The sequence below is a fragment of the Nonomuraea sp. NPDC049152 genome (assembly GCF_040648355.1).
Classification (GTDB): Bacteria; Actinomycetota; Actinomycetes; order Streptosporangiales; family Streptosporangiaceae; genus Nonomuraea.
Genome location: NZ_JBEZDO010000018.1, coordinates 1 through 56,659, shown reverse-complemented (window position 1 = coordinate 56,659; position 56,659 = coordinate 1). Strand labels below are relative to the sequence as shown.

51 protein-coding genes and 1 tRNA gene (1 of these 52 cut by a window edge) are annotated in these 56,659 nt (G+C 70.9%); 23 read left to right on the top strand and 29 right to left on the bottom strand.

Annotated features, from left to right (window positions below; all coding sequences use genetic code 11):
• From AB0B45_RS29430 to AB0B45_RS29410, 5 genes are all read left to right on the top strand, one after another.
• Window positions 1-1,455 carry the 3' portion of an acyl-CoA synthetase gene (locus AB0B45_RS29430; RefSeq protein ID WP_358136953.1) on the top strand. 75 nt of this gene lie to the left of the window's left edge, so 1,455 of the gene's 1,530 nt are visible here — the last part of the coding sequence; its start codon lies beyond the left edge, outside the window; its stop codon occupies window positions 1,453-1,455.
• Window positions 1,445-2,353 (top strand): OB-fold domain-containing protein, encoded by a 909-nt coding sequence (locus AB0B45_RS29425; protein WP_358136950.1) that lies wholly within the window; start codon window positions 1,445-1,447, stop codon window positions 2,351-2,353. The genes AB0B45_RS29430 and AB0B45_RS29425 overlap by 11 nt, the downstream gene beginning before the upstream one ends.
• Window positions 2,353-3,372: a lipid-transfer protein gene (locus tag AB0B45_RS29420; RefSeq protein WP_358136948.1), complete on the top strand. Its 1,020-nt coding sequence runs from the start codon at window positions 2,353-2,355 to the stop codon at window positions 3,370-3,372. Before AB0B45_RS29425 ends, AB0B45_RS29420 begins: the two co-directional genes overlap by 1 nt.
• 42 nt (window positions 3,373-3,414) lie before the next feature.
• Entirely contained in the window at window positions 3,415-4,563 is a 1,149-nt protein-coding gene (locus tag AB0B45_RS29415) for a thiolase domain-containing protein (RefSeq protein WP_358136946.1), read from the top strand.
• A gap of 93 nt (window positions 4,564-4,656) precedes the next feature.
• Window positions 4,657-6,234, top strand: coding sequence for an acyl-CoA synthetase (locus AB0B45_RS29410; protein WP_358136943.1), 1,578 nt, complete (start codon window positions 4,657-4,659; stop codon window positions 6,232-6,234).
• 155 nt (window positions 6,235-6,389) lie between these two features.
• Here the strand turns inward: AB0B45_RS29410 and AB0B45_RS29405 are convergent, their stop codons facing one another.
• Both AB0B45_RS29405 and AB0B45_RS29400 read right to left on the bottom strand, forming a co-directional pair.
• Window positions 6,390-7,028 carry a LysE family translocator gene (locus AB0B45_RS29405; protein WP_358136940.1) on the bottom strand — a complete coding sequence of 213 codons (639 nt, stop codon included), beginning with the start codon at window positions 7,026-7,028 and terminating at the stop codon, window positions 6,390-6,392.
• Between the two features lie 134 nt (window positions 7,029-7,162).
• Window positions 7,163-8,023 carry a LysR family transcriptional regulator gene (locus AB0B45_RS29400; RefSeq protein WP_358136938.1) on the bottom strand — a complete coding sequence of 287 codons (861 nt, stop codon included), beginning with the start codon at window positions 8,021-8,023 and terminating at the stop codon, window positions 7,163-7,165.
• A 64-nt stretch (window positions 8,024-8,087) separates the two neighbouring features.
• On the opposite strand from AB0B45_RS29400, the gene AB0B45_RS29395 reads away from it, so the two are divergent.
• A complete protein-coding gene (locus tag AB0B45_RS29395) occupies window positions 8,088-8,609 on the top strand; it encodes a cysteine dioxygenase family protein (RefSeq protein ID WP_358136936.1) in 522 nt (173 codons plus the stop codon).
• A 20-nt stretch (window positions 8,610-8,629) separates the two neighbouring features.
• Here the strand turns inward: AB0B45_RS29395 and AB0B45_RS29390 are convergent, their stop codons facing one another.
• The 3 genes from AB0B45_RS29390 to AB0B45_RS29380 all read right to left on the bottom strand — a co-directional run bounded on the left by AB0B45_RS29390 (window position 8,630) and on the right by AB0B45_RS29380 (window position 12,129).
• Window positions 8,630-9,427, bottom strand: a complete 798-nt coding sequence (locus AB0B45_RS29390) for a hypothetical protein (protein WP_358136933.1) — start codon at window positions 9,425-9,427, stop codon at window positions 8,630-8,632.
• Between the two features lie 100 nt (window positions 9,428-9,527).
• Window positions 9,528-11,258, bottom strand: a complete 1,731-nt coding sequence (locus AB0B45_RS29385; protein ID WP_358136930.1) for a substrate-binding and VWA domain-containing protein — start codon at window positions 11,256-11,258, stop codon at window positions 9,528-9,530.
• 7 nt (window positions 11,259-11,265) lie between these two features.
• Complete coding sequence (locus AB0B45_RS29380; protein ID WP_358136928.1) at window positions 11,266-12,129, bottom strand: LysR family transcriptional regulator; 864 nt, start codon at window positions 12,127-12,129, stop codon at window positions 11,266-11,268.
• 105 nt (window positions 12,130-12,234) lie between these two features.
• Here AB0B45_RS29380 and AB0B45_RS29375 point away from each other — a divergent pair, with 105 nt between their 5' ends.
• Window positions 12,235-13,179, top strand: a complete 945-nt coding sequence (locus tag AB0B45_RS29375) for a zinc-binding dehydrogenase (RefSeq protein WP_358136925.1) — start codon at window positions 12,235-12,237, stop codon at window positions 13,177-13,179.
• A 75-nt stretch (window positions 13,180-13,254) separates the two neighbouring features.
• On the opposite strand, the gene AB0B45_RS29370 is transcribed toward AB0B45_RS29375, so the two are convergent.
• From AB0B45_RS29370 to AB0B45_RS29355, 4 genes are read right to left on the bottom strand one after another with little or no spacing between them, the layout of a single operon-like run.
• A complete protein-coding gene (locus AB0B45_RS29370; protein ID WP_358136922.1) occupies window positions 13,255-15,036 on the bottom strand; it encodes a substrate-binding and VWA domain-containing protein in 1,782 nt (593 codons plus the stop codon).
• Window positions 15,037-15,057: 21 nt separating this feature from the next.
• Window positions 15,058-15,624 carry a TetR/AcrR family transcriptional regulator gene (locus tag AB0B45_RS29365; protein WP_358136919.1) on the bottom strand — a complete coding sequence of 189 codons (567 nt, stop codon included), beginning with the start codon at window positions 15,622-15,624 and terminating at the stop codon, window positions 15,058-15,060.
• Window positions 15,621-17,951 (bottom strand): YhgE/Pip domain-containing protein, encoded by a 2,331-nt coding sequence (locus AB0B45_RS29360; RefSeq protein WP_358136916.1) that lies wholly within the window; start codon window positions 17,949-17,951, stop codon window positions 15,621-15,623. Before AB0B45_RS29360 ends, AB0B45_RS29365 begins: the two co-directional genes overlap by 4 nt.
• On the bottom strand, window positions 17,951-18,511 hold the full coding sequence (locus AB0B45_RS29355) for an ATP-binding cassette domain-containing protein (protein WP_358136913.1): 561 nt from the start codon (window positions 18,509-18,511) through the stop codon (window positions 17,951-17,953). The genes AB0B45_RS29360 and AB0B45_RS29355 overlap by 1 nt, the downstream gene beginning before the upstream one ends.
• Window positions 18,512-18,623: 112 nt before the next feature.
• Here AB0B45_RS29355 and AB0B45_RS29350 point away from each other — a divergent pair, with 112 nt between their 5' ends.
• Complete coding sequence (locus AB0B45_RS29350) at window positions 18,624-19,100, top strand: PPOX class F420-dependent oxidoreductase (protein ID WP_358136911.1); 477 nt, start codon at window positions 18,624-18,626, stop codon at window positions 19,098-19,100.
• On the opposite strand, the gene AB0B45_RS29345 is transcribed toward AB0B45_RS29350, so the two are convergent.
• From AB0B45_RS29345 to AB0B45_RS29335, 3 genes are all read right to left on the bottom strand, one after another.
• Entirely contained in the window at window positions 19,075-19,518 is a 444-nt protein-coding gene (locus AB0B45_RS29345; RefSeq protein WP_358136909.1) for a GNAT family N-acetyltransferase, read from the bottom strand. The genes AB0B45_RS29350 and AB0B45_RS29345 overlap by 26 nt on opposite strands.
• A 116-nt stretch (window positions 19,519-19,634) precedes the next feature.
• Complete coding sequence (locus AB0B45_RS29340; protein WP_358136907.1) at window positions 19,635-20,405, bottom strand: arylamine N-acetyltransferase; 771 nt, start codon at window positions 20,403-20,405, stop codon at window positions 19,635-19,637.
• 102 nt (window positions 20,406-20,507) lie between these two features.
• The gene (locus AB0B45_RS29335) at window positions 20,508-21,863 is read right to left on the bottom strand and encodes a M20/M25/M40 family metallo-hydrolase (protein ID WP_358136905.1); all 1,356 of its coding nucleotides are present in this window, start codon (window positions 21,861-21,863) and stop codon (window positions 20,508-20,510) included.
• A gap of 220 nt (window positions 21,864-22,083) precedes the next feature.
• On the opposite strand from AB0B45_RS29335, the gene AB0B45_RS29330 reads away from it, so the two are divergent.
• Both AB0B45_RS29330 and ald read left to right on the top strand, forming a co-directional pair.
• Window positions 22,084-23,466, top strand: coding sequence for an aspartate aminotransferase family protein (locus AB0B45_RS29330; protein WP_358136904.1), 1,383 nt, complete (start codon window positions 22,084-22,086; stop codon window positions 23,464-23,466).
• Window positions 23,467-23,495: 29 nt separating this feature from the next.
• Window positions 23,496-24,611 carry an alanine dehydrogenase gene (ald, locus tag AB0B45_RS29325; RefSeq protein ID WP_358136902.1) on the top strand — a complete coding sequence of 372 codons (1,116 nt, stop codon included), beginning with the start codon at window positions 23,496-23,498 and terminating at the stop codon, window positions 24,609-24,611.
• A 103-nt stretch (window positions 24,612-24,714) separates the two neighbouring features.
• On the opposite strand, the gene AB0B45_RS29320 is transcribed toward ald, so the two are convergent.
• The 4 genes from AB0B45_RS29320 to AB0B45_RS29305 all read right to left on the bottom strand — a co-directional run bounded on the left by AB0B45_RS29320 (window position 24,715) and on the right by AB0B45_RS29305 (window position 28,390).
• A complete protein-coding gene (locus AB0B45_RS29320) occupies window positions 24,715-26,133 on the bottom strand; it encodes a tetratricopeptide repeat protein (RefSeq protein WP_358136900.1) in 1,419 nt (472 codons plus the stop codon).
• 191 nt (window positions 26,134-26,324) lie between these two features.
• Complete coding sequence (locus AB0B45_RS29315; protein ID WP_358136898.1) at window positions 26,325-26,537, bottom strand: SHOCT domain-containing protein; 213 nt, start codon at window positions 26,535-26,537, stop codon at window positions 26,325-26,327.
• Window positions 26,538-26,645: 108 nt separating this feature from the next.
• Window positions 26,646-27,293, bottom strand: a complete 648-nt coding sequence (locus AB0B45_RS29310; protein ID WP_358136896.1) for a response regulator transcription factor — start codon at window positions 27,291-27,293, stop codon at window positions 26,646-26,648.
• Window positions 27,290-28,390 carry a histidine kinase gene (locus AB0B45_RS29305; RefSeq protein ID WP_358136893.1) on the bottom strand — a complete coding sequence of 367 codons (1,101 nt, stop codon included), beginning with the start codon at window positions 28,388-28,390 and terminating at the stop codon, window positions 27,290-27,292. The genes AB0B45_RS29310 and AB0B45_RS29305 overlap by 4 nt, the downstream gene beginning before the upstream one ends.
• Window positions 28,391-28,485: 95 nt before the next feature.
• Between AB0B45_RS29305 and ggt the strand changes: the two genes are divergently transcribed.
• Window positions 28,486-30,237, top strand: coding sequence for a gamma-glutamyltransferase (gene ggt, locus AB0B45_RS29300; RefSeq protein WP_358136891.1), 1,752 nt, complete (start codon window positions 28,486-28,488; stop codon window positions 30,235-30,237).
• A gap of 75 nt (window positions 30,238-30,312) precedes the next feature.
• The gene (locus tag AB0B45_RS29295) at window positions 30,313-30,669 is read left to right on the top strand and encodes a peptidase inhibitor family I36 protein (protein WP_358136888.1); all 357 of its coding nucleotides are present in this window, start codon (window positions 30,313-30,315) and stop codon (window positions 30,667-30,669) included.
• On the opposite strand, the gene AB0B45_RS29290 is transcribed toward AB0B45_RS29295, so the two are convergent.
• The 4 genes from AB0B45_RS29290 to AB0B45_RS29275 all read right to left on the bottom strand — a co-directional run bounded on the left by AB0B45_RS29290 (window position 30,670) and on the right by AB0B45_RS29275 (window position 34,107).
• Window positions 30,670-32,121, bottom strand: a complete 1,452-nt coding sequence (locus AB0B45_RS29290; RefSeq protein ID WP_358136886.1) for an NAD(P)/FAD-dependent oxidoreductase — start codon at window positions 32,119-32,121, stop codon at window positions 30,670-30,672. It abuts the gene before it with no gap.
• Entirely contained in the window at window positions 32,108-32,977 is an 870-nt protein-coding gene (locus AB0B45_RS29285; RefSeq protein ID WP_358136883.1) for a metal-dependent hydrolase, read from the bottom strand. The genes AB0B45_RS29290 and AB0B45_RS29285 overlap by 14 nt, the downstream gene beginning before the upstream one ends.
• Window positions 32,974-33,789 (bottom strand): M24 family metallopeptidase, encoded by an 816-nt coding sequence (locus AB0B45_RS29280; protein WP_358136881.1) that lies wholly within the window; start codon window positions 33,787-33,789, stop codon window positions 32,974-32,976. Before AB0B45_RS29280 ends, AB0B45_RS29285 begins: the two co-directional genes overlap by 4 nt.
• Before the next feature lie 144 nt (window positions 33,790-33,933).
• Window positions 33,934-34,107, bottom strand: coding sequence for a hypothetical protein (locus AB0B45_RS29275; RefSeq protein ID WP_358136878.1), 174 nt, complete (start codon window positions 34,105-34,107; stop codon window positions 33,934-33,936).
• Between the two features lie 104 nt (window positions 34,108-34,211).
• Here AB0B45_RS29275 and AB0B45_RS29270 point away from each other — a divergent pair, with 104 nt between their 5' ends.
• Window positions 34,212-34,979, top strand: a complete 768-nt coding sequence (locus tag AB0B45_RS29270; protein ID WP_358136876.1) for an SURF1 family protein — start codon at window positions 34,212-34,214, stop codon at window positions 34,977-34,979.
• A 5-nt stretch (window positions 34,980-34,984) separates the two neighbouring features.
• Window positions 34,985-35,287, top strand: a complete 303-nt coding sequence (locus tag AB0B45_RS29265) for a DUF3817 domain-containing protein (RefSeq protein WP_358136874.1) — start codon at window positions 34,985-34,987, stop codon at window positions 35,285-35,287.
• A gap of 33 nt (window positions 35,288-35,320) precedes the next feature.
• Here the strand turns inward: AB0B45_RS29265 and AB0B45_RS29260 are convergent, their stop codons facing one another.
• The 3 genes from AB0B45_RS29260 to AB0B45_RS29250 all read right to left on the bottom strand — a co-directional run bounded on the left by AB0B45_RS29260 (window position 35,321) and on the right by AB0B45_RS29250 (window position 40,051).
• Entirely contained in the window at window positions 35,321-35,512 is a 192-nt protein-coding gene (locus AB0B45_RS29260) for a hypothetical protein (protein WP_358136871.1), read from the bottom strand.
• A gap of 251 nt (window positions 35,513-35,763) precedes the next feature.
• Complete coding sequence (locus AB0B45_RS29255) at window positions 35,764-39,057, bottom strand: hypothetical protein (protein WP_358136868.1); 3,294 nt, start codon at window positions 39,055-39,057, stop codon at window positions 35,764-35,766.
• Window positions 39,058-39,124: 67 nt separating this feature from the next.
• On the bottom strand, window positions 39,125-40,051 hold the full coding sequence (locus AB0B45_RS29250) for a helix-turn-helix domain-containing protein (RefSeq protein ID WP_358136865.1): 927 nt from the start codon (window positions 40,049-40,051) through the stop codon (window positions 39,125-39,127).
• Window positions 40,052-40,121: 70 nt separating this feature from the next.
• Here AB0B45_RS29250 and AB0B45_RS29245 point away from each other — a divergent pair, with 70 nt between their 5' ends.
• On the top strand, window positions 40,122-41,024 hold the full coding sequence (locus AB0B45_RS29245; protein WP_358136862.1) for an NAD-dependent epimerase/dehydratase family protein: 903 nt from the start codon (window positions 40,122-40,124) through the stop codon (window positions 41,022-41,024).
• Here the strand turns inward: AB0B45_RS29245 and AB0B45_RS29240 are convergent.
• Window positions 40,943-41,824, bottom strand: coding sequence for an arylamine N-acetyltransferase (locus AB0B45_RS29240; protein WP_358136860.1), 882 nt, complete (start codon window positions 41,822-41,824; stop codon window positions 40,943-40,945). The two genes, AB0B45_RS29245 and AB0B45_RS29240, sit on opposite strands and share 82 nt — an antisense overlap.
• A gap of 98 nt (window positions 41,825-41,922) precedes the next feature.
• Here AB0B45_RS29240 and AB0B45_RS29235 point away from each other — a divergent pair, with 98 nt between their 5' ends.
• The 6 genes from AB0B45_RS29235 (at window position 41,923) to AB0B45_RS29210 (ending at window position 50,349) form a co-directional block, all read left to right on the top strand.
• Window positions 41,923-42,582: a response regulator transcription factor gene (locus tag AB0B45_RS29235; protein WP_358137291.1), complete on the top strand. Its 660-nt coding sequence runs from the start codon at window positions 41,923-41,925 to the stop codon at window positions 42,580-42,582.
• Window positions 42,579-45,668 carry a DUF4153 domain-containing protein gene (locus tag AB0B45_RS29230; RefSeq protein WP_358136857.1) on the top strand — a complete coding sequence of 1,030 codons (3,090 nt, stop codon included), beginning with the start codon at window positions 42,579-42,581 and terminating at the stop codon, window positions 45,666-45,668. Before AB0B45_RS29235 ends, AB0B45_RS29230 begins: the two co-directional genes overlap by 4 nt.
• 294 nt (window positions 45,669-45,962) lie before the next feature.
• A complete protein-coding gene (locus tag AB0B45_RS29225; protein ID WP_358136854.1) occupies window positions 45,963-47,501 on the top strand; it encodes an amidohydrolase family protein in 1,539 nt (512 codons plus the stop codon).
• 175 nt (window positions 47,502-47,676) lie between these two features.
• Complete coding sequence (locus AB0B45_RS29220) at window positions 47,677-48,762, top strand: alanine racemase (RefSeq protein WP_358136851.1); 1,086 nt, start codon at window positions 47,677-47,679, stop codon at window positions 48,760-48,762.
• A 9-nt stretch (window positions 48,763-48,771) separates the two neighbouring features.
• Window positions 48,772-49,152, top strand: a complete 381-nt coding sequence (locus tag AB0B45_RS29215; RefSeq protein WP_358136848.1) for a Rid family detoxifying hydrolase — start codon at window positions 48,772-48,774, stop codon at window positions 49,150-49,152.
• Between the two features lie 9 nt (window positions 49,153-49,161).
• Window positions 49,162-50,349: a hypothetical protein gene (locus tag AB0B45_RS29210; RefSeq protein WP_358136845.1), complete on the top strand. Its 1,188-nt coding sequence runs from the start codon at window positions 49,162-49,164 to the stop codon at window positions 50,347-50,349.
• On the opposite strand, the gene AB0B45_RS29205 is transcribed toward AB0B45_RS29210, so the two are convergent.
• From AB0B45_RS29205 to AB0B45_RS29195, 3 genes are read right to left on the bottom strand one after another with little or no spacing between them, the layout of a single operon-like run.
• Window positions 50,342-51,349 (bottom strand): alpha/beta hydrolase family protein, encoded by a 1,008-nt coding sequence (locus AB0B45_RS29205; protein WP_358136842.1) that lies wholly within the window; start codon window positions 51,347-51,349, stop codon window positions 50,342-50,344. The genes AB0B45_RS29210 and AB0B45_RS29205 overlap by 8 nt on opposite strands.
• 39 nt (window positions 51,350-51,388) lie before the next feature.
• Window positions 51,389-51,940, bottom strand: a complete 552-nt coding sequence (locus AB0B45_RS29200) for a TetR/AcrR family transcriptional regulator (RefSeq protein WP_358136839.1) — start codon at window positions 51,938-51,940, stop codon at window positions 51,389-51,391.
• A 55-nt stretch (window positions 51,941-51,995) separates the two neighbouring features.
• Window positions 51,996-52,601: a LysE family translocator gene (locus AB0B45_RS29195; RefSeq protein ID WP_358136837.1), complete on the bottom strand. Its 606-nt coding sequence runs from the start codon at window positions 52,599-52,601 to the stop codon at window positions 51,996-51,998.
• A gap of 100 nt (window positions 52,602-52,701) precedes the next feature.
• On the opposite strand from AB0B45_RS29195, the gene AB0B45_RS29190 reads away from it, so the two are divergent.
• On the top strand, window positions 52,702-55,437 hold the full coding sequence (locus tag AB0B45_RS29190; protein ID WP_358136834.1) for an AAA family ATPase: 2,736 nt from the start codon (window positions 52,702-52,704) through the stop codon (window positions 55,435-55,437).
• Here AB0B45_RS29190 and AB0B45_RS29185 read toward each other — a convergent pair whose 3' ends face one another.
• Window positions 55,438-55,824, bottom strand: coding sequence for a response regulator (locus tag AB0B45_RS29185; RefSeq protein WP_358136832.1), 387 nt, complete (start codon window positions 55,822-55,824; stop codon window positions 55,438-55,440).
• A 117-nt stretch (window positions 55,825-55,941) separates the two neighbouring features.
• Between AB0B45_RS29185 and AB0B45_RS29180 the strand changes: the two genes are divergently transcribed.
• Window positions 55,942-56,013, top strand: a tRNA-Arg gene (locus AB0B45_RS29180).
• An 8-nt stretch (window positions 56,014-56,021) separates the two neighbouring features.
• Here the strand turns inward: AB0B45_RS29180 and AB0B45_RS29175 are convergent.
• Complete coding sequence (locus AB0B45_RS29175; RefSeq protein ID WP_358136829.1) at window positions 56,022-56,336, bottom strand: leucine zipper domain-containing protein; 315 nt, start codon at window positions 56,334-56,336, stop codon at window positions 56,022-56,024.
• Window positions 56,337-56,659 lie beyond the last annotated feature (323 nt).

Sequence of the window (56,659 nt, the reverse complement as noted above, 5' to 3'; positions counted from 1 at the left end):
GAACATCGCGCGGGAGACCTGCTCGCCAGGGCCAATCAGCTCGTCCACGGCCTGCGCGAGCTCGGGCTCCAGCCGGGCGACGGCTTCTGCGGTCTGGTCCCGAACGGGGTCGACGGGCTCGTCCTCTACCTCGCGGCGCTGCAGGCGGGCTGGTACTACACGCCGATCAACTGGCACCTGGCCGCGCCCGAGATCGCCTACATCGTCGCCGACAGCGAGGCCAGGGCCTTCTTCGTCCACCCCCGCTTCGGCGACACCGCTCCTCTGGTCGAGGGAGGTTCGTTCGCCTTCGGTGACATCCCGGGCTTCAGGCCCGTGGCGGAGCTGACGGAGGGGCGCCCCACCACGGCCCCGCCGGACCGTACGGCGGGCGCCACCATGCACTACACCTCGGGCACCACCGGCAAGCCCAAGGGCGTCAGGCGCAAGCTGTCGGGCCTGGACCCCGACGACGGCGCCGAGCTGATGACGTTCCTGCTCTCCCTGTTCGGCATCACGCCGGGCAGACCCAACGCCCATCTGGTCACCTCGCCGAACTACCACACCGCCGTCACCCAGTTCGGCGGTACGGCGCTGCACATGGGCCACACGCTCGTCTACATGGACAAGTGGGAGGCCGAGGAGACGCTCCGCCTGTGCGAGCGCTACCGGGTCACCAACTCCCACCTCGTGCCCACGCACTTCAAGCGCCTGCTGTCCCTGCCGGAGGAGACCCGAGCGAAGTACGACCTCTCGTCGCTCCGGTGGATGATCCACGCCGCCGCCCCCTGCCCCGTCCCGGTGAAGTGGGCGATGTTCGAGTGGTGGGGCGACTGTATCTACGAGTACTACGCGGCCACCGAGGGCGGCGGCACGATCGCCACGCCCGACGGCTGGAAGAAGCATCCAGGCACCGTGGGCACCGCATGGCCGATCAGCGAGCTGCTCATCGTGGACGACGAGGGCGAACCCGTTCCGACCGGCACGCCGGGCACGATCTACATGAAGATGATGGGCGTCGCCTTCGAGTACAAGGGCGACCCGGCCAAGACCGCGGCCGCCCGTCTGAAGGACCACTTCACCGTCGGCGACATCGGCTACCTCGACGAGGACGGCTTCCTCTACCTCTGCGACCGCAAGGCCGACCTGATCATCTCCGGCGGGGCGAACATCTACCCCGCCGAGATCGAGAACGAGATCATGATCCATCCCTCGGTCGCCGACGTGGCCGTGTTCGGCATTCCCGACGAGGAGTGGGGCGAGCAGATCAAGGCCGTCGTCGAGCCCGCGCAGGGCGTCGCCCCCGGTCCTGAGCTGGCCGCCGAGATCCTCAGGTCGCTGGAGGGCCGCCTGGCCAGGATGAAGTGGCCCAAGTCGATCGACTTCATCGAGGAGATGCCGCGCGAGCCGAACGGCAAGCTGCTCAAACGCAAGCTCCGCGCGCCGTACTGGGAGGGCCGCGACCGTGCCATCTGAGCCGGGTTTCGACGCACTGACCGCCGACCACGTGCTGGAGTTCCCCGGCGGCTACACCAGGACCACGGGCCCCGTGATCGGCCGCTTCCTCACCGAGCTGAGAGACGGACGGCTCATGGGGGTCCGCACCGCCGAAGGCAGGACGCTGGTGCCCCCGCTGGAGTACGACCCCGCCACCGGCGAGCCCGTCACCGACGAGTGGGTCGAGGTGGGGCCCGCCGGTACGGTCACCGCCTCCGCATGGGTGCGACAGCCGCTGGAAGGCCATCCGCTCGACCGGCCGTTCGCCTGGGCCATGATCAAACTCGACGGCGCCGACACCTCACTGGTCCACGCCGTCGACGCGGACAACCCCAAGGCGCTGCCGCCCGGCACCAGGGTCCGCCCGGTCTGGCGCGCCACCCGCACAGGCCACATCTCGGACATCTCCCACTTCGCCCCCGAGGTGACGAAGATCGTCTCGCCGATCAGGACCGCCTACAAGCTGACCGCCAGCCCCTCCCTCACCAGGTTCCTCGAAGGCGTCAGGGACGGCGTGTTCATCGGCTGTCGCTGCGGCGTCTGCGACAAGGTCTACGTCCCCTACCGCCTGTCCTGCCCCGAATGCGGCAACCCGATCACAGGAGAGGTGACGCTGCCCGACACGGGCACCATCACCACCTTCGCGATCAACAACCTGCCCGACCCGCGCGCCCCCGAGGTGCCGTTCGTCTCCGCCTACATCCTGCTCGACGGCGCCGACATCCCCATGATCGCCCTGGTCGGCGGGATCCCCGCCCACGAGGTACGGCAGGGCATGCGGGTGCGGGCCGAATGGGTGCCCGAGTCGGAGCGCACCCTCTCGATGTCGAACATCAAGTGGTTCACCCCCACGGGCGAGCCGGACGTGGAGTTGTGATGCGTGACGTTGCCGTCGTCGCCTTCGCCCAGACCAGGCACACCGCCCACGACACGGGGCTGGCCGAGCCCGAGCTGATCCTGCCGGTCATCAGGGCGGTGCGGGAGCAGTCGGGCCTGTCGACGTTCGGGTTCACCTGCTCGGGCTCGTGCGACTACCTCGCGGGCGCACCCTTCTCGTTCGTGTCCGCGCTCGACGCGCTCGGCGCGTGGCCGCCGATCTCCGAGTCGCACGTGGAGATGGACGGGGCGTGGGCGCTCTACGAGGCGTGGGTGCGGCTGCAGCACGGCGACGTCGACAGCGCGCTCGTCTACGGCTTCGGCAAATCGTCGCTGGGCGACCTGCGCACGATCATGACGCTCCAGCTCGACCCTTACTACCTGGAGCCGCTGGGGCTGGACCAGCTGTCCTTCGCCGCGTTGCAGGCCAGCGCGCTCGGCGCGGACAGGAAGGCGCTCGACGAGATCGCCAGGCGCAGCCGTACAGACGGGCTGGGCAACCCGAACGCGCTGCACCTGCCGCTGGAAGAGGGCGAGTTCGTGGTGGAGCCGCTGAAGGAGTGGGACATCGCGCCGATCACCGACGGGGCCGCCGCGGTGGTGCTGGCGGCGGGCGACCTCGCCAGGCGGATCTGCGCTCGCCCCGCCTACATCAGAGGCATCGCGCACCGCATCGAGCCCCACTACCTGGGCATGCGAGAGCTGTCCAGGTCGGCCTCCGCCGCGGACGCCGCACGCGCGGCGGGGGTCGGCAAGGGGCCGGTGGACGTGGCCGAGCTGCACGCGTCCTTCAGCCACGAGGAGATCATCCTGCGGGAGGCGCTCGAGCTGCCGTCCTCGACGGTGATCAACCCGTCGGGCGGGCCGCTGGCCGCCAACCCGGTCATGGCCACGGGACTCATCAGGATCGGCGAGGCGGCCCAGCGGATCATGGACGGCTCCGCGGGCCGTACCGTCGGGCACGCGGCCGGCGGCCCCTGCCTTCAGCACAACCTCGTGACCGTGATGGAGGCGGGATGAGGGTCGTTGCGCGTTCCAGTCGGACGAGGATCGGTGAGCGGCATGGGTAACCGTTGTGCGGTGATCGGCGTCGGCCAGACGTACTACACCACCAAGCGCAGGGACGTCTCCGTCGCCGGACTGGTGCGCGAAGCCGCGCTCAGGGCGCTGGAGGACGCGGGTCTGACGTTCAAGGACATCGACGCGGTCGTCATCGGCAAGGCGCCCGACCTGTTCGAGGGCGTGATGATGCCCGAGTCCTACCTCGCCGACGCTCTCGGCGCGGCAGGCAAGCCGATGATGCGCGTCCACACCGCGGGCAGCGTCGGCGGCTCCACGGCCCTGGTGGGCGCGAGCCTCATCCAGGGCGGCGTCCACGACCGGGTGCTGGTCGTCGCCTTCGAGAAGCAGTCCGAGTCGAACGCCACCTGGGCCCTGTCGACCCATCTGCCGTTCAGCGCCTCGCTCGTGGTCGGCGCGGGCGGCTACTTCGCCCCGCACATCCGCGAGTACATGCGCAGGACCGGCGCCCCTGAGCACATCGGCACGCTCGTCGCCGTCAAGGACCGCCAGAACGCGCTCAAGAACCCCTACGCCCACCTGAAGATCCCGGGGATCAGCCGCGAGATGGTCGAGTCCACGCCCATGCTGTGGGAGCCCATCCGCTACCTGGAGACCTGCCCGTCCTCCGACGGCGCGTGCGCCGTCGTCCTCTCCTCGGAGTCCGCGGTCACCGGCCACCCGGCATGGGTCCACGGTACCGCGATGCGGTCCGAGCCGATCTTCCGCGCGGGACGTGACACCGTGAACCCGCAGGGCGGCAAGGACTGCGCCGCCGACGTCTACCGCCAGGCGGGCATCGCCGACCCGCGGCGCGACATCGACGTCGCCGAGATCTACGTGCCGTTCTCCTGGTACGAGCCCATGTGGCTGGAGAACCTGGGGTTCGCGGCCGAGGGCGAGGGCTGGAAGCTCACCGAGTCGGGCGCGACCGCGCTCGACGGCGACATCCCCTGGAACGCGTCGGGAGGCGTGCTGTCCTCCAACCCGATCGGCGCCTCGGGGCTGATCCGTTTCGCCGAGGCGGCGCTACAGGTGCGGGGGATGGCGGGCGAGCACCAGGTCGACGGCGCCCGCCGCGCTCTCGGCCACGCCTATGGCGGCGGCGCCCAGTTCTTCGCCATGTGGATCGTCGGCTCCGACAAACCCTGACCCCGCTCGTCCGCTCCACCCCCCTGAGACCACGCCAGGCCCCGGCGAACCGGAACCTCGGACCCGAGGGCCCATCCGCGGAGGAGGCCCTCGATGGAGTTCAACCACGCCGACCTGTTCGAAGGCCTCGCCGACGCCATCGGGGACCGCGTCGCCGTGGTCTGCGGCGACCGGCGGCTCACCTACGCCGAGCTCGACGCCCACGCCAACCGCCTCGCCCACCACCTCCACGACCAGGGGGTACGGCCCGGCGACCACGTGGGCACCCAGCTCTACAACGGCATCGAGTACATCGCCACGCTCCTGGCCACGCTCAAGCTCCGCGCGGTGCCCGTGAACGTGAACTACCGCTACGTCGAGGCCGAGCTGCTCTACCTCTACACCGACTCCCGCATCGTAGCGCTCGTCTACGACGTGGAGTTCGACGCGCGGGTGGCCGCCGTCTCACCTCAGGCGCCCGAGCTGCGCCACCTCATCGCCGTGGGAGGGGAGTCGGCCATCGGTACGGCGGTGCCGTACGAGAAGGCGCTGGAGAACCAGCCGGACACGCGCGGGTTCGAGCCAAGGTCGGGCCAGGACGTCTACATCATCTACACCGGTGGCACCACCGGCATGCCCAAGGGCGTGATGTGGCACTCCGAGGACCTGTTCATGGGGTTCGGCGGCGGCAACCCCTACGGCGAGCCGCGCGAGAGCCCCGAGCAGGTCGTCGAGGAGGCGGTCAAGGCCAACCCGATGATCATGATGGCGGTGGCGCCGCTGATGCACGGGGCGGCGCAGATGGCCACGTTCATCAGCTGGTGGATGGGCGCGACCATGGTCTACGTGCGCAAGTTCGACGCCGCGGACGTGCTGCGCGCGGTCGAGCGGGAGAAGGTGCTGTCGATGAACATCACCGGCGACGCCATGGCCAGGCCGTTGGCCGAGGAGATCGCGGCGGGGGACTACGACCTGGGGTCGCTGTTCGTGATCAGCTCCACGGGGGCGATCCTCACCGGCGCGGTCAGGGACCGGCTGCAGGAGCTCCTGCCGAACACGATGATCCTGGACAACTTCGGCTCCACCGAGTCGGGGTTCACGGCGTCGGGGGTGGCGGGGTCCTCACCGGAGAAGGGGCTGCGCTACCAGCCGAACTCCACCGCCAGGCTGGCGGTGCTGGACGAGCGGCTGCAGCCGGTGAAACCGGGCGTGCTGGGGACGGTGGCGAAGGCGGGACGGATCGCCTTCGGGTACTTCAACGACCCCGAGAAGACGGCCAGGACGTTCGTGACCGACGCGGAGGGGACGCGCTGGCTGCTCACGGGCGACCTGGCGACGGTCGAGCCCGACGGGACGATCAACGTGTTCGGCCGGGGATCGCAGTGCATCAACACCGGAGGGGAGAAGGTGTTCCCCGAGGAGATCGAGGCGGTGCTCAAGGGGCATCCGGCGGTGTTCGACGCGGTGGTGACAGGGGTGCCCGACGAGCGGTGGGGCAACAGGGTCGCGGCGGTCGTCGAGGCGCGCAAGGGGGTGCGGGTCACGCGGGAGGAACTGGACGCGCACTGCAGGAGCAGCCTGTCGGGGTACAAGGTGCCCCGGACGTACGCGTTCGTGGACGAGATGGTGCGCTCGCCCGCGGGCAAGGCCGACTACCGCTGGGCCAGAGACCAGGTCCTGGCCCAGGACTGACCGGCCCGGTCGTGCCGAGGTGTCGCGCGACCAGCAGCGCGAACAGAGCTCCGCGTCGGGGCGGGGTCCTTTCGACGTACTCCAAAAGACCTCAGCCCCCGGAAACGGAAGGATCCCGCGCCGAGGGTCGGGGCGGGATCCGGAGGTCGAAAGGGTCAGGCCTTGGCGGGTTCCCCCGTGAAAGCGGCGACGGCGCCGAGGCCCAGGTAGACGAGGCCGCTGCTCACGTCGAGGCGGCGACGGGCGCGGGCCGAGCGGCGCAGGCGTCCCGACAGGGCCGAGGCCAGCAGGGCGTAGGCGCCGTCACTGGCCATCCCGAGCGCGATCCACACCACGCCCAGCAGCACGATCTGCGGCGCGACGGGCCCGAGCTCCGGCTTCACGAACTGCGGCAGGAACGCCAGGAAGAAGATCGCGGTCTTGGGGTTGAGGACGTTCACCACGAACCCCTCCCAGAACACCCTGGTCCGCGAGTGGCTCTTCAGCGACGCGAGCTCGCCGTCGTCGGACCTGGTCATGAGCTTGCGGATGCCGAGCCAGACCAGGTAGGCGACACCGAGCCACTTGACCACCATGAACGCCGTCGCGCTGGCCGCCAGCAGCGCGCTGATGCCGAGCGCGGCGGCCGCCACGTGCACGATGGAGCCGGTGTGGATGCCGAGCACCGAGACCATTCCCGTGATGCGCCCTTGCGCGACGCTCCTGGTGACGATGAAGACCACGGCGGGTCCCGGCACGAGGAGCAGGGCCATGGTGGCCGCGCAGAAGACGGCGAGTGTCGCGAAGTCCGGCATTCCGCCATGGTAAGAACCGTTCTTCTCCCAGGACAACGCCTTTTCGTGTCGTGAGACGACCGCCGGTCAGCTGACGGCGCGGAGGGCGTGGACCGCCGGGTCAGCAGGGGGCGCGGTGGGCGTGGACCGGCGGGTCAGCAGACGGCGCGGAGGGCGTGGATGAGGGCCGCGGTGGCGGGCGGCAGGGGAGGGGCGCCGTACGTGGCCGCGTACACGTGCCGCGTCGAGCCGGGGATCTCGGTCACCGACACCCCCTCGTGCCGGTGGGCTCGCAGGGCGAGCCCCGGCAGGACGGTCACCCCCATCCCCGCCGCGACCAGCGCCTGCACGGCCACGATGTCGTCGCTGGTGAACGAGATCGACGGCTCGAAGCCGACCTGCGCGCACAGTTCCAGCAGGTGGCTCCTGCACCTGTCGCAGCCGCCGATCCACCGGGACGTCGCGTGGGAGGCCAGCGTGCCCATGCCGTCGTGCGTCACGAGGTAGCTCGGGTCGTCCAGCAGGTGGGTCATGCTGGTCCCGCTCTCCTCCGGCGCCGTGTCGTCGTACCTGAAGATCACCGCGACGTCCACACGTCCCGCGCGCAGCAGTCTGAGCGCCTCGGGTGGCTCGGTCTCCGTGAGCGTGAGCTGGAGCCCTGGGTGCGTGGCGGCCAGCCCGGCGGCCGCGGAGGGGACGAACGTGCCGAGCGCGGACGGGAAGGCGGCCAGCCGTACGCGGCCGGAGCGCAGGCCGACATGGGCGGCCAGCTCCTCCGAGGCGGCGTCGAGGCGGCCGATGATCTCCGCGGCCCGGTCGGCGAGCAGCTTGCCTGCCTCGGTGAGGCGGATGCCACGGCCGACCCTTTCGATGAGCTTGGCCCCCGTTTCGGCTTCCAGCCTCGACAGGTGATGGCTCACCGAGGGCTGCGAGTAGTGCAGTGCCTTGGCCGCGGCCGTGAGCGAGCCGGTGCGCGAGACGGCCAGCAGCACCCGGAGTCGGACTACATCAAGCATGTCTATGAATATGCCCAAAAACTTCTGTTGGACCTATCAGTCCGGATAGAGGAGCGTGAAAGGTATGGACGAACTGCTGAGAGCGATCAGGGAAATCACCGCCGGTGGGCTCGACCCGAGGCACACCGCGTTCGCCGTCGCCGACCTGCTGAGGGCGAAGCTTCCCGACCCCGCCGACCTTCTCACGCCGGAGGAGCGGCTGGGTCACCCCGACAACTACGTCTCCACGGTCCGCCACGCCGAGAAGGACTTCTCGATCGTGACGGTGGTCTGGCGGCCAGGCCACGAGACGGTGATCCACGACCATGTGGCGTGGTGCGCGTTCGGTGTGCTCAGCGGGAACGAGTACGAGACCCTCTACCGTGACATGGGCGACCACCTGGTCGAGATCGGCCGCGCGGACAACCCGCCGGGCGACGTCTCCGGCTTCGCGCCGCCCGGGGACATCCACAAGGTGCGCAACACCAGCGATGAGATCGGCGTCTCGCTCCACGTCTACGGGGCGGACCTGAGCGCCTCGGGCACCAGCGTCCGCCGCGTCTACGACCTGCCTGTTCGATCTCTGACCGCTTCAGGCTCCGCCTGATCTCTTCACCGGGACGTCGCTCAGTGTCCCTTCGGAAGCGCTTCGGCGAGCTTCATGGGCGACTCCCCGGGGAACACGAGCTCTGGAATGTCGTCGGCCTCCATGACCAGGTCCCGGGGCGGTGCCTCGATCCTCACTGTGGCACCCCACCCGGTGAAGCGCAGGTCGGAGCTCACACCCATCTTCATGTGGTCGTTCGTCCGGTGGGAGAACCTGGTGGCCAGGCGGGTGACCCTGCCCTTGGCGTCGAACCAGAGCGCCCAGGCGACCTTCTCCTCGGTTCGCCCGCCGAACGGCTGGCCGGGGATCCTGCGGTTGTCGATGGCGCCCCTCGCCGAACGAGGACCGACGGAGGAAGCCGTGGCCAGCAGCGCCTTCAGCGTGCCGGGCCGGAAGAGGTCGACGGTGAGATCCGCAGGGCTCGGCGTGGGCCGGGGGCTGCGCGCCCACTTCTTGTCCAGCGGCAGCCTGCCGATCAGCTCACCGCCCGAGGTGTAGTCAGCGCCCTTGACCCTGATGCGCAGCGTGGGAAAGCTGAACTGCGTTCCCAGGTCCTCGATGTCGAGCGGGGTGTGGTAGGTGGTCGAGTCGTCGGTGTCCACGCGCCCTCCCTTGCGGAACCCGGCGACGCGGTCGGTCCGGAACGTGGCGACCTGCCTGCCGTCGAACGTCATGCGAGTGACGAGGGAGACGGTGACGCCCCTGCCGGGCGCGGTCTGGGCCTGAAGCGCCTTGACCGGGTCGGGGGCGGCGGCCTGGGCGGGCAGCGGCGCGAGAGCGACGAGCCCGGCGGCCAGGCCGACGATGATCCTCTTCATGCGGTTCCTTCGACATCCTGGGGGAGAGGTATCGTGCCAAATGAAGATCACGATGCCGTCTCGAACCGCGGCTCGCCTGACTCGCCGGTGCGCCGGGACATCAGAAGTTGCTGATCACCGCGGTGAAGACCTGGTCGATACTTCCTGGTTCGCGGGAGTCATAGGCGGCCGCGCTGGTGGTCGCCGAGATCTTCCGCAGCACGTCGAGGTCGGCGTCCTCGCCATACGCGATGGTGAAGACCCTGATCGTCTCCCCGCGCAGCTCCGGCAGCAGCTTCTCCAGCGCGATGGTGTTGGTGACCTCGTTCTTTCCGTCGGTCAGGAACACCACCGCGTTGATGGCCTGGCCCTCCTTCAAGGCCGAGACGTGCCGGTAGGCCGCCAGCGTCGTGTTGTAGAGCGCGGTGCCGCCCCTCGGGGCGAGCCCGCCGATGTCGTGGGTGAGCTCGGACCTGTGAGCCTTGGTCATGGGCCCGATCGGCGACAGCTCGGCGTGGCCGCTCGCGAACCGCCACAGGCCGACGCTGTCCTGCCCGCCGAACTGGGGGAGCGCGTTGACGGCGGCCTGCCTGGCCAGGTCGAGCTTGGTCTTGCCGGTGCCGGGCACGTCGGCGCCCATCGAGCCCGAGGTGTCGAGCACCACCAGCACGTTCGCCGGCTTGCGCAGCTCGCCCCAGCTCAGCAGCAGTTTGTCCAGCACCTTCGGCGCCGGAGGACGCAGCACGACGGCGGGCTCGCTGGGCAGCAGGCCGTTCTCCTCGGTGATCAGCTTGCCTGCCTTGCCGTCGTGGCCGCGGAAGGCGTACTCGGCGAAGCGCGCCTGCTGCTCGGGCTCGCGCAGGTAGTCGAGGAACCCCTTGGCGGTGGCCCGCTTGGCCTTGTCGGCCCAGCTCAGCACCGCGAACGGGCTGTCGGAGAAGAGCGTGCCGTCCTTGGGGTAGATGGCCACCAGCGGGACCTTCGGTTTGTCGTGCTTGCCGAGGGTGGCCGGGTCGCCGGTGGGATTGCCCTGGTTGTAGTCCCACACGGACTTCTCCTCGACGGTCACCGCCGAGATGTAGCCGAGGCCCTCGCCCGCGTCGTCGGCGCGCTGCAGATTCGACAGGAACGTCAGCGTGGTATCGCCGTAGTGGACGATCGAGCGCTCGAGATCCCGGACGAAGCGGCGGGTCTTCGCGGCGGCGACGTCCTGCTCGGTCAGGTCGCCCGACAGTCCGCCGGTGGCGGCGAAGTAGGCGCCGATGGTGGCGTTCATACCACTGGTGGAGAAGTTCGGGTTGGTCTTGCCGAGCCTGAACTGGCCCCACTCGGGGTGACCGTACCCTGCCCAGCCCTTGGGGTCGGTGGCGAGCCTGGCCAGGTCGGCCCAGCCGATCGCCTTGCCGGGCCAGCCGAGCGCCTCGGCCATGGGCTTCGGCATCGCGATCACCAGCGGGGTCTTGGCGATCGAGGGATTGTCGGGGCCGATGATCCGGCCCTTGTCGTCGTTCTCGGTGCGCTGGCGGATCACGTTCAGCCAGCTGCTGCTGGCGGGCGACCACACGTCGGGGCGAGGGCCGTCACGGCGCACGTCCCAGCCCCGGGCGAAGGTCTGCAGGGCCGAGCCGCTGGTGGTGATCCTGACGTCGGCGCAGTGCTCGGCCTTGTAGGACTCGGCCAGCTCGCGTAACAGCCCCGCCTTCTCCACCGAGGCCAGCACCGTCAGCTTGGCTCCGCATGCCTGGGGTGGAGCCTGCTCCTCGTCGATGCCGCCGAAATAGACCCTCAGGCCCACGATGAGCGCGCCCGCCAGGATGACCGCTACGACGAATGGTGCGAAGCTGCGCCTCATATCAGTTCTACGAACCTCTCATAGCCCGAAGTTCCGCGATCAGGTCCCGCAATACCGACCAGCCGGTCATTTCCCCAGTGGTGACGTAGCCGACACTCCGCATCGGCGGCTCCGAGCCCAGCTCCTCCGTGGCGACCTTGGCCGAACAGCCGATCAGCGACAGCAGTGGGACGATCGCCGCCCCCAGCCCGTGGCCGACCATCGAGACCAGCACGCCGTCGTCCTCCACCGTCATCTGCCCCGCGGGCAGCCACTCCTGCCGCTTCCACCAGCGGCTGGTCTCGGCCGAGCAGTTCTCGTGCCAGTCGATGATCGGCAGGCAGCGCGGGTCGGGGTGGCCGGCGGGATAGGCGAAGACGTACGGCTCGGCGAACAGCTCCTTGACCACCAGCCCGTCGACGTGGACGGGCAGGGTGGTGACGCCGATGTCCGCCCTGCCGTCGAGGACCTCGCCCGCGATCCCGCGCCCGATGTCCCGCACGATCCGCACGTCCACCGTCACCTTCGGATGGCGCGCCCCGAACCTTGCCAGCGCCGTCGGCAGCAGGTGGAAGGCGGCGCTGCGGAAGGCGGCCAGCCTGATCGTGCCGGTGACGGGACCGCCGGAGGCGCCGTAGGCTTCGGCTTTCATCACCTCCAGCATGCGCAGCACCCGCCGCGCGTGGCCCGCCACCACCTCTCCCGCGGGCGTCGGCGCGGCGCCGTGCCTGCCACGCTGGAACAGGACCGTGCCGATCTTTCTCTCGGCGGCGCGGACCGCGTGGGAGACGGCCGACTGGGTCAGGCCGAGGTCCATCGCGGCGGAGGAGAAGCCGCGCTCCCGCTCCACGGCGACGAGGACACGCAACTCGCTGAGCGTGAGGTCGTCCATACATGAATTCTATTCATGCAATGGGGCTCATCCATTGACGCGTCCCCCTACCTGGGGGCTTCCGGCTGTTCGTAGCGTTGCCGTACCTGATCTCATCGAAGGGGGATGACGGCCGTGCGCGCTGTCCAGATCACCAGGCTTGGCGGCCTCGACGAGCTCCACGAGACGGAGCTGCCCGACCCCGTGCCCGGCGACGGCGAGGTGCTCGTCGAGGTGGAGGCCGCAGGGGTGAACTTCGCCGACATCGAGCGGATCGCGGGCACCTACCTGCCGCCCGAGCTGCCCTTCGTGCCGGGCAGCGAGGTCGTCGGCCGCACCGCCCACGGCACCAGGGTGATGGCGTTCACCAGCAGGGGGTACGCCACCAAGGCTGTCGTCAAGGACCCGGTGGAGATCCCCTCGACGATGGCGGCGGGCGAGGCGCTCGCGCTGCTCGTGCAGGGACTGACCGCCTGGCACCTGCTGCGCACCGCCGCCAGGGTACGGCAGGGCGACAGCGTGGTCGTCAACGCGGGCGCGGGCGGGGTCGGCCACCTCGCCGTGCAGCTCGCCAGGCAGTTCGGCGCCTCTCGCGTGATCGCCACCGCCTCCACCGCGGCCAAGCGCGAGCTGACGCTGTCGCTCGGCGCCGACGCGGCGGTGGACGGCTCGGCCGACGGGTACGCGGAGCGGATCATCTCGGCGAACGGTGGGCGCGGGGTCGACATCGTCCTCGACGCCGTGGGCGGCCCCGTGTTCGACGCGGCCGTCGACGCGCTCGCGCCCTTCGGCAGGATCGTCGCCTACGGGACGTCGTCGGGCGTGGACCCTACGCCGGTCGACGTCGACCTGCTGACGAACAGGAACGCGTCAGTGACGGGATTCTGGGTGGGGCCGACGCTGCGGATGCCAGGCATGCGGGACGAACCGCTGCGGGAGCTGGTGGGTCTGACGGTCGCGGGACGGCTGCGGCCGGTGGTGGGCGGCGAGTACAAGCTCGCCGACGCTCGGGTGGCGCTGGAGGACCTGGCGGCGCGCCGTACGCAGGGGAAGATCGTCCTCCTCCCCTGACGTCCAATGCCGCTGTCGCCGCGCCGAGAGCACTCGACGCACGTACGGTGACCGTGCCGGTGGCCTCGAAGGGGGTCAGAAGTTCGAGATGACCGCGGTGAAGACCTGGTCGATGGCGTCGGGGCGGGACGAGTCGTACGCCGCCCCGTCCGTCGCCTCCGCGATCCTCCTCAGCGTCTCCTGATCGGCGTCCGTCCCGAACCCGATGGTGAACAGCCGGACGCTCTGCTCCCCGCCTGACTCCAGCTGGGGCAGCAGGTTGTCCAGCGAGATCCCTCCGCTCTTCTCGTTCTTGCCGTCGGTCAGGAACACCACCGCGTTGATCGCCTCGGGATCGTGGGCCGCCTTCATCGTCGAGAAGGCGGCCAGCGCCGTGTCGTACAGCCCGGTGCCGCCCTGGGGGAGCAGGTCGGTGATCTGCCGCTTCAGCTTGGGGCCGGTGGCCGACATCGGGTCGAGGGGCACCAGCTCCCTGTGGTCCAGCGCGCCGTCCTGGTTGGTGGAGAAGGCCCAGAGCCCGACCGCGTCGTCCCCCCTGAACTGCGGCAGCGCGTTGACAGCCGCCTTCTTCGCCAGCTCCAGCCTGGTCTGCCCGGTCCCTTCGGCCTCCTGCTCCATCGATCCCGACTTGTCGATCACGATGAGGACGTTCGCCCGTTTGCGCAGCGACGACCAGCCGCGCAGCAGCTCCTCCAGCACGGCGGCGGACGGCATCGCGAGCTCGGCGATCTTCGCGTTCGGCAGCACGCCGTACTCCTGCTTGGCCAGCGGTCCAGGCTTGCCGTCGAAGGTGCGGTAGCCGAACGACTGGAAATAGCCCTGCACGGCCGCCGAATGAAGATAAGTCAGGAAGTCGGCGGCCACGGCCTTCGTCCTCGCGTCCATCCAGGTCAGCGGGACGTACGGGTGGTCGGAGTAGAGGGTGCCGTCGGAGGGGTAGATCGCGGCGAGCGGCGTCCGAGGCGGCGGCTCCTTGCCGAGCGTCGCGGGGTCGCCCGACGGATTGCCCCTGTTGTAGTCGGTGACCGAGTTCTCCTCCAGCGTCACCGCCGAGATGTACCGCATCGCCGCGCCCCTGGCGTCGGCGCGCCGCAGGTTGGCCATGAAGGTCATCGTGATGTCGCCGTAGTGGACGATCGACCGCTCGACGTCCCGCACGAACCGCTTGACCTCGGGCTTGGCGAGGTCGCGCACGGTCAGGTCGCCGGTCGTGCCGGTGGCGGCGAAGTAGGCCCCGATCGTCGCGTTGAGCCCGCTGGTGGAGAAGTTCGGATTGGTCTTGCCGAGCTTGAACGCGCCCCACTCGGGGTGGCCGTACCTGGCCCAACCCTTGGGGTCGGCGGCCAGCTTGGCCAGGTCGGCCCAGCCGATCGCCTTGCCGGGCCAGCCGAGCGCCTCGGCCATCGGCTGCGGCATCGCGATCGTGAGCGGCGAGGTCATGATCGGGACCGGCTCGCCCTCGGCCACGGGAACCGTGCCGTCGGCCGTACCGGCCTGCCTGCGCAGCAACGTCACCCACGCGCTGCCGGCGGGCGCCCACACGTCGGGCCGCTTGCCGTCGCTCTGCTCTTTCCAGCCTCTGGCCAGCGTCCGCATCACGATGCCGGAGTTCGCCTCGTCGACCGTGACCGCGGCGCACGTCGCCTTGTTGTAGTCGGCGGCGACCTTGCGCAGGATGTGCACCTTGTCCTGGGATGCCGCCACTCTGAGCGGTACGGCCGGGCCCCCGCAGGCGGCCGGCTGCCCCGGCTCTCTCGTGGTGTACCACCGCAGGCCCACGATGAGCCCGGCCGCGACGATCACGGCGACGACGAACGGCAGGACGCGACGGCGTGGCCGCGCGGGGGGATACGCCACTCAGTGATCGTAAAACAGGACCTACCTCACGCGCCCGTGCAGGAGTTCGACCAGTGTTCTGTGGGTCTCGTCCAGCGGGCGTTGGGGGTGCAGGGCGCGCCGCTCGATCGTGACCGTCAGGACCATGCCGAAGATCGCGGTCGCGGCGGTGTCGACGTCGAGGTCGGGCCGTACGGCGCCCTCGTCGACGGCCCTGCGCAGGACGTCCGCGTAGACGCCGAACACCTCGGAGCGCAGCTTGGCCACCGCCTCCTGCCACGCGGTGCGCCACATCTCGGCCAGCAGCACCCTGGCCAAGGCGCCGTACTGCTCGAAGAACTCCAGCTGGCCGCGCACGGCCGCGTCGAGCGCGGCCAGGCCCGTGTCGCCGACCGCCGCCTCGCGCAGCGCGTGGGCGAGCCGCTCGATGCTGTGCTCGAGCAGGGCGGCGAACAGCGCCTCCTTCGTGCCGAAGTTGTAGAAGACGGTGCCCTTGGCCACACCCGCGCGCTCGGCGATCGCGTCGACCGTGGTGGCCGAGTAGCCCTGCTCGGCGATCAGTTCGATCGCCGCGCCGAACACCTTGGAGCGCGTCTCCGCCCTGCTCACAGCGACAGCTCGGGGTGCAGGCGCTTGACCGACCAGGTGCGGCCCTTGTTCACGGCGAGGACCGTGAGCGCGAGCCCGAGGAGGAGGAACAGGGTGAGCACGCCGCCAGCCTGCCACACCACGGTCAGATCGCCGCCGCTGATCAACCGGCGCAGCGCCGACACCAGCCAGCTCATGGGCAGCCATGGCGAGATCGTCTGGAAGAAGCCGGGCGAGGTCTCGATCGGGTAGGTGCCCGCCGCCGAGGTCAGCTGCAGCATCAGCAGGGCCAGCGCGACCACCCTGCCGGGCGCGCCGAGCAGCGCGTTGACCGCCTGGATGATCGCCATGAACGCGCCCGTGGCCAGCAGCAGCAGTCCTGCCACGCCCGCCCAGTGCGCCGCCTCCAGGCCGAGGGCGAACCTCAGGACGGCCAGCAGCACGCCGACCTGCGCCGCGCCCAGTGCGAAGGCGGGGACCCAGCCGGACAGCGCCACCCGCAGCGCGCCTGCCGTACCGGCGAGAAGGCGCGGGTTGAGCGGGCGCAGCACCATGTAGGCGATCATCGCGCCCACCCACAGCGCCAGCGGCACGAAGAACGGCGCGAACCCGGTGCCGTAGTTGGGCACCTCGTTGTCGACGGACTTGGCCAGCCGCACGGGGTCGCTCATCATGTCCGTGCGCCCGTCCCGCTCCGACTTGCTGTAGTCGGGGATCTGCTCGGCGCCGTCGTTCAGTCCGGCGGCCAGGTCCTTCGAGCCGTCGCTGAGCTTGCCCGAGCCGTCGTGCAGCTTGCCGACGCCTGAGTGGAGCTGGTCGGCGCCGTCGTTCAGCCTGCCGACGCCGGTGCGCAGCTGGGTGGCGCCGTCGGTCAGCTTCACCAGGCCGCCGCCGAGCTTGCCGAGCCCGTCGCTGACCTGCTGCGAGCCGTCGGCCAGCTTGCCGACGCCGGTCGTCAGCTTGCCCACGGCCGTGCCCGACTTGGTGATGCCGGCGTTCACCTGGGCCGCGCCGTCGGCCAGCTTGGCCAGACCCGCGTCCAGCTCGTTGTACTTCTCACGCAGCGCCGCCACCTGCGGCCCCACCTTGGGCGCGGCCTCGGCCACCTTGCGCGCGTTCGCGGCCAGCTCCCTGGCCTCCCGCTGCAGGTCCGCGAGGCGCTCCCGCGAGTCGGAGCCGGTGTCCTGCCGCTGCCCCACAGAGGACGCCCTGTCGACGACCGACTGCGCCGACGAGGCCGCGGCCCTGGCCAGCCGCCGCAGCTCGGGGTCGGCGTCCGGGTGCGACTCCAGATAGTCCTGTACGGCCTGCGCCTTGCCCGCCGCCTCCTCTGCCGCCCCGCTGACCCGGTTCGTGTCCTGGCCCGACGTCGAGCCGAGCCCGTCGGCGATCGCGTCGAGCCCGTCGGCGATGCGGTCGGCGGCGTCGCCCACGCGCGGGCCCCACTCCTCCAGGACGGGGATGTACTTGTCGGCCGCGTCGTTCACCTTGCCCGAGTTCGCGTGCACCTGGTCGTAGACCTGCTTGTTGCCCGCGGCGACCTTCGCGGCGCCGTCGCCCAGCTTGGTCAGCCCGGTGCCGAGCTGGGTGAGCCCGTTCTGGGCGGTGACCAGGCCCTTGGTGACCTTGGCCGAGCCTGCGGCGAGCTTGCCCGTGGCGCTGTTCGCGCTGCCCAGGCCCACGGTGAGCCGCTGGGCGCCGTCCTCGGTCCTGCCCAGGCCCGCCGACAGCTGCTGGGTGGCGCTCTCCGTCTTGCCCAGGCCCTTGTCGATCTTGTTGGCGCCCTTGTGCAGCTTGTCCGCGCCGTCGGCCGCCTCGTTCGTCTTGTCGTGCATGTCGCCGATCGAGACGAAGACCTGGTCGAAGTAGTCGTGCACTGCGGTCTGCGCGGCCGCCGCCCTGACCTCGTTGAAGACCGCGTCGGAGATGGAGCTCATGATGTAGGAGCGGCCGGCGTCCACCTCGACGCTGAGCTGGGCGGGGCTGGGCGTGCCGTCCTGCGAGGGCGAGGCCAGGCGCGCGCTGAAGTCGGCGGGGACGGTCAGCGACAGGTAGTAGCTGCCGTCGCGCACGCCGTCGGCCGCCTGCGTGGCGGTGGTCGTGTGCCAGTCGAAGACCTCACGGTCCTTGAGCTCCTCGGCCAGGTCCTGGCCCGCGTGCAGCGTCCTGCCGTCCGCGTCGGCGGGGCGGTCCTCCATCACCAGGGCGACGGGCACCCTGTCGAGGTGGCCCTGCGGATCCCAGAACGACCACAGGTACAGCCCCGCGTACAGCAGGGGCAGCATCACCACACCCGCGATCGCCGCCCTGGTCAGCCGGGACCGCGAGAACCGGCGCAACTCCTTCATCACAGCTCCACGAGGTGGTCGTAGCGGGCGGGCGGGGTCACGCAGGAGGCGACCACGGTCCTGCCCAGGTCCCTGAACAGGTTCCACAGCGCGATCTGGCGCTCGGGCGGCAGGCCCGCGTCGATGTTGTCGGCGACGATCAGGGCGGGGGAGTCGAGCAGCGCGAGGGCGACGCCGAGCCGTACCCGCTGCTCCCTGTCGAGCTCCCGCACGAGCGTCCGCTGGTCCACCTCGAGGCCCGCCCCCTCGAGGGCCTCGGCGTGGTGCTTGCGCCCCCTGCGGCGCTCGTGCAGGTGCTCGTGGACGGTCAGCGCCTTGTCGAAGTCGGTCACCCCGTCGACCAGCGCCAGCGCCGCGACCCTGCGGATCGCGCGCGGGCCGGTGTGCCCTGCCACGTGCAGGGTGCCCGCCGTCGGCTTCATCCGGCCGGAGAGCGTCAGCAGCAGGCTCGTACGGCCGCTGCCGGTCGGGCCCGCGACCACGGTGAGCGTGTTCTCGCCCGCTTCGAGCGAGACGTCGGCGAACACCCCTTCCACCGACAGACCCTTCGCGACGATCACCACGACTCCTCTTTAGAACTGACCAGTCAGTACAAAAGCTAACGCATGGGATGGCGACGAACGTCCCCGAGCGTGTGTGATGATGCCCACGCACCCACTGAAAGGTCATGAAATGGCACCGACGATCGCCACAGCCCGCCGCGTGGAGCTGCCCGAGCTGCTCGACTTCCTCCGCCCGCGGCATCGCGGCCTGCTGAGCACCACCCGCTCCACCGGGCGGCCCCAGCTCTCGCCCGTCACCTGCGGCGTCGACGAGGAGGGCAGGATCGTCGTGTCCACCTACCCGGCGAGGGCCAAGTCCCAGAACGCCAGGCGGGACGAGCGGGTGTCGATCTGCGTGCTGTCCGACACGTGGGACGGGCCGTACGTCCAGGTCGACGGCCGCGCCGAGGTCCTCGACCTGCCCGAGGCCCTGGAGCCGCTGGTCGAGTACTACCGGTGCATCTCGGGCGAGCACCCCGACTGGGACGAGTACCGCGCGGCCATGCGCCGCCAGGACAAGTCGCTCATCCGCATTCGGATCGACGCTTGGGGACCCATCGCCACCGGCGGCTTCCCTCCCGCTATGGCAGCGGGATCAGGTACGTGATGAACCCGCGGTTCTCGGCCACCTTGTCGTAGAGGCGCCGCGCCGTGCCGTTCGACTCCTGGGTGTGCCAGTAGACGCGCCCGCAGCCGCGCCGCCGCGCCTCCTCGGTCACCGCCGAGATCAGCGCCCGTGCCACGCCCTTTCCGCGCACGTCAGGGGCGGTGAACAGGTCCTGTAGGTAGCAGGCGTCCGCGTCGGGCGCAGAGGTGCTGGGATGGACGAGGAAGTGCGTGATCCCGACCAGCCGGCCGTCCAGCCTGGCGCCGAGCGCGTGCATCCTGGTGTCCTTCTCGAACTCCTCCCATGCCCGCTGGTACATCTCGTCGGGCTCGGTGCGCTGGTAGAAGTCGATGTAGGCGCGGAACAGGGCCTCCCACGCGGGCCTGTCGGACGGGTGGAGCCTGCCGATGCTGATCATGTGCGCTTCCTGGTGGTACGGCCACGGGCGCCCCAATCTACGCACGAGTGGCCTGGCGCGACACGCCCACTTCCCGCGGAAACCGCAGGACCACTACCGGCCCTTCCGGGCGCGCCTCATGCTCCGGCGGCCGGGGGCCGGTCGAGCGCGATCCCGAAGTGGTCGAGGTAGGCAGGCAGGAGCTCGATCTCGCTCAGAACGCGTTCGGTGCGCTCGCCGTGCACGGTATGGATCAGCTTGCGGCCGCTGATCGTGGTCCTGCCCTGGGCCGTACGCATCGAACAGACCGGTGACCTGGTGAAGTGCGACTGCGTTGAGGTCGTCTGCCACCAGCACGTCGGGACGAAGTCCGCCAGCTCGTACGGCCGCGCGGTCAACCGGTAGCCCTGCTCGCCCCGGTGCAGGATGTCGAGGTCGCCGGAGCCGCTGGGAGCCGGAACGATCTGGAACACACCCCCGCCGTCACTCTGCTCGCCGCGCTCGTCCAGCCGCAGCGGCTCGTCGGCGAAGTCGCCGAAGCCCACGTCGACCAGCCAAGGCTCGTCGAGATCGACGCGCAGCGCCATGTGGTCGAACAGCGGCCCCGGCGTGCTGCCGTGGAAGACCCTGGCGGCCAGCATCGTCACCTGGTAGCCGAGCGCGGTCAGTAGCTCGGCGAACAGCCCGTTCAGCTCGTAACAGAAGCCGCCGCGGCGGCTGTCGACGATCTTGTCGAACAACGCTCCGGGCTTGAGCGAGATCGGCTCGCCGAGATGGATGCTCAGATTCTCGAACGGCACCGCCTCCAGGTGCGCGAGCTGGAGAGCCCGCAGGCTTCCCGCGTCCGGCTCAGCGGGCCGCGTCGCACCGAATCTGTCCAGGTACCGGGTGATCTGCGACTCGTCCATGAGACAAAGCCAACCACGCGCCGCGGGGGCTCGGATCCCTCAGAGGAGGAGTCCGAGCCCGTTCGCGCGTAGCGCGCCCCAGGGGGGGTGATGCCGTGGAGGTCAGATCCCCAGGGCGGATGGCGCGCCGTACTCCGCCAGGAAGAGGGCCTCGGTGGTCACCACCCTGCGCAGCTCCTCCAGGTTCACCCGCTCGTTGGGCGCGTGGATCGCCGCGTCCTCGTCCTCCGCGCCGAACAGCAGGATCTCGGCCAGGGGGAACTGCTTGAGCAGCGTGTTGACCAGCGGGATCGACCCGCCTGCGCCCACGTCGCGGGGGGCGCGGCCGAAGGCGCGCTCCATGGCCCTGTTGAGCGCCGAGCGCGCCCTGCCGCCCGAGTCGGCCTGGAAGCCCGACCCGACGACGAAGTCGCTGAAGCTCACCTTCACGCCCCACGGCGCGACCTGCTGCAGGAAGTCGGTGATGGCGTCGAGCGTCGTCTTGGGGTCGCCCGCGGGCGGGATGCGGACCGTCACCCTGGCGCGCGCCGCCGGCTGGACGGCGTTGATGGCGCCGGAGACCGTGGGGACGTCCATGCCCGTCACGGTGATCGCGTAGGAGGACCACAGGCGGTCGGCGAGCGAGCCGGAACCGACAAGCGAGACGCCGTCGAGGACGCCTGCCGTCTTCCTGAACTCCTCCTCGGTGGGGCCGGTGCCGAGGAAGCTGCCGCGCGGCAGGCCGGGGACGCGGATGTCGCCGTTGTCGTCGTGCAGCGCGGTCAGCACGCGCATGAGCGCGGCCAGCGCGTCGGGGGCCGCGCCGCCGAAGGAGCCGCTGTGGACGGGCTCGCGCAGCGTCCGCGTCTCGATGGTGAAGGCGGCCATGCCGCGCAGCGACGTCGTGACAGCGGGGTCGCCGATGCGCGGGTTGCCGGTGTCGGCGACGATGATCGCGTCGGCGCGGACCAGCTCGGGGTTGCGCTCGACGAAGGCCTCCAGGCGCTCGCCTGCGTACTCCTCCTGCCCCTCGATGATCACCTTGATGCCGACGGGGAAGCGGCCGTGGAAGGCGCGCAGGGCGGCGATGTGGGAGATGATGCCCGACTTGTCGTCGGCGGTGCCCCTGCCGTACAGGGACCCGTCGATCAGGGTGGGCTCGAAGGGCGGGGTGCGCCACGCCGCGGGGTCGCCTGCGGGCTGCACGTCGTAGTGCGCGTACAGCAGCACCGTGGGAGCGCCGGGGGGAGCGGGCGCCTCGCCGAAGACGGCGGGGAAGCTGCCCTCCACGGGAATCCGCTGCACGTGCGGCAGGCCCACGCTGCGCAGCAGTTCCTCGGTCGCGGCGGCGGCGGCGAGGACGGGCTCCTCGGGGTGGCCGGGGAAGGCCACGGAGGGGATGGACGCCAGCCGCTTCAGGTCCTCGATGGCCTGGGGCATTCCCGCCGCGACGGCGCTCTCTAGCTGGTCAGGAGTCACGGGTTGTCCCCCGGTGTCGTTCTGGACAGTACGTCTCATTGCATCACAGAAGGTTCCACATGGTGGAAACGGGCTTCGAAGGGCCATGCGGATTTCGTCGATATTACAGAGGCGATCTGCGGATCCCGGATTTCTTGCAGAGTGTTGCCACGCTTTCGCTTGGCAACACCCCATGTGAACATGCACACTGTGGGGAGTTCAGACACGAGGGAAGATACCGATGACGCAGCCCGAAAACGACGTTCTCAAGGCCGCTCAGGACAACCTGTGGTTGCATTTCACCCGGCACAGCTCCTACAAGGAGCACGAGATCCCCACCATCGTGCGGGGTGAAGGCGCCTACATCTACGACATTCACGGCAAGCGCTACCTCGACGGGCTGGCAGGACTCTTCGTCGTCCAGGTCGGCCACGGCCGCAGCGAGCTGGCCGAGGCCGCCGCCAAGCAGGCGCAGGAGCTGGCCTTCTTCCCCCTGTGGTCCTACGCCCACCCGAAGGCGGCCGAGCTCGCACACCGGCTCGCCCAGGAGGCGCCCGGCGACCTCAACCGCGTGTTCTTCACCACCGGTGGCGGCGAGGCCGTCGAGACCGCGTGGAAGCTGGCCAAGCAGTACTACAAGGTCACCGGCAAGCCGCTCAAGCACAAGGTCATCAGCCGCCAGATCGCCTACCACGGCACCCCGCAGGGCGCCCTGTCGATCACCGGCATCCCCGCCTTCAAGCAGATGTTCGAGCCGCTCGTGCCCGGCTCCATCCGCGTGCCGAACACCAACCACTACCGCGCCGACGAGATCTCCGGCATCAAGGGCATGACGCCCGAGCAGTACGGCCTGTGGGCCGCCGACCGCGTCGCCCAGGCCATCGAGATGGAGGGCCCCGACACCGTCGCCGCCGTCTTCGTCGAGCCGGTGCAGAACGCGGGCGGCTGTTTCCCGCCGCCGCCCGGATACTTCCAGCGGCTGCGCGAGATCTGCGACGAGTACGACGTGCTGCTGGTCTCCGACGAGGTCATCTGCGCGTACGGCAGGCTCGGCACGATGTTCGGCGGTCAGAAGTTCGACTACACGCCTGACATCATCACCTCGGCCAAGGGCCTGACCTCCGGCTACTCGCCGCTCGGCGCCATGATCGCGCACGACAGGCTGTTCGAGCCGTTCAAGGACGGCGCCGAGATGTTCGCCCACGGCTACACCTTCGGCGGGCACCCCGTCTCCGCCGCGGTCGCGCTGGCCAACCTCGACATCTTCGAGCGCGAGGACCTGCTCGGCCACGTCAGCCGTAACGAGGGCGCGTTCAAGAGCACCCTCGAGAAGCTCAAGGACCTGCCGATCGTCGGCGACGTCCGCGGCTCCGGCTACTTCTGGGGCATCGAGCTGGTCAAGGACAAGGTGACGAAGGAGACCTTCAGCGCCGAGGAGTCCGAGCGGCTCATCCGCGGCTACCTGTCCAACGCGCTCTACTCCAACGGCCTCTACTGCCGCGCCGACGACCGCGGCGACCCGGTCATCCAGCTCGCTCCTCCGCTCATCGCCGGGCAGAAGGAGTTCGACGAGATCGAGTCGATCATCCGCAACGTTCTGGTCGAAGGCCTGAACCTCCTCTAAAGCACCCCCTCTCAGGAAAGGACCCACCCATGAAGATCGGCGTTCCCGCCGAGGTGAAGAACCACGAGTACCGCGTCGCGGCCACCCCGGCCGGCGTGCACGAACTGGTTCGAGGCGGCCACGACGTTCACGTCCAGCGGGGCGCCGGTCTCGGCTCGCACATCACCGACGAGGAGTACCTCGCCGCCGGTGCCAAGATCCTCGACTCCGCCGACGCCGTCTGGGGCGAGTCGGAGATGGTGCTCAAGGTCAAGGAGCCCATCGCCGAGGAGTACCACCGCATGCGCGAGGACCTGGTGCTCTTCACCTACCTGCACCTGGCCGCGGGCAAGGACTGCGCCGACGCGCTGCTCAAGGCGGGCACCACCGGCATCGCCTACGAGACCGTCCAGGTCGGCAACACCCTTCCGCTGCTGGCCCCGATGTCCGAGGTCGCGGGCCGCCTCGCCCCGCAGGTCGGCGCCTACAACCTCATGCGCTTCAACGGCGGGCGCGGCGTCCTGCCCGGCGGCGTCCCCGGCGTCGCCCCCGCCAAGGTCGTCGTCATCGGCGGCGGCGTCTCCGGCCTGAACGCGGCCCAGATCGCGGTCGGCATGGGCGCGGACGTCACCGTCCTCGACACCAACATCGACCGCCTGCGCTTCATCGACGCGATCTACCAGGGCCGGCTGAAGACGCTCGTGTCCACGTCCTACGCGCTCGAGCAGGAGGTCCTCAAGGCCGACCTGGTCATCGGCGCGGTCCTCATCCCCGGCGCGAAGGCGCCGACGCTGGTCTCCAACGAGCTGGTGTCGCGCATGAAGCCGGGCTCCGTCCTCGTCGACATCGCGATCGACCAGGGCGGCTGCTTCGAGGACTCCCGCCCCACCACGCACGCCGAGCCCACCTACCAGGTGCACAACTCGATCTTCTACTGCGTGGCGAACATGCCGGGTTCCGTGGCGAACACCTCGACCTACGCGCTGACCAACGCGACGCTGCCGTACGCGGTCAAGCTGGCGAACCTGGGGTGGAAGGAGGCGCTGAAGGCGGACCACGCGCTCGCCCTCGGCCTCAACACCCACGCAGGCCAGCTCACGAACGAGCCGGTCGCCGAGGCGCTCGGCCTGCCGTACGTGCCGGTGGCCGACGTGCTCGCCGCCTGACCACCACCCGAGCAACGCCCGCCGGCACACCACCGGCGGGCGTTCCCGCGTCCGCGCCCGCCTGCGGGATCGCGGATCTGGCACGTCGGGTGCGGGGGGCGGTTCAGCGGGATCCCAGGCGTCGGCGGAGGTCTCGGGCCGTGGTGAGCACGTGCTCCACTTCCGAAGGGGTGGGCCACGGCGACGTCCCAGGTCGCACGATCGTCGTTCGCACCGACGCCAGGTGCTCCACCGCCGACGACCGCAGCCCGCTCCGCTCCACCAGCCACACCACCACGTCGGCGTGGTCCCGCAGCGGCCGGGTGAGCAGGTCCCACGTGCCGAGGATCTCCGTCAGGTCCCGTACCCGCAGCGTCACCCCGCCCCTGCGCGCCGTCGCCGCGGCCGCCAGTTCGGCCCGGGCGGTCAGTTCGGGCTCGGCGAGTCGATCCCAGGTCGGCGGCGGCGGGTCGGCCAGCCACTTCTCGGCCTCGTGCGCGTTCCCCGTGGCCGACAGCAGCCCACCGAGCTCCATCGCCGCCCGATGGTGCCCCGCCATCGCCGCCTGCCTGAACCAGTGCTGCCCGCCCTGCAGGTCGCCGAGCTCGGCGATGAGCAGCAGGCCGAAGTTGAAGGCCGACTCGGCGTCGCCGCTCGCCGCCGCCCTGCCGAACCAGTGGCTGGCCCCCTGCGAGTCGGACAGCTCCACGCAGACGAACCCCGCCATCCGCTGGTCCTCCAGTCGCCCTGCCTGCGCGGCCCGCTCGAACCAGGCGCGGGCCGTACGGAGGTCTCTGCGCGACAGCGCGATGCCGCCGAGCTGGGAGGCGGCGCCTGGATGCTCGTTCTTGGCGGCCAGCCGGTAGTAGGCCTCGGCGCCCTCCGGATCGCGGGAGGCCTGCAGGAACAGGCCGAGATGGTAGGCCGCCTCGGCGTGGCCGCCGCGCGCGGCGTACTCCCAGCAGCGGACCGTCTCCTCCTCCTCGCCCGCCTGGTAGGACAGGAACCCGAGGTCGTGGGCGGAGGCGACGTCGCCGTCGGCCGCGGCCCTGCGGTGCCACTCGCGGGCGAACGGCAGCTCGTCCGCGTCCTCGCAGATCAGCGCCAGCCTCCTGGCCGCCGACCTGGACCCGGCGTGGGCGGCGGCCTCGAACCACCTGCGCGCCGCGTCGACGTCGCCGCGCTGCTCCAGCAGCAGGGTGGCCAGGTTGACGGCGGCCTCGGCGTCGCCGGTCCCCGCCGCCAGCTCGTACCAGCGGACGGCCTCCTCGAGCGTGCCGTGCTTCTCGTGCCAGACACCCAGGTTGTAGGCGCTGTCGATGTTGCCGCCCGCCGCGGCCCGCTCCCACCAGTGCCGGGCGGCCGAGCGGTCGCCACGCTGGGCGTAGAGCTTGCCCAGCCGGTGCGCGGCCTGGTCGTCGCCGTGCTGGGCGGCGACAAGGAGATCGGGTTCGTCTCCTGAGCGGGGCGCAGGAACCGGCGCGGGCGTCTCGACGGACCCGGACGGCGCCCCCACCTCCCGCTCGTTCTGCCACCACGTCATTGCGCCAGGGTGACATGTGATGACTCGATCGCGGAGTGTAATCGACGAGAACTTTCTCTCCGGCCTCAGTAGTTCAATTCACTACCTTCACGAGGAAACGCGCACGGCACGGGGGTCGCGGGGAGGGGCACGCCCCTACCCGCGACCGACGTCGGCGTCACCCCGCCACAGCAGCAGGACGGCGGGCGCGCCTACGACTTCAGTACGGACGAGCGCTGGAGGTACTCCTCGTCGTCCATCTCGCCGCGGGCGTAGCGCTCGGCGAGGATCTGCTCGGCCGGCGCCGTACGGCTGGGCGGCGCCCCGCCCCAGACGCCCTTGCGCCTGACCTTGACGAAGAGCGTCACGGCGGCGATCCAGAACAGGATCCAGAAGAGCGGGAAGACGGGCCAGAAGCTGTGCATCGCTGTTGTCCTTTCTCGACGTTGGGACCAGCCTGCTCGCGCGAGGAGGCCGCCGAATCGGACAGCGGTCGCGTTCTGGGATACGACGGGCGGTGTATGCGCCCCCGGTCAGAGCCAGCCGGGCTTGACCAGGCCGGACTCGTAGGCGATGACCACGAGCTGGGCGCGGTCGCGGGCGTGCAGCTTCATCATCGACCTGCTCACGTGCGTCTTCGCCGTGGCGGGGGACATGAACAGCCTGGCCGCGATCTCGTCGTTGGTCATCCCCGTCCCGACCAGCGCCAGCACCTCCCGCTCCCGCTCGGTCAGCAGGTCGAGCCCGTCGGCGGCGACGGGCTCCTTGGCCCGCGTCGCGTACTCGGCGATCAGCCGTCTGGTCACGCTCGGCGACAGCAGCGCCTCGCCCGCCGCCACCACCCGCACCGCCTGGATCAGCTCGGCCGGCTCGGTGTCCTTGACCAGGAAGCCGCTGGCCCCGCCGCGCAGCGCCTCGAAGACGTATTCGTCCAGCTCGAAGGTGGTCAGGATGATGATCCGGGGCCCTGGCGGCATCTGCCTGGTCGCGGTCAGTCCGTCGGTGCCCGGCATGCGGATGTCCATGAGCACGACGTCGGGCGCGTGCTCCCGCGACAGCCGTACCGCCTCGGCCCCGTCGGAGGCCTCGGCGATGACGCTCATGTCGGGCTGCGCGTCGAGCAGCGCCTTGAAGCCCGCCCGCACCAGCGCCTGGTCGTCGGCCAGCAGCAGCTTGATCATTGCGTTTCCTCCGGTAGTGGCAGCCTGGCCTCGACCGTGTATCCGGTGTTCGTGGGCCCGGCGGTCAGCGTGCCACCGAGCGCCGACGCGCGCTCGCGCATGCCGGGGATGCCGTTGCCGCTGCCCTCCTCGGCCAGTACGGCAGGCATCGACGCCCCCGTGTCGGCGACCGTGATGATCAGCTCGGCGGGAAGGTACTCCAGCCGCACCGACACCCGGGACCCCGGCGCGTAACGGGCGGCGTTGGTGAGCGACTCCTGCACGATGCGGTAGGCCGCCCGCTCGACCTGGGCAGGCAGCGGCCGGGCCTCGACCTGCTCGAGCGACACGTCGAGCCCCGACCGTTCGACCAGGTCGTTGAGCCGGTCGAGCCCGGCGGTCGGCGACCGGGGCGCGCCCTCGCGCAGCACGTTCAGCACCGAGCGCAGCTCGCCGAGCACCTCCTTGGAGGCGCCCTTGATGGCGGTGAGCGCGGTGCGGGCCTGCGAGGGGTCGTCGTCCATCAGGTGAAGGGCCGTGGAAGCCTGAACGTGGATGAGCGAGATGTTGTGCGCCAGCACGTCGTGCAGCTCCTGCGCCATCGTCAGGCGCTCCTCGCTGGCCTGCCGCCTGGACTCCTCCTCGGCCACCCGCGCCCGCTCGGCTCGCCCCTGGCGCTGGTACCGGGCCAGCTCACCCGCGGCGAGGATCAGCGCCATGACCGCGACGATCGCCAGGACGTGCCACAGGCCGGACGACGGCCGGTTGACCAGCCAGGTCGAATAGATCAGGAAGAAGACCGTGGTCAGGCCGGAGGCGATCAGCGCGAGCTTCCTGCGCCCCTCGGCGACGGTCTGGAAGAGCATGATGATCGGGCTGGCGAACACCGGGCCGTAGGGGTAGCCGCCCCACAGGTACAGGCAGGTCGCCACGAGCGTGAGGGCCAGCGACGTGTTCGGGAACCTGCGCCTGAGGAGCATCATCGCGGGCCCGACGAGCAGCAGCACGATGGCCGTCGCGTCGACCTTTGCGCGGTCGGTCTGCCCGTAGTACGCCCCCTGGGAGGCGATCACCTGGAACACAGCGACCACCAGAGCGAAATAAGGGGTCTTGCGCACCAGCCCACGCTAGACGACCCCGCGCCGCCTGCACATCCTCCCGATGTCGCAGGGGGCCCTACCGCCACCGGCGTAGCTGGTCCATTGTTGGGATCATGCGCCGACACATCCTGGCTCTCGTCGCCGTCACACCGTTCCTCGTCGCCGCGCCCGCCGTCGCGGGGCAGGCGGCGGATCACAAGCCGCCGCCCGCCACGCAGAAGCAGCCCGTCGCCGAGGGGTACGGCGGGGCCGTGGCGACAGTCGACCTCGACGCCAGCAAGGCCGCGCTGGGCGTCCTGAAGAAGGGCGGCAACGCGATGGACGCCGCGGTGGCGGCGGGTGCCGTCCTCGGCGTCACCGAGCCGTACTCCGCGGGCCTGGCCGGCGGCGGGTTCATGGTCTACTACGACTCCAGGCGGGGCAGGGTCTACTCGATCGACGGGCGCGAGACGGCGCCCGCCGCGATGACGTCGACCTCGTTGGAGGGCATCCCGTTCGAGGAGGCCGTCACCAGCGGCCTGTCCGCGGGCGTGCCCGGCACGGTCGCGCAGTGGGACCTGGCGTTGCGCAAGTTCGGCACCACCAGCCTGCGTGACGCGCTGAAGCCCGCGATCGAGGTGGCGTCCAAGGGCTTCGTGGTCGACCAGACCTTCCACGACCAGACCGCCGCGAACGCCGCCAGGTTCAAGGACATCGCCTCCACCGCCAAGCTCTACCTGCCGAACGGCGCGCCGCCGCCCGTCGGGTCCGTCTTCAGGAACCCCGAGCTCGCCGACACCTACCGCGAGCTGGGCAGGCGCGGCCCCGAGTGGCTGTACGGCGGGCGGCTCGGCCAGGAGATCGTCACGACGGTCAAGAACCCGCCGATCACTCCTGGCGCGACCCGCAACGTGCGGCCTGGCCTGATGGAGATCTCCGACCTGACCGCCTACCGGGCGCTGACGCGGGAGCCGACACGCGTCGACTACAACGGCATGCAGGTGTACGGCATGTCGATCCCCTCCTCGGGCGGCTCCACGGTCGGCGAGGCGCTCAACATCCTGGAGGCGCTGCCCACCGTGGGCCTCCACGAGTACCTGGAGGCGTCGAGGCTGTCCTTCGCCGACCGCGGCAAGTACGTCGGCGACATCCCGAACGTGCCTCTGGCCGAACTGCTCAGCGACGGCTTCGCCAAGGAACGCGCCTGCCTGGTGGGCGAGCGCGCGATGGCGCACCCCGCCGCCCCCGGCACCCCCGACGGCACCTACACGGGCTGCGGTGAGGCGCTGGACGAGGCGGTCACCCCGCCGGCGCAGGAGGGCCCGGAGACCACGCACCTGGTCGTCGCCGACCGCTGGGGCAACGTGGTCGCCTACAACCTCACGATCGAGTCCACCGGCGGCAACGGCATCGTGGTGCCGGGACGCGGCGTCATGCTCAACAACGAGCTGACCGACTTCACCCCCGGCCCCGCCCCCGGCGACCCGAACCTGCCCGCGCCCGGCAAGCGTCCCCGCTCGTCCATGGCCCCGACGATCGTGCTCGACGAGGGCAAGCCGGTGCTGGCGGTCGGCTCGCCCGGCGGCTCGACGATCATCACGACCGTGCTGCAGATCATCGTCAACCGCTACGAATTCGGCATGAACCTGCCCGACGCGCTCGCCGCGCCGAGGGCCACCCAGCGCAACACCTCGCAGACGCAGGCCGAGCAGGGCTTCCTCGACCGCTACCGGGTCGAGCTGGAGGCCAGGGGCCACACCTTCGCCCTGAACCCGGAGATCGGCGCGGCCACCGCCCTGGAGTTCACCGGAAGGGGGAAGATCCAGGCCGTGGCCGAGCCCGTACGGCGGGGCGGCGGCAGTGCCATGGTGGTGAGAACCCCATAGCTCATCGTAGTCAGGCGATCACGTAGAGATCTATCGTGCGGGGGTCCCGCATCTCGCCACGAGAGGAACCCCCGCATGCACCTGGTGTTCGCCTCCGCCCTGACCGCCGGCGCCCTGATCCTGCCCGCCGCGCCCGCCCAGGCCGCCCCGCGGCCCACATGCCGGGCGGACGTGTGCCTGTGGGCGGGAGCCGACTACACGGGCGAGGTCTTCACCTGGCGGGCGGCCGACGGCAACGTCCACATCGGCGCCGAGCACGCCGACCGGGTGGGCTCGTTCGTGGCGAACACCGAGGTCTGCTTCGTCGACACGGGCGACTCCGAGTGGAGCTGGAACGAGCGGCGCAGGGCGGGCGGTGGCGACTACAGCCCGAACTACCTCCGGCGCTTCGGCCACAAGATGGACCGCGTCGCCCCCGCCCGCTACTGCTAGTCAGTAGATCAGCTCGAAGGCGTCGGGCTTCATCCTCCTGGTGCGCGCCCAGTACTCGAAGGTGAAGCCCGGCCAGATCGTCCGGTTGACTCCGTGCTCGTCCAGATACCAGGACCGGCATCCGCCCTCGTTCCATACGAGGCGGTTGAGGCGCTCCTGTAGCCGCTCGTTGAAGGCCCGCTGCCGCTCGGGCCTGACGTCGATCGCCCTCGCCTGCGTCCTGGACAGCAGTCGCAGGCAGTCCATGACGTACCGGACCTGCGACTCGATCATGAAGACCACCGAGTTGTGGCCGAGCCCCGTGTTGGGCCCGAGCAGGAAGAACAGGTTGGGGAAGCCCGCGGTGGCGATGCCGTAGTAGGCCTCGATGCCGTCCTGCCACGCGTCCTGGATCTTCAGGCCGTCCCTGCCGACGATCCGCTGCTCCTGCAGCGCGTCGGTCACCTTGAAGCCGGTGCCGTAGACGACGACGTCGGCCTCGTGCTCCTTGCCCGTGACGTCGACGACCGCGTGGTCGCGGAGCTCGGCGATGCCGTCGGTGACCAGTGAGACGTTCGGCCTGCTCAGCGCGGGATAGTAGTCGCTGGAGATGAGGATGCGCTTGCAGCCGATCGTGTAGTCGGGGGTGAGCCTGCGGCGCAGCTCGGGGTCGGGCACCTGACGTTCGAGGTGCCGCAGTGCCAGGTTCTCGTGGAAGGCCATCAGCCTGGGGTCGACGGCGAAGCCGAGGGCTCTCGTCTCCAGCGTCCAGTAGATGCCGTTGCGCAGGGCGCGGGCGGCTCCTGGGAGCTTGAGCAGCCGCTTCATCCGGTCGGGGACGGCGAAGTCGGGCTTGGGGTGGATCCACGGGGGTGTGCGCTGGAAGACGGTCAGCTGGGCGGCCTCGGTGGCGATCTGGGGGACGAACTGGATGGCGGAGGCGCCGGTGCCGATGACCGCCACGCGCTTGCCCTTGAGGTCGACGCCGTGGTCCCATTCGGCTGAGTGGAAGGCGGGCCCAGCGAAAGCACCCGAGATTTCCGGAAATTTCGGTACGTGAAGGGCGCCGATGGCGGAGATCACCGCGTTCGCTCGCAGCGTCTGGCCGTCCGACGTGGTGATCTCCCATTCCCTGCCGGTGTATTCGAGGCTCACCACCTGCTTGCCGTACCGGAGATGAGGGTCGATGCCGTACTTCCACACGCACGCCCGCATGTACTCCCAGATCTCCTCCTGCGGGGAGAACATCCGCGACCAGCCGGGGTTGAGCTCGTAGGAGTAGGAGTACATGTGCGAAGGGACGTCGCACGCGCAGCCGGGGTAGGTGTTGTCCCGCCAGGTTCCGCCCAGGTCGTCCGCCTTCTCCAGGATCACGAAATCGTGGAACCCGGCCTCCTTCAGCTTGATCGCCATCCCGATCCCGGCGAAACCCGAACCGATGATGACAATTCCCGGCTTGTCACTGGCTTCCACGGGACCTCCTGTAGGACTCGAACTCGGCATGCGCGGGTGACATGGCGATGTAGTCGAGGGCGGCCTTCAGGTCGCCCTCCTGGCTGGGATGGAAGCCGGGTCGCAGGTACCTGGGCATGGCCAGCGCCAGGCTGCGCATCGTCGGCACCCTGCCCTGGTGCGCGCGGTGGAAGAAGTGGGTCCACCTGGCCTCGATGCGCCCCGCCACCAGGGGATCGTTGGCCAGCAGGAACCCCGCGCCCCGCTTGAGCAGGTAGATCAGGACGGGCCCGGTCACGACCATCGTGCGCGCCCTGCGCGCGTAGGAGCCGTCGAGGTGCGTGAACAGGTCGAAGGCCACGCTGCGGTGCTCGACCTCCTCGGCGCCGTGCCAGCGCAGCAGGTCCATCATCACCGGGTCGGATCCCGCCTCGTCCAGCGGCGTCGCGTGCAGGATCCAGTCGCCGAGCACCGCCGTGTAGTGCTCGATCGCCGCGATGATCGCCAGCCGCTCCTTCAGCCAGAACCTCTCGGCCATCGGCGGCATCGTGTGGTCGCCGAGCATGCGCTCGAAGAGCCACTCGACGTTCTCGACGTAGGGGGTGGGGTCGAGGCCCTGCTCCTTCATGTGCTCCAGGACGCGCTGGTGCGCCACCGCGTGCGTGCCCTCCTGCCCCATGAAGCCCTTGACCTCGGCCTGCAGCGTCTCATCCGTGACGTACGGCAGGGCCTGCCTGAAGACGTGCACGAACCAGCGCTCGCCGGCGGGCAGCAGCATGTGCAGCACGTTGATCAGGTGCGTGGTGAAGGGATCGCCCGGCACCCAGTGCAGCGGGGTGTCCTCCCAGGAGAAACGCACTCTGCGCGGCTTGATCACGCCGCCCTCCAGCGGCGGACGTGGGGGAGGTCGTCGTCGAGCCAGAACGCGTCGTCCTCGGTGACCACCAGGATCTCCTCGAACTTGGCCCCGACGGTGTCGCCCTCGGTGCCGAGGTGGGGTTCGACGGCCCACAGGCCCGGCGTGGGCGGGTGGGCCGACGCCCTGCCGCCCGCCCAGAGCGGCGAGCGGCCCTCCAGCCGCTCCTTGACCAGTTCGCGGCCGATCGTCCTGAGCGTCCTGAAGCCGAAGGAGTCGAAGACGACGAACCTCGGCCCGCCCACGCGGATGCGGTCGACCCGGTGGCCGATCACGCGCCCTGGATAGACCTGGTGGCGGTTGGTGTGGCCCTGCTCCTTGATCCGGTCGTCGACCGCCCGGTAGATGTCCCGGAACGTGCGGCGCTGCCGTACCAGGTCCAGGATGTCCGCGCGGTGCGCGGACAGGTCGTGATCGAGCCGGGTCCACGCGGCGTTGCCGCCCAGGCAGCCGGAGAAGCCGATGTCGGCGACGTAGCCGTCCATGACGGGCGCCGCGTCCAGCACGTACGGCATGCCCGGTTCGAGGCGGCGGTTGGTCGGCAGGAACTGCGTCGGGATCCTGAAGTCCCTGAAGGCGCTGCGATCGCCGAACCAGGCGAACGGCACGTGGAACCAGTCGTCGACGCCGTGGCGCTCCAGCCATCTGCGCAGCGCGGCGGCGGCCATCCGCTCGCTCACGCCGGGCTCGAGCCGGGAGGCGACGTGCTCGGCGCCCTGGTAGGCGAGCCGTTGCAGCTCGCGGAACCTGTCCAGGTCGACTCTATTGGACACAAAGTCCAATGTAGTTGGACATGCGGGGCCAGGTCCAGAGGTGGTGACCGTGCGGAAGGGTGACGGGACCAGGCGTCACGGTGTCCCGAAACGACAAGAACCCGCCGCGACCTCGTCGAACGGCGGGTGAAGGGCCCCTGGCGCTTAGACCAGGAGCAAGTAGGCGATCACGCCGACGATGGCGACGGCGAGCACCACCGCGATGATCGGCAGGGCGGCGGAGCGCTTGGGCGCGGCCGCCGACTCCTTCTCGGACCGCTCGGCGAACGCGCGGAACTGCTGAGTGTTCCCCGCGGGGTCGATGTGCTGGTCAGACATGCGATGCACTCTAGCGGGATCGGCTGGTGGATTTGTGCCTTTTGGCATGACTCGGTGGGGCAGTCGATTATCGGACCGCAGGTATGGCCGGATAGCGTGGACGCATGCTCAGAACCCTGCTCGCGCCCCGCATGCTCGGGTTGCACGTGCTCGCGATCGGGGTTCTCGTCTCCTTCATCCTGCTCGGCCGCTGGCAGCTCGGCGTCTTCGAGGACTCGGGCAAGCCGACCGTCACCACCGACCCCGCGCCCGTCGCCGTCGAATCGCTCAGCAGGGTGGGCGCCCAGATCGAGGGCACCTCGGTGGGACGGCGCGTCACCGCCTCCGGCGCCTACGACGCGGGACGCCAGCTGCTCGTCGCCGACCGCAGGCCCGACGTGGCCGCGCCTGGCGGCAACGTCTCCAGAGACCAGGGCTACTGGGTGCTCACCCCGCTCGCGCTGCGCGACGGCACGCTCATGCCGGTCGTGCGCGGCTGGGTGGCCAAGCCGAACGACCCCGGCGTCGCCGTACCGACCGGCGAGGTGACGGTGAGCGGGCGGCTGCGGATGCCCGAGGGCACCGACAGCGTCCAGCGGCGGCCCGAGGGCGTGCCCACCGGACAGGTGCAGACGGTCTCGACGGCCGAGCTGATCAACCTGTGGCGGGGGCAGAAGGTGCGCAACGGGTTCGTGGTCGCCCAGACCCCCGGCCTCGCGCCGGTCAAGGTGGCGGCACCGGTCACCGGCGGCACTCTGACCTGGCGCAACCTGGCCTACGCGGCCAACTGGTGGATCTTCGCGGGATTCGCCGTGTTCATGTGGTTCCACTTCGTCCGCGACGCCGTACGCTCCAGCAAGTCCCCCGAACCCGAAGTCGCTCTAGAAGGTTGATGATCGTGGAGTCCGCACTCAAGCCCTTCCGGGTCCTCGCGTACATCGTCGGCACCATGCTGCTCGTGCTCTGCACGGCCATCGTGCTGCGGTACGGCTTCGAGATCCCGGCCCCCTCCAAGATCGTCTCGCCGATCCACGGGTTCCTCTACATGCTCTACCTGATCGCCGTCATGAACCTCGGCATGAAGGCGCGCTGGAGCTGGGGCTACATGCTGGGCATCATGCTCGCGGGCACGGTGCCGCTGCTGTCGTTCTACATCGAGCGCCGGGTGACGGCCAGGGTGCGGGAGGCCATCGCGGCCTGATGGCCCCCTCGCGCCGCCGGTCTCATCCTGGAGCTAGCCGCCGATCCCGCGCCTGCGGGCCCTCTTGAGCCGCTCACGCTGCGAGGGGTCGAGCATCATGTAGCCGACCACGGGCGCGGCGACCACGCCGAGCACCACGAGCAGCGTGAGCCAGCCGGGCAGGAAGATCCACGAGAACAGGACGGCGATACCGGCGCCGATGGCGTACTTCTGGACGGGCGACATCCTCAACATCCCTCCGAACGCGGAGCCCGTGCGCCCCGCCTCTCCACATTCTGCGTCGTCGGTTCAACGATCGGGAGCCTCCGGACGGTTCCATCCGCGATATATCTCATTTTTCAGTACGGCTCCGCCCCGTGCCCCCGTTCACCGGCTCCCGCCCGACGTCCGTGGACGCAACCCGTGAGCGCCCCGGCCGCCACACACCCCGGGGTCGTGACCACCCCGGGGGTCGTGACCGTGTCGGGTCGTGACCGTCACGGTCGGGACGAACTGGGCACCGCGGCGATCGCCCGTAGGTCGAGGCGCAGCTCATCGGCCGTGAGCCGCTGGCGGGGCGAGCCGGACAGCAGGCGGAACAGCACGGGAGCGAGCACCCCCGCCCGCGTCAAGGGGGCCCCGGGCGCGGGGGCGCGTCCCTCGACGGCCGTGAACAGCGTCGCGCCGAGCGACCACAGGTCGGCGGCCGGGCCCACGTTCCCCTCGGGGGCGGTGTAGGGGGACATCCCCTGTGCGGGCGCGGGATCGGCCAGCGTCACCTGCCCGCCACCGCCCACCAGGATGGTCTCCGGCCGCAGGTCGCCGTGATACCGGCCCGAGTCGTGGAGCGGGGCCAGCAGGTCGAGCACCCCCAGGCCGACCGCCGCCGCCTCTTCGGGAGCCAATGGGCCCGCGGCGTGGAGGATGTGTTCGAGGGGACGCGGTGGTTGCTCAGGGCCCGCCTCGTGCCGGCTCGACGCGCCATGCGGCTGGTCAGTCAATACCAGCGGGCCCGTGAACGTCGGCCGCCTGAACGGAGCCGTCGTCTCGACGATCGGCACAGGTTCGGGCTCACCAGGCATCGAGGCGAGCACTGGTGGGGCGGCGTCGTCGGTGACACCCCAGCTCATGGGCGTGGCAGGCGGCCGCGCCTCAGGCGGGTTCCCGTTCTGCGGCCCCAAGGGCGCCGACCCGTTCCCACCGTCCGGCCCCCGCCCTCCAGAGGCATTGTCGTGGGGTGGCCCCCACGCTCCGGGGGCGTTTTCGTTGGGTGGTCCCCACGAGCCGGGCCCGGCTCCAGCAGGCGGTCCCCACGCCCCAGGGGGGTTCTCGTTGGATGGTCCCCACACGCCGGGGGCGTTGTGGTCGGGTTGCCCCCATGGGCCGGGGGCGGCGGTGGGTTGCTGACCCCAGCTCTCCGGCCCCGGCGGTGGTCCCCACGAGGGCGGGAGGTTGCCGGGGTGAGGTGCGGGTTGCCCGGCCCCAGCGGGAGGAGCGAGCTGCTCAGGCCCGACGGGTCCTGGCTGGTGTGGCTGGGATCCGCCGGCCGAAGGGTCGACGGGTGCGTGCGGCGGGCCCCAAGGCGCGGAGGGGGCGTCGGCGGGCATCGGCCCTCCCACCACGGGAGGGGCAGGCATGGGCCCCCAGCCGGTGGGCGGTCCGCCAGGCTGCGGGGGAGCTGTCTTGTTGCCCTTGGGGCCTCGTCGTAGCACCCGACGAAGCAACGAGGGCTTTCCCGGCGTCGCGGGAGCATCCCCGGCGGGGGCGGGGCCGTTCCCTGCCAGAGGGTACGGCTGGCCGTGCCCGGGCGGCATACCTCCAGGACCGGGGGGCGGGCCCACGGGACCGGGAGGCGGACCCCCAGAACCCGGCGCCCATGGGGCGGACGGCGCTCCCACCGGATCTGCCGGGTGCCCCACCGGACCGCCCAGCACCCCATCGGGCCCCACCATGTCGAGCCCTGGACCGTAGGGTACCTGCTCGTGTCCCGGCGGGATGAGTCCTGAACCGTAGGGTGCTTGCTCGTGAGCCGCCGCGTCGAGACCTGGGCCGTGGGATGCCTGCTCGTGTCCCGGCGGGCCGAATCCCTGCCCCTGAGGTGCTCCTTCCGGTCCCATGGGGCCGAACCCCGGGCCGTGAGGCACACCCTCGGCTGTGGGGCCAGAACCCGGGCCGTGGAAGACTCTCTCGGGCCCTGTGGAGGCGAAGTCTGGACCGTGGGAAACACCCTCGGGCCCTGTGGAGGCGAAGCCTGGATCGTGGTGGACACCCTCGGGTCCGGGGGAGGCGAAGCCTGGGCCATGGGATGGCTGTTCGGGGCCTGTGGGGTCGAAGGCTGGGGTTTGGGGTGCTCCCTGCGCGGCCATCGGGTCGGCGGGGGGCTCGGCGTGATGGGCAGGCCTGGTGGCCTCCAGGGAGTCGAGTTCGGAGGTCTCCTGGCGAGAGGCGGCGTCGGTGTCTTCCAGGGAGTCGAGCTCGGAGGGCTCCGGCCGAGACGCGACGTGGGTGGCTTCCAGGGGGTCGAGAGGACGTGACTCCTGGCGAGGCGCAGGCCTGGTCGCTTCCAAGGCGTCGAGGTGGAGGGCCTCGTGGCGCATCGCGGGGCGGGTCACCTCCAGCGGGTCTTGACGAGAGGCATCCACGGCCGGGTGGACGACCACGACCTGGGTCTTTTCGGCGTCGGCGGCGGCCGTCGGTGGTGACCACGGGGTCGACGCGGGCGTCGCGACCGGGTGCGCGGGGGTGAAGGGGGGTGGCGGAGGCGCGGCGTGCGGGCCCGATCCAGGAGTTCCGATCACCGGCCGAGCCGTGGAGAAGGCCGAGCCGGACGGCGGTGGCGCGGAGGGGCCCGCCCCGGAAGCGGAAGGGTCCGAGCCGGGCGTGGAGGGGCCCGGGGTGGGTGGTTCCCACGGTGCGGGCGACGGCGTGGGGGAGGGAGCGGCGGGGTCCGGGGAGGGGCCGGGGGTGGGTGGTTCCCACAGTGCGGGCGACGACGCCGGGGTGGGCGCGGCGGGGTCCGGAGGGGGGCCGGGGGACGGTTCCCAGGGGGCGGGTTCCGACGCGGCAGGAGGGCGGGACGGGGTGGAGGGCGATGACGCGGAGGGTGGTGGGGCGGTGCCCGCGAGGTTGGCGAAGGCGGCGGCCACCGTTTCGGCGGACGGGCGGGCGGCGGGGTCGGGGTGGAGCATGTCGGTCAGCAGGGGACCGAGCGGCCCGCCGATCGGCTGTCCGGGCTCGGGAGGGCGGCCCTCGAGTCCGAAGTGGAGCGTCGCGGCCAGCGACCACAGGTCCGCGGCCGGTCCGACGCCTGGGGGCCGGAACGGGGTCGCCACGCCGAAGCCCGTCAGCACCGCCCGGCCCGTCGGCGTGAGGATGACCGTGGACGGCTGGATGTCGCCGTGGACGACCCCGACACCGTGGACGGCGCGCAGCGCCGCCACCAGGTGCACGCCGATCCTGGCCACCTGGACGGCCGGGAGCGGGCGTCGTTCGAGGACCGTCTGTTCGAGCGTGCGTCCTTGGGGAAGGTCGACGACCAGCCACGGCGTGCCGTCCTCGACGATCACCTCGTGGACCGCCTCGATGGAGGCGTGTCCGAGTCCGGTGACGAGCCCGACCTCGCGTCCTACCGCGCCGCACAACTCCCTGCGGGCCGAGGGGTCGGGTGGGAGGGGTACCTCCCTGATTCCGACGTCGCGGCGCATCAGGTCGTCGGCGGCGAGCCAGAGGGACCCGACGCCCAGGGGGTTCAGCAGCCGATAGCGTCCGGCCAGCCGGCGTTGGCCGTTCATGGTGATCTCTCCGTCCAAACGCGTGCAGCGACACAGCACGATAGCGGTTTGTCGGGAAATGCCACCATCACAGCTGGCGGGTGAACGTGGCCCGGTACGCGCTCGGCGTGAGCCCCGCCCTGGTGGTGAGGTGTTTGCGAAGGGAGTCCGCGCTGCCCAGGCCGCTGCGGGCGGCGACCTGGTCCATGGGGAGGCTGGTGGTTTCGAGAAGTTCGCGGGCGCGGTCGACGCGTTGGTGGAGCAGCCACTGCAGCGGGCTGAGCCCGGTCTCGGCGTGGAAGCGGCGGGTCAGCGTGCGGACGCTGGTGCGGGCGTGGGCGGCGAGGTCCTTGAGCGTGAGGGGCCGGTCGAGCAGGGACAGGGCCCACGCGCGGGTGCCGGCGAGCGAGGTGCCCCGTTCGGGAGGCAGCGGGGTCTCGATGAACTGGGCCTGGCCGCCGGGCCGTACGGGGGAGACGACGGCGAGGCGGGCGGCCGCGTTGGCGGCGGCGGCGCCGAAGTCGAGCCTGACCAGATGGAGGCAGAGGTCGATGGCGGCGGCCGCGCCCGCGGAGGTGAAGACGCCGCCGTCCTCGACGTAGAGGACGTCGGGGCGGACGTTCACGGAGGGGAAGCGGTCCGCCAGGTCGCCGGCCAGACCCCAGTGGGTGGTGGCGTCGCGCCCGTCGAGCAGCCCCGCCTGCGCGAGCACGAACGCGCCCGTGCAGAGGGAGGCGATGCGCGCCCCGGCGGCGTGCGCCACGCGGAGGGCGTCGAGCGTGTCGGGGTGGGCGTCCTCGCCGCCGCTGCCGACGGCGATCACGGTGTCGGCGCCCCGCACGACCTCCAGGCCGTCGGGGACGTGGATCTGCGGACCGCCGACGGTCGCCGTCGTTCCCGGTATGGCGGTGCAGACCTGGATCTCGTAGCCGGTCGTGCCGCCGAAGACCATGTGCGGGATCGACACGTCGAAGCTCATCACGGGCGGTGTGACGACGACCGCTATCCGATGCATGGCCAGATCCTCCGGATGGTTGGCATTCAGGCCACTATCGCATGCCTCGCCCTGTCACGAGGGTGGAGGCATGCAGAGATTTCATGTCATCACCGGTGCGGGTGCGACGGCGAGCCGTACGGCGAGGCTGCTCGCCGACGACGGCGAGCGCGTGCGCATGGTCAGCCGCAAGGGAGCCGGACCCGAGCACCCGCTGATCGAGCGGGTCGCGGCCGACGCCTCCGACACCGCCAGGCTCGTCGAACTGCTCGACGGCGCCGACCATCTGATCAACTGTGCGGCCCCTGCCTACCACCTGTGGCCGGCGGAGTTCCCCGCGCTGGCGGCGTCGCTGCTGGAGGCGGCCAGGCGGACGGGCACGCCGTACGTGATGCTGGGCAACCTGTACGGCTACGGCCTCGTGGAGGGCCCGATCACGCCGGACCTGCCGCTGAGGGCGAAGGGCCCCAAGGGCAGGGTGCGGGCCGACATCTGGGAGTCGGCCGCGGCCTCGGGAGCCCAGGTGACCGAGGTGCGGGCTGCCCAGTTCTACGGCGCCGGAGTGGTGTCGGTGTTCAGCCTGATGGTCCAGCCGCAGGTGCTGGCGGGGGCACTCGCCCTCGTGCCACAGCCGCTCGACGTGCCGCACAGCTACTCGGCCGTCGGCGACACCGCCCGCACCCTGGTCGCCGCGACCAGGGACGAGAGGGTGTGGGGGCGGGCCTGGCACGTGCCGACGGTCACGCACTCGGTGCGTGAACTGGCCACCAGGCTGGCCGAGGTGGCGGGCGTTCCCGAGCCCAGGCTCGACCTCATGAACGACAGGGACATCGCGCTGCTCGCGCTGACCGACGCCTTCTGGAGCGAGCTGAACGAGGTCCTGGTCAAGCCGGGACGCCCCTTCGTCGTGGACTACTCCGAGACCGAGGAGGTGCTGGGGGTCAAGCCGTCGCCCGTCGAGGACGTGCTGGCCGAGGCCGTCCACGCCTCGTGAGCCCTGACGAGTTTGCCCCACAGCAGTGACCTGTCGGCGGCGGGAAGGTCGAGGCCGAAGACGTCCTCAAGGGCGTGGAAGTAGTCGGCCGCGCTCTCCATCGTGGTCGAGCCGCCGCCGTCGGCGCCGATCCTGGTCAGCACGAGGCCGCGCAGGATGTCGACGCCTGAGGCGTCCCTGCGGTTGAGCGTCGCCACCCTGACGAAGCCGGACGTCGGCGAGGTGGACAGCTCCTCGTGCATCGCCTCGAACTCCGACATCTCCGCCGGCTTCATGCCGAAGTCCATGCCGACGAACGAACCACGTGGATCGTGGTCGAAGCGCCACCCGCCGGGCGCGACCTCCGAGGGCCGCAGGCCGTACTCGAAGGGGCCCTGCCGGTAGCGGCCCTCGACCAGCGGCAGCGGTTCGTGCAGCGCGTCGCCGAGCCCCGCGTCGACCAGCCACTCGTCCGGACCGTCGGACGAGGGCAGCCGTACGGTCAGCACCAGATGGTTGCCGGTGACGCCGGGCTCGGTGCCGTGGTTCTGCACGCCGCCGACATGCCTGGTCACCTCGTAGCCGAGCGCGGCGAGCAGCGCGGACAGGGCGCCGTTGAGGTGGTAGCAGTAGCCGCCGCGCCCGCTCAGGATCCGCGCCGCCGACTCGGCGGGCTCGACCGTGGTCGGCCGGTCGAGCCAGATCTCCAGCGCCTCGTACGGCACGCGCTCGACGTGCGCGGCGTGCAGCGCGCGGAGGTGGTCCACGGAAGGAGGCGCGCTCTCGAGGCCGAGCCTGCGCAGATAAGCGGTGACGTCCACGACGGACAAGTCTGCACGGGATGTGCACATCTTGGGGAGTGTCGTCTGCACACGTCCCTTCTACGCTGCTGTCCGTGGCAGACCAGCGACGCATCCTCGTGGTCGAGGATGACGAGACGATCGCGCTGGCCGTACGCAACCGGCTGGCCGCCGAAGGCTTCGACGTGCGCGTCGCGGGCGACGGCGAAGCGGCCCTCATCGCGTACGGCAGAGCGGAACCCGACCTGGTGATCCTGGACCGGCTCCTGCCGGGACTGGACGGCCTGGAGGTGTGCCGCAGGATGCAGGCCGCGCGCCCTGTGCCCGTGCTCATGCTGACCGCGCTCGGCGAGGAGACCGACGTGCTCGTCGGGCTCGGCGTGGGCGCGGACGACTATCTCGCCAAGCCGTTCAGCATGCGCGAGCTGGTGGCCAGGATCCACGCGCTGCTGCGCAGGGTCGAGCGGGCCGCCCAGCTGGCGATCGAGGACACCGTGATCAGGGTGGGCGAGGTCGAGATCGACACCGCGGCCCGTAGGGTGTTCGTTCGCGGCACGGAGGCGCAGCTCACCCGCACCGAGTTCGACCTGCTGCGCCGCCTGGCCGAGCGGCCGGGCCAGGTCTTCGAGCGCGACAGGCTGCTCTCGGACGTCTGGGGCTTCTCCGAGGCGGCCGCCACCAGGACCGTCGACAGCCACGTGCGCGCCCTGCGCCGCAAGCTCGGCTCCGACGTCGTGCGCACCGTGCACGGCGTCGGCTACGCCCTGGTGCGCCGATGAGACCACTCGACTTCCTCGGCCGCATCAAGGTCAAGCTGGGCATCGTCATCGTCCTTGCGGTGGGCACGGCGTTCGTGGTCAACGAGGTCGGGCTGAACGCGGGGGCCTCCCGCGAGGTCAGGATCGCCGTCGCCAGCATCCTCGCCCTGATCATGGTGCAGGTGCTCGCGCACGGCATGACCAAGCCGCTGCGCCAGCTCGCCTCCGCGGCACAGACGGTCGCGAAGGGCCACTACTCGCTGCGCGTCCGCGCCACCTCCCGCGACGAGGTGGGCGAGCTGGCGAGGGCGTTCAACGCGATGGCGGCCGACCTCGGCGAGGTGGACAGGCAGCGCCGCGAGCTTGTCGCCAACGTCTCTCACGAGCTGCGCACGCCCATCACGGGCCTGCGCGCGGTCCTGGAGAACGTGGTCGACGGCGTCTCCGTCGCCGACCCCGTCACCATGGGCACGGCTCTCGCCCAGACCGAGCGCCTGGGCCGCCTGGTCGCCCAGCTCCTCGACCTGTCACGGCTCGACTCGGGCGTGCGCCTCCTGGAGGCGGAGCCGGTCGCGCTGGAGCCCCTGCTCGAACAGGCGGCCCGCGAGGCCGCCATGGCGCGGGACGACGTCACCATCACGCCCGTCTGCGCGCGGGGCCTGGTGGTGCGGGCCGATCCCGACCTGCTGGCGCAGGTCCTGGCCAACCTCCTCGACAACGCGGTACGGCACAGCCCCCGCTCCGGCCTGGTCACCCTGTCGGCGCACAGGCACGGCACAGGGGTGCGGCTACTGGTGGCCGATCGGGGCCCAGGGATCCCGGAGGGGGCGCGGACCAGGGTGTTCGAGCGCTTCTCCAGGCTCGACGCGGCGAGGGCGGCCGACGCCGGGGGATCGGGGCTGGGCCTGGCGATCGTGAAGGAGATCGTCGAACTGCACGGAGGATCCATCCGCATCGACGACGGCGCGGGGTGCCGCATGGTCGTCGACCTTCCAGAGAGGATCACCATGGAACCCGACATGGCGCGACTGGGGATCGCCCACACCCCCGAGGGGGGACAGGCGGACCTTCAGGACAAGGAGAGCGAGCCGGCGGAGGAGGTCCCCGCCGAGGCGAAGGAGCCCTTAGCGCCGTGGCCGGAGCCGGTCGCGACCTGGCAGGTCCCGCTCCAGCCGCAGCCAGGCCCGGCGGGCGGCGTGGGGCGCGTCATGTTGTGGACCGTGATCGGCCTGGGGGTCGGTTTCCTCATCGGCCTGTTCCTCGCCTTCTTCATCGGGCTGTTCTTCGGGAGCGCGGTGGGAATCCTGGCGATGCTGGTGGTCAGCGCGGTGGGGGCGGCCGTCGGCTCGGCGATCGGTTCGGCCAGGGGGCAGGCGCCCGCTCCGGTGCATCCCGCGATGACCCACCAGCCGCCGCCCCCGCAGGCGGCGCCCGTGCCTGGACCCGCTCCCGCCGGGGCCGGGGTCACGGGTCCCGCGGTCGAAGGTCCCACGACCGGCGGCCCAGCGACCGGGGTCCCAGCAGCCGGAAGCCCTGCGGCCGGGGGTCCTGTGGCAGGGCGGCCCGTGGGCGAGAGCCGGCCGGCCGGGGGCGTCCTGACCGGGGGCCAGCCGTACGGGCCGAGGCCGCCCGCGCCGCCGTACGTGCCGCCGCCGCTCTTTCCCAGGCCCGAGCTTCCCGACACGCCGCGCTGGCTGCTGCCCGCCGCGCTAGGGGTGGGCGTGTTCGCCGCCGTCGCGCTGCCGTACGCCAGGGCGGGTCTGGGCATCGCGCTGGTCGCGCTCGTGCTCGGCGCGGCCGCGCTGCCCGCCGTCCTGCGCAGGGTCACCCCGTGGACCGCCGCGTTCGGCCTCGTCGCCTACGCGCTCGTCGCGATGGTCGCGGTCAGGGACGCCGACTGGCTGGTGCCGCCGCTGCTGGCGGCCGCCTTCGGACTCGGCGCCATTGCCGTCTCCGGCGCGGGCCGCGGCTGGCTGGCGCTGATCAGGGGCGGCATCTCGGTGGCGCTGGCCGTCTTCCCCGTCCCCTGGTTCCTCGCGGGCCCCCTCAAGACGCTGACCGTACGGCGGCGCGTCATGCCGCTGGTGGCGGGGCTCGCCATCACCGCCGTTCTCCTGGTCATCTTCGGCCTGCTGTTCGCCTCGGCGGACAAGGTCTTCGCCTCCTTCGTCGACCGGCTGTTCACCGCGCCCGACTGGGTGGGCACGCTCCCGCTGCGGCTGTTCGTCTTCGCGGTCTTCGCCGTGCTGATGGCCGCGGCCGTCCTGGTGGCCATGCGCCCCGTCTCCGACCCGGTCAGCCCCTCGTTCAGGACCAGGCTGAACCGCAGCCTGTGGGTGGTGCCGCTCACCGGACTCAACCTGCTGTTCGCCGCGTTCGTCGCCGTCCAGGTCACCGCGCTGTTCGGGAGCAACGCCTGGCTGCTGCGCACGACCGGCCTCACCTACGCCGCCTACGCGCGGCAGGGCTTCTTCCAGCTCATGGTGGTCAGCATCTTCGTGCTCGCCATCGTCGCCGTGGTCAGCAGCGTGGTGCGGGCCGAGCGCGGCGACCGCTGGGCGCTGGCGATCCTGCTGGGCGTGCTGTGCGCGTTCACGCTGGTCATCCTGATCTCCGCGATGCACCGCCTCGACCTCTACACCGACGCCTACGGCCTGTCGCGCCTGCGCGCCTCGGTCGCCGCGACCATCTGGTGGCTCGGCGCGGTGTTCGCCGCCGTCCTCGTGGCCGGTGGCGTACGGCTGGCGGGCCGCGGCTCGGCGTGGCTGCCGCGGACCCTCGTCCTGATCACCGGGGTCGGCCTGCTGACGTTCGCCGCCTGGAACCCCGACCTCCAGGTCGCCAGGACCCAGGTCGAGATCAGGGGAGTGGAGCGCATCGACCAGGACTACGTCGGCGACCTCGGCGCGGAGGCCGTCCCCGAGCTGGACCGGCTCCCCGAGCCGTTGCGCAGCTGCGTCCTCGCCGACGTGGTCCGCGTCAACGGCCTGGCCGAGCCCGACCCGTGGAACGGCTGGAACCTCGCCAGGGCCGAGGCCCGCGCCCTGCTCGCCGAGCACCCCGTCCTGCCGAACACGACGTGCGCCACCCGCTCAGGAAGGAGCTGACCCTCGCAGACCGGTTGGGGCGCAGCGTGCCCTTGGCGTAGGCGACGCGGTGGCTGCCGAAGGGGACGTCCCGCGCCTCGGCCGGGCTCGTCGCGGCGCCCGTCGGGGCGGGCTTCGGCTCCTCCGCAGGGGAGCCGAAGCCCGCGCTTCCCACGAGGACGAAGCGGCGGCGAGTAAGGCCACGGCGCGCATGAAACTGCTTGAGTAAAGGGATAGAGGTCCCGCAACCTGCATTTCACCCGTGAAATGCGCCGCAGGAAATGCAGCAAATCAGAGTAATGGTTGAATCTTCGTGTGACGTTCGACGTGGTCATCAGTGGTGGGCGGGTGCTCGACGGCACCGGGGCTCCGGCGTTCAGGGCGGACATCGGGATCACCGGCGAGCGGATCACCGCGATCGGGCGGCTCGGAGAGGCTGAGGCCGGGCAGGTGATCGACGCGACGGGACAGCTGGTCATGCCCGGGTTCATCGACTGCCACGCCCATGGCGACGCGCTCGTCTTCGACGCCCAGGTGCAGCTGGCGGCGCTGCGCCAGGGGGTGACGACGTTCGTCCTCGGCCAGGACGGCCTGTCCTACGCGCCGGGCTCGGCCGCGACCGTCGGCTACGCCACCCGCTACTTCGCCGCCGTCAACGGGGTGCACCCCTTTCTCGACGACGCGGCGAGCGTGGCCGACCTGCTGGCCGGATACGACAGGGCGACCGCGCTCAACACCGCCTACCTGCTGCCGCACGGCACGATCCGCTACGAGGTCATGGGCGCCTCCCCCGCGGAGGCCTCACCCGAGCAGCTGGCCCAGATGCTGGGCCTCGTCGAGCGCGGGCTGTCCGAAGGGGCGGTCGGGCTGTCGAGCGGCCTGGAGTACCTGCCGGGGCGCAACGCCTCCTCCGCCGAGCTCGCCGCGCTCTGCCGGCCGCTGGGCGCGCTGCCGTACGTCACCCACATGCGCGCCTACGGCACCGGAGCGGGCGTCGGGATGGCGGAGGTGGTCGAGATCGCCAGAGCGTCGGGCGCGCCGATGCACGTCTCCCACCTGCACGGCCCCGCCGACGTGCTGCTTCCGCTGGTCGAGGACGCGCTCGCCCGCGAGATCGACCTCACCTTCGACACCTACCCCTACCTGCGCGGCAGCACGATCCTCGCGATGATCGTGCTGCCGCCCCAGGTGCCGGCCGCCGAGGTGGACAGGGCGCTGGACGTGCTCGAGTCGTCCTCGCTCGCGGACTGGTGGCCGACTCTCGAGGGCCTGTGGCCGCGGCTGACGGTGTCGCACGCGCCAGGCGAGGAGTGGGCCGAGGGGCTGACCATCGTGGAGGCGGCGGGCCGCAAGGGGGTCACGTCCGCGGAGTTCTGCCGCAGGCTGCTGGTCGACACGCGCCTGGAGGCGGGATGCGTGGTGGCACGGCCCGACGAGGGACCCGAGGGGGAGGAGTCGGTACGGCGGATCCTGCGCCACCCCGCGCACACCGGCGGCTCCGACGGGATCTACGTCGGCGGGCACCCGCACCCGCGGGGCTGGGGGGCGTTCGCCCGCTTCCTCGGGGTGCACGTCAGGGAACTGGGCGACTGGACGTGGGCGCAGGCCGCGGTCCACCTGGCGTCGCATCCGGCGCGCCGGTTCGGACTGCTCGACAGGGGGCTGCTGCGGCCTGGACTGGTGGCCGACGTGATCGTGGTCGACCCGAGGACGGTGGCCGACCTGGCGACGTACGCCGCGCCGCGCACTCCGGCGACGGGGATCGCGGAGGTGCTGGTGTCGGGGGTGCGGGTGCTGTCGCGCGGGGCCCTGACCGGGCTCACTCCTGGGCGTGCCCTGCGGCCCACCGGGTGATCGTCCAGGATCGTCGGCGCGCCGTTGCGGCGCCCGGCCCCGCGCGCCCGAGGAGCGTCCCTTCGGGGGACGCGCGCCGGTGACCGCGGGGGCGCGTGGGGCGGCTTGCCGTACAGGATGGGACGGGAGAGTTCCGTGAGATGGCGGACCGCGGCGGAAAGGTAGGGTCTGTGCGATGAAGGGGATTCGGTCGGGGGCGGACTTCCTGGGACAGCCCGTGTTCGGCGGCGCGTTCACCTTCCCGCTGATGGTGGTCAAGCGCACCGCGCTCGAGCACGACATCGCCACCATGGCCGCCTTCACCCGCGACCACGGCATGTTGTTCGCGCCCCACGCGAAGACCCACATGTCACCCGAGATCGCTCGGATGCAGCTCGACGAGGGTGCGTGGGGGCTGACGGTCGCGACCCCGAGCCAGGCCATGACCGTGCGCGGATTCGGCGCGTCGCGCATCATGGTCGCCAACCAGGTCGTCGACCCCGCCGGGCTGGCCTGGGCCGCCGCCGAGCTGGACCGCGACCCCTCCTTCGAGTTCGTGAGCTTCGTCGACTCCGGGGCGGGGGTCGACATCCTGGCCGGGCACGCGGGGACACGGCCCTTCCCCGTGCTGGTCGAGCTGGGTCACCACGGCGGCCGAGCCGGATGCAGGACGCTCGAGGGCCTGCTGGACCTCGCGGCCTACGCCCAGGCGACCGAGGGCGTGGAACTCGCGGGCGTGGCCGGGTACGAGGGGGCGCTGAAGACAGCGGAAGAAGTCAGGAAATATCTGGCGATACTGCAGAACGCCGTCGAATACCTTCGGGCGCCGATCCTCAGCGTCGGCGGCAGCCAGTGGTTCGACGTGATCGGCCGCGAGCTCGTCACCGCCCAGACCAAGATCATCCTTCGGGCCGGCGCCTATGTCACCCACGACGACGGCTACTACCGCGACCGCACCCCCTTCAACCGCGTCGAGGGCTCGCTCGAGCCCGCCTTCGAGATCTGGGCGCACGTGCTGTCCACCCCCGAGCCCGACCTGGCGATCATCGGCATGGGCAAGCGTGACGCCCCCTACGACGAGGGCCTGCCCGTCCCGCGCAGACCCGGACTCACCGTGGTGAAGATGCAGGACCAGCACACCGTCGTCCAGGGCAGGCTCGACGTGGGCGAACTGGTCGCGTTCGGCATCTCCCACCCCTGCACCGCCTTCGACAAGTGGCGCGTGCTCCCGCTCGTCGACGACGACTACACCGTCGTCGGCACGATCAACACCCACTTCTAGGGAGATCCGGTGAAGAAGGAACTCAGGACCACCGAAGGTGCCGCCCCCGTCGGCGCCTACTCGCAGGGCCTCGTGGTCGGCGACTTCGTCTACACCTCGGGCATGGGCCCGCTCGACCCGCAGACCGGCGAGATCGTCGGCGACGACATCGAGACCCAGACGCACCAGACCATGAAGAATTTGGGCGCGATCCTCGCCGCCCACGGCCTCGGCTTCGACGACGTGGTGAAGTCGACCGTCCACCTGCAGCACCTGCACCGCGACTTCCCGGCCTACAACGAGGTCTACAAGTCCTACTTCACCCAGCCGTACCCCGTCAGGACCACGGTGGGCTCGGAGCTGATGAACATCCTCGTGGAGATCGACTTCGTCGCGCACAAGAGCGCGTAGGGTTCGCCTGTGGACAGTTCCGTGTACGTCTTCGCCGAGGATCTGCGCAGCGAGGGCATGGAGAAGGTGCTCGACAGGATCCGCGGTTACGGCGTGGGCGGCGCGACCGTCGGCGTCGTGCACCACCGCACCCGCGACGTCACCCCACACGGGCTGTCCAGGCTCACCCTCCGCCAGGACGGAGCGCACTTCCCGCTGCCCGAGGACCTGTTCGGCGAGCTGCGCCTGCTGCCCGCCCCCGGCTACCTCGACGTCCTCGAAGGGCTGCGCGAGGCCTGCTCTTCGCGCGGCCTGAAGTTCCACGGCTGGACGGTGTTCCTGCGCAACGAGTCGATCGGGATCGAGCATCCCGACGTGACCGTGCGCAACTGCTTCGGCGACCGCGGCTACCCGACCGACCTGTGCCCCGCCCACCCCGACGTCAGGCTCTACGCCGTCGCACTGGCCAGGGCCGTGGCCAGGCTGGGCGTCGACAGCGTGGTCGCCGAGTCGCTGCACTACCGCCCCCTCAAGGCCGAGCGCTCGTTCGTCCCGCTCGGGCCCATGGACGCCTACCTCATGGCCCTGTGCTTCTGCGACTTCTGCATGCGCAGGGCGAGCGACCTGGGCGTCGACGCCGAGGTCGCCCGCGACGAGTGCTCGCGCATCGTCGGCGCCGTCCTGGACGGCGAACCGCCCGCGCAGGGCGAGGTGACCAGGGCGGCGCTGACCGCCTACGCCGGGCCCGACGTCGTCAACTACGCCCGCGCCCGCTCCGAGACCGTCACCTCACTGGTGTCCGAGGTGTCGGCCGCCGTCTCCGCCGAGGGGTCGCAGCTGACGTTCGTCGACGCCACGGGCGCGGTCAAGGGCTACAAGCACGGTCTGCCCTCGCCAGGCCTGGCCGCCCACGACGCGTGGCAGCTCGGCGTCGACCTGGTGGCGCTCGGCGACCTCGTGCCGTCCTTCGGCGTCCTGGCCTACGCCCGCGACGCGGCGAGGGTCGCCGACGACGTGGCCGCCTACCTGCGCTCGGTCGGCAAGGACCGCGAGGTGCGGGCCGTACTCCGGCCGGGAAACCCCGACAGCGACACCACCGACAGGCTCATCGCCAAGGTCCGCGGCGCCAAGGCGGCGGGCGCCGCCGCCGTCGACTTCTACGCCTACGGGCTGGTGCCGTACCCGGTGCTGGACCGGATCCCCGCCTCGCTCAGCTGAGGCTGCCGAGGAGCGTCGGCAGCGCCCTCTCCAGCTCTCTGGTCCAGTACGGCCAGCGGTGCGTGCCCGGGCCGTACAGGTTCGCGGTGACCTCGACGCCCGCCTTCCGCGCCGCCACGACGAACGCGCGGTTCTCCCTCTCGATGAACTCCTCGCCGCCGTCCTTCCGCGTGTTCCTGCCGTCGAGCGGGCCCGGCTCGCCGTTGCCGCACGAGACGTAGACGGGGATGCCCCTCAGCTTCCCGGCGAGGGCGGTCGGGTTGTGCGCGGCCAGGTCGTCGCCCCACAGCTTGTCAGGGTCGTCGCCGGAGCGCGCGGTGAGGTGGTCGAGGTCCTGCCTGCTGACGTCGACCAGGCCGGAGAAGGAGGCGGCCGCCCTGAACATGCCGGGATGCCTGGCGGCATAGGACAGCGCGCCGAACCCGCCCATCGACAGGCCCGCGATCGCCCTCCTGTCGGTGGCGCCGTACCTCCGCTCGACGAGCTCGCGGACCTCGGTGAGGTGGAAGGTCTCCCACTGAGGGCCGTCGAGCCAGTCGCTGTAGAAGCCCGCGTAGCCCGCCTCCGGCATGACCACGATCGCGTCGGCGTCCCTGGTCACCTCGTCGGCGCGGCCGTCGCTCACCCACGCGGTGCCCGCGTACCTGCAGCAGCCGTCGAGCAGGTAGAGGACGGGCCAGGTGGTGCCTGGACGCCAGCCCGTGGGGAGCAGGACCTGGATCTCGGCCCGTCGGCCGACGGCGGGGGAGTCGACCTCCAGCGTGACCAGGCGGCCTTCCTTCTTCTCGCTGACGATGGCGAGCGACCCCGCGGCCTGCCGCGGGGTGCTTGGGACGGCCTTCGTGGGGCGCGGGTCGGTGCTTGGGATGGTGTTTGTCGGGCTCGGGGCGGTTTGGGCGCTTGTTGGCGCGGTGGCCCGGGTGGTGCCCGCGGGCGTGGCGGTGCACGCGGTGGCGGTCAGCACCGTGATCAGGGACGTGGCGAGCAGGCGTCGGATCACTGCGGCTCCTCGTCGAGAGTCGCGACACATCCTTCCTCGTCAGGATGGAGGTGTCACCCCGTCCAGCACCGCCGACACCGCCCGCTCGGCGAATCCCGGCTCCACCGGCGACCCCCTGAACACCACCCGCACCCACACCGCGCCCGCCAGCAGGTCCACGACCAGCATCGGATCGGTGTCACGCCCCAGCTCGCCCCGCACCCGCGCCCGCTCGAAGATCTCCTGTTCACGGGCGAACCTGTCGGCGAAGAAGCCCCGCACGTTCAACTCGGGATGGTGGACGGCGGCGCCCAGCGCGGCCACCGCGATGTCGCTCGACGGCGGCCGGGTGAGCAGTCCGATCATGCTGTCAACCAGGGCTTCGAGATCGCCGCGCAGCGTTCCGGTGTCGGGCGGGTCGAACGCCAGCGCGTCGGCCTCGATCAGGGCGGCGGCGAGGAGGGCGGGCTTGGACGGCCACCAGCGGTAGATGGTCGTCTTGTTGACGCCTGAGAGCTCGGCGACGCCTTCGATGGTCAGGCTCTCGTAGCCGCGCTGGGCGAGGAGCGTGAGGGTGGCGTCGAAGATCTCCTGCTGCCTGCGCGCTGCCATGCGGCCGATCGTAGCAACGCACCGTTGCGTGGCGCCCGCCGTACCATCCTCGGGGTCAGGCGGCGCGCCGTCCGGTGAACGCGGTCGCGACACCCAGCGCGATGTACACCACCCCGCTGAAGTACCGCAGCGCCCTGGCCCGCTTCGCCAACCGGCCGCTCAACGCCCCGGCCATGAACGCGTACACGATGTCCGACAGCAGCCCCAGCAGCAGCAGCGTCCCGCCGAACAGCACGATCTGCATCGCAGGAGAGCCCGCCTCCGTGTCCACGAACTGCGGCAGCAACGCGAGGAAGAACAGGATGACCTTGGGGTTCAGCACGTTCACCAGCACCCCTTCGAGGAACACCTTGCCCAGCGGCTGCGGCTCGGCCGTACGGGTCGTGAGCTCGTCCTTGCCGGTCAGCGTCCGCACCCCCAGGTACACCAGGTATGCCACCCCCGCCCACTTCACCACCCCGAACCACGTCGCCGACTGCGCGATCAGGTATGAGAGACCGCCCGCGGCGGCCGCGATGTGCACCAGCGTCCCCGTCTCCACCCCGAACGCGCTGGCCAGAGCCGCGGCCCTGCCCTGCGAGAGCCCGCGGGCGGCGATGTAGAGGTGGTTCGGCCCAGGGATGAGGACCAGCGTGAGCGAAGCAGCGAGAAAGAGCAGCATGTGCGTACCGTATGGGGGCTTTGGTCCATGACTGGAGTCCAATGGGCGGCGGATTGTCTGGTCCAATCGGAGTGTCCGCCGCTCGTGGCATAGTGGCCGGGTGAACGGGCTACTGATCGGGCGATCCGCCGAGCTGGGCGGGCTCGTTCGCGTGCTCGAGAACGCTTTGAACGGCAGGGCGGGTGTCGCCCTCGTCGGGGGCGACGCGGGCATCGGCAAGACGCGTCTGGCCACCGAGCTGGTCGCCGAGGCGCGCAAACGCGGCCTCCGCGTCATGGTCGGCCAGTGCGCCGAGCTCGGCGACGCCCTGCCGTACCTTCCGCTGGCCGACGCGCTGCGCGACCCCGCGCTCGCCGAGGCCGTCGCCGCCCGCCCCATCCTCGGCCAGCTGCTCGGCGAGGACAGCGCCGCGGCCTCCTCGTCAGGGCTGACCCAGCAGCGGCTGTTCGGGTCGCTGCTCGGCATGCTGTCCGACGTCCAGCCCGTCCTCTTCGTCATCGAGGACCTTCACTGGGCCGACCGCTCCACCCGCGACCTGCTGGTCTTCCTCAGCCGGATGCTGCAGTCCGAGCGGGTCTGCGTCGTCGGCACCTACCGCACCGACGACCTCCACCGCCGTCACCCGCTGCGTCCCGTGCTCGCCGAGCTCAAGCGCCTGCCCTCGGTGACCGCCGTGGAGCTGCGCCCGCTCGGCTCCGGGGAGATGTCCGACTACGTGGCGACACTGGGGGAGGTGGGCGCGCGGGGTCTCGGCGAGATCGTCGCCCGCGCCGATGGCAACCCCTTCTACGCCGAGGAGCTGTTCGCCGCCATGGCCGGGGGCGAGGCCCTGCCCGACAGCCTGGCCAGCCTGCTCCTGTCCCGCGTCGAGCTGCTGTCCGAGCCGGGCCAGCGGGTGCTGCGCGCCGCCGCCGTCGCCGGCCGCAGGGTCGAGGACTCGCTGCTGCGCGAGGTCTCCGGGCTGCCCGTCGGCGAGTTCGAGGAGGCCGTCAGGGAGATCGTCTCGCGCGGGCTGCTCCTGGTCGACGGCTACGGCTACGCCTTCCGCCACGCGCTCCTGCAGGAGGCCGTCTACACCGACCTGCTGCCGGGCGAGCGCACCCGCCTCCACAACACCTTCGCCACGCGCCTCACCTCGCCCGCCGAGCTCGCCCACCACCACCTCGCGGGCCACGATCTCGTCGGTGCCCTCACCGCCTCCGCCGAGGCGGGCCGTATCGCCGAACGGCTCGGCGCCCCCGCCGAAGCCCGCCGCCACTACGACCAGGTCCTCGAGTTGTGGGAGCACGTCCCCGACGCCGAGCAGCGCGCGGGCGAGTCCAGGCGCGGCATCGCCATGCGCAGCGGCATCGCCGCCGCCGACAGCGGCGACAACCACGGCGCCATCGCCCGCCTGCGCGCCATCCCGCCCACCCCCGAGGTCCAGGAGCGCCTGGCCAACTACCTGTGGGAGACGGACCAGGAGGACGAGGCCATCGCCGTCGCCGAGTCCGCCGTCGCCACCGCCACCGAGCCCGCCGTCCTGGCCCGCGCCCTCGCCACCCTCGCCCGCTGCCTGGCCTGGAGCCACCGCCACGCCGAGCACGAGTCCCTCGCCGAACGCGCCCTGGCCACCGCCCGCTCGGCCGGCGCCGCCGACGCCGAGGCCAGCGCCCTGGTCACCCTCGCCTCCGCCGCCCAGCTGCGCGGCGAGTGGGTCCGCGCCGAGAACCTCTTCTTTACGGCTGCCGCCCGCACCTCGGGCAACCTCGCCATCGACCTGCGCGCCCTGTTCAACCTCACGCGCGTCCACTACGAGCTCGGCCGCCTCGACAAAGCCGCCGAGGTCGCCGACCGCGGCATCGCCCTGGCCGCCGAGACCGGGCTGTCCTGGAGCACCTACGGCACCGACCTGCGCTTCCTCCGCTTCCTCATCCACTACGTCTCAGGCCAGTGGGACGACGCCGAGGCCATGGCCGCCGGCTTCCCCACCCGCGTCGGCACCGTCCCCGAGTCCGTGCTGTCCTCGTTCGCGCTGTTCATCGAGGTCTCCCGCGGCCTGCCGGGCGTCGGCGAGCGCCTGGCCTGGCTCCAGCCATTCTGGCCGGACCCGCTCGTCACCTACATGTCCCGCGGCCTCGCCGCCGAACACGCCCTGTGGAACGGCGACCCCGCCGCCGCCCTCGAACACATCGAAGCGGTCATGGACACCCTCACCCCGAGCGACCCAGGCACCCTCCGCATCGCGGGGACCGGGCTGGCGGTGCTGAGCGAGTTGGGCCGTACCGAAGGAGCCGACGAGCTGATCGCCCGCGCCCGCTACGCCGCCTCCACCGGGCCCGACGGCGAGCGCGGTGAGATGGGCCTCGAAGGCCGCGCGTGGCGGCTGCGCGCCGAGGCGGAATGGTCACGCGCCCACGGCCGCTTCGACCCCGACCAGTGGCGCGAGGTCGTCGAGGCGTTCTCCTACGGGTTCGTCTACGAGGTCGCGCGATCACGCTGGCGACTGTCCGAAGCCCTGCTGGCCACCGGCGACAGGGCAGCGGCCCAGGAAGAATGGACGCTGGCCCGCGAGACAGCGGCGAAACTGGGCGCCACACCCTTCGCCACCGCGCTCGAAGCGTACGGCCGTCGCGCCAGATTCGTTGGAGCGACCTCGACAGGTGGTCTCACCGCCCGCGAGGTGGAAGTGCTGGGACTGGTCGCCGAAGGGCTCGGCAACCGCGAGATCGGCGAGCGGCTGTTCATCGCGCAGAAGACGGTGAGCGTCCACGTCTCCAACATCCTGGGCAAACTCGACGCCTCCACCCGCACCCAGGCAGCCGCCATCGCCCGCAAACAGGGCCTCCTGCCCTAGCTAGGCCTTCGCCCCGGCGGCCAGCTTCCTGACGACCTCTATCAGCTCGGCGGGATCGAACGGCTTGGTGAGATAGGCATCGACTCCGATCCCCATGCCGCGACGCCTGTCGGACTCCTGGGCCCTGGCGGTGATGAGAACCACCTTGATGTGCGCCGTGCCCTCCCCCGTCCGCAACCTCGACGCCGTCTCCCAGCCGTCGAGGCGCGGCATCATCACGTCGAGCGTGATGACATCGGGCATCACGTCCATGACCCGATCCAGGCAGTCCTGCCCGTCGGTCGCGGTCGCCACCTCGAACCCCTCGAGGGTCAGATTGACCGCGATGAGCTGCCGGATGACCTCGTCGTCGTCTACTACCAGTACCCTGCCCAGATCCTCGCCCACGGCCGCCAAGGTAACCCGTGGAGAGGGGGGCACGTGCGGTTTTCGATGGATGTGTGCCGGGAGCTTTAACGTGGTGCAGAGTGGTGGGCGGATGCTGGTAACGTTGTCAGTCGTCGAGCCCCCTTAGCTCAGGGGATAGAGCACCGGCCTCCGGAGCCGGGTGCGCAGGTTCGAATCCTGCAGGGGGCACACTCGACCTACCTAGCGATACGCGCACTGACCTGCAGAGATGCAGGTCTTTTGCGTTTCTGGGGTGTGCCAACGCATGCGGCCGACGGCAAGCAGATGCCCATGATCACGTACCAGCCACGTACCGATCTTGGTCGCGATCTGATGGCCGTGGAGCAGCACGCCACCTCAGCGCCGTACCGACGCAACTCACACCCCAGCGTCTCCAGCTCCGCGCTCATCTGTGACGGAGACGACAAAGGGCGCCGCGAGCGATCCACCAGCCCGGCCAGCCCGGCGACCCGATGCCGAGACACCCACCGCGACAATGTCTGCCCGGCCACCCCCGGCCTCGCCGGCGACCTGAGTCACCGACCCACCGGCCAGCACAGCCAGAACCGCCCGATACCGCTGCTCGACAACGGACATATCCACCCGGGCCCATCCCGGCCTCCTGATGCGCGACGCCGCAAACGACGCACGAAAGATCGGCCGACAACGGCACCTGTTAAACATGTCCTGGGACTGACGTGTCAAGCATGTCCCGGGACAGGACAAGCCGGTCAGGCCACTGTCTAGACCCACCTGATGCTTGACGGTTCGGTCCCAGGACATGCTTGACGGTTGCCCTTGATTTCATAGGGCGGCCTTGCGGGGCCGGTGGGCT

Bases quoted from the DNA above. Each gene is read 5' to 3' on its own strand.
- AB0B45_RS29220 (WP_358136851.1), top strand. From the start codon at position 47,677: ATGAAGGGGATTCGGTCGGGGGCGGACTTCCTGGGACAGCCCGTGTTC.
- AB0B45_RS29340 (WP_358136907.1), bottom strand. From the start codon at position 20,405: ATGGACGAGTCGCAGATCACCCGGTACCTGGACAGATTCGGTGCGACG.
- AB0B45_RS29195 (WP_358136837.1), bottom strand. From the start codon at position 52,601: ATGCTGCTCTTTCTCGCTGCTTCGCTCACGCTGGTCCTCATCCCTGGG.
- AB0B45_RS29245 (WP_358136862.1), top strand. From the start codon at position 40,122: ATGCAGAGATTTCATGTCATCACCGGTGCGGGTGCGACGGCGAGCCGT.
- AB0B45_RS29200 (WP_358136839.1), bottom strand. From the start codon at position 51,940: ATGGCAGCGCGCAGGCAGCAGGAGATCTTCGACGCCACCCTCACGCTC.
- AB0B45_RS29415 (WP_358136946.1), top strand. From the start codon at position 3,415: ATGGGTAACCGTTGTGCGGTGATCGGCGTCGGCCAGACGTACTACACC.
- AB0B45_RS29350 (WP_358136911.1), top strand. From the start codon at position 18,624: ATGGCACCGACGATCGCCACAGCCCGCCGCGTGGAGCTGCCCGAGCTG.
- ggt (WP_358136891.1), top strand. From the start codon at position 28,486: ATGCGCCGACACATCCTGGCTCTCGTCGCCGTCACACCGTTCCTCGTC.
- AB0B45_RS29400 (WP_358136938.1), bottom strand. From the start codon at position 8,023: ATGCTTGATGTAGTCCGACTCCGGGTGCTGCTGGCCGTCTCGCGCACC.
- AB0B45_RS29330 (WP_358136904.1), top strand. From the start codon at position 22,084: ATGACGCAGCCCGAAAACGACGTTCTCAAGGCCGCTCAGGACAACCTG.
- AB0B45_RS29385 (WP_358136930.1), bottom strand. From the start codon at position 11,258: ATGAGGCGCAGCTTCGCACCATTCGTCGTAGCGGTCATCCTGGCGGGC.
- AB0B45_RS29380 (WP_358136928.1), bottom strand. From the start codon at position 12,129: ATGGACGACCTCACGCTCAGCGAGTTGCGTGTCCTCGTCGCCGTGGAG.
- AB0B45_RS29270 (WP_358136876.1), top strand. From the start codon at position 34,212: ATGCTCAGAACCCTGCTCGCGCCCCGCATGCTCGGGTTGCACGTGCTC.
- AB0B45_RS29345 (WP_358136909.1), bottom strand. From the start codon at position 19,518: ATGATCAGCATCGGCAGGCTCCACCCGTCCGACAGGCCCGCGTGGGAG.
- AB0B45_RS29255 (WP_358136868.1), bottom strand. From the start codon at position 39,057: ATGAACGGCCAACGCCGGCTGGCCGGACGCTATCGGCTGCTGAACCCC.
- AB0B45_RS29315 (WP_358136898.1), bottom strand. From the start codon at position 26,537: ATGCACAGCTTCTGGCCCGTCTTCCCGCTCTTCTGGATCCTGTTCTGG.
- AB0B45_RS29375 (WP_358136925.1), top strand. From the start codon at position 12,235: ATGACGGCCGTGCGCGCTGTCCAGATCACCAGGCTTGGCGGCCTCGAC.
- AB0B45_RS29320 (WP_358136900.1), bottom strand. From the start codon at position 26,133: ATGACGTGGTGGCAGAACGAGCGGGAGGTGGGGGCGCCGTCCGGGTCC.
- AB0B45_RS29310 (WP_358136896.1), bottom strand. From the start codon at position 27,293: ATGATCAAGCTGCTGCTGGCCGACGACCAGGCGCTGGTGCGGGCGGGC.
- ald (WP_358136902.1), top strand. From the start codon at position 23,496: ATGAAGATCGGCGTTCCCGCCGAGGTGAAGAACCACGAGTACCGCGTC.
- AB0B45_RS29390 (WP_358136933.1), bottom strand. From the start codon at position 9,427: ATGAAGAGGATCATCGTCGGCCTGGCCGCCGGGCTCGTCGCTCTCGCG.
- AB0B45_RS29360 (WP_358136916.1), bottom strand. From the start codon at position 17,951: ATGAAGGAGTTGCGCCGGTTCTCGCGGTCCCGGCTGACCAGGGCGGCG.
- AB0B45_RS29420 (WP_358136948.1), top strand. From the start codon at position 2,353: ATGCGTGACGTTGCCGTCGTCGCCTTCGCCCAGACCAGGCACACCGCC.
- AB0B45_RS29410 (WP_358136943.1), top strand. From the start codon at position 4,657: ATGGAGTTCAACCACGCCGACCTGTTCGAAGGCCTCGCCGACGCCATC.
- AB0B45_RS29260 (WP_358136871.1), bottom strand. From the start codon at position 35,512: ATGTCGCCCGTCCAGAAGTACGCCATCGGCGCCGGTATCGCCGTCCTG.
- AB0B45_RS29405 (WP_358136940.1), bottom strand. From the start codon at position 7,028: ATGCCGGACTTCGCGACACTCGCCGTCTTCTGCGCGGCCACCATGGCC.
- AB0B45_RS29395 (WP_358136936.1), top strand. From the start codon at position 8,088: ATGGACGAACTGCTGAGAGCGATCAGGGAAATCACCGCCGGTGGGCTC.
- AB0B45_RS29230 (WP_358136857.1), top strand. From the start codon at position 42,579: ATGAGACCACTCGACTTCCTCGGCCGCATCAAGGTCAAGCTGGGCATC.
- AB0B45_RS29250 (WP_358136865.1), bottom strand. From the start codon at position 40,051: ATGCATCGGATAGCGGTCGTCGTCACACCGCCCGTGATGAGCTTCGAC.
- AB0B45_RS29275 (WP_358136878.1), bottom strand. From the start codon at position 34,107: ATGTCTGACCAGCACATCGACCCCGCGGGGAACACTCAGCAGTTCCGC.
- AB0B45_RS29295 (WP_358136888.1), top strand. From the start codon at position 30,313: ATGCACCTGGTGTTCGCCTCCGCCCTGACCGCCGGCGCCCTGATCCTG.